The sequence below is a fragment of the Frondihabitans sucicola genome (genome assembly GCF_030296615.1).
GTDB lineage: Bacteria > Actinomycetota > Actinomycetes > Actinomycetales > Microbacteriaceae > Frondihabitans > Frondihabitans sucicola.
The window spans coordinates 617,211-672,493 of the sequence record NZ_AP027732.1; the positions used below are offsets into that span (position 1 = coordinate 617,211).

A 55,283-nucleotide genomic window follows, 5' to 3' on the forward strand; every position below is an offset into this window, starting at 1 on the left:
GGCGCCGTCGTCGCCGACCAGTTCTTCCAGCGCGGCAACGGCGGCCTCGGAGTCCTGATCTCGATCGAGAACCAACGCCTGAACGGGCCCGAGATGTACGCGGCCATCTTCACCGCGTCGATCCTGGGCGTGCTCGTCTTCGTCCTCTTCAACGTCCTTCGCCGACTGGCGATCGGCAAGTGGTACGACCAAAACTGACTTTCCTGTCGCAACACAGCCCCTCCCCGCACCACAGCTCTGCATTCCTTCCCGCATCCCCAAGGAGAAACATGCACCTCAACACACGCGGCGCCATGGCCATCGGCCTGACCCTCGCCGCAGCCGCCGCCCTGACCGCCTGCTCCTCGAGCGGCTCAGGCGACACCACCACGGGCAGCAAGGCGACCACGGCATCGGCAGCGGTCGACCTGTCGGGCGTCTGCCCGGCCAACGTCGTCATCCAGACCGACTGGAACCCGGAGGCCGACCACGGCCACCTGTACCAGCTGCTCGGATCGAACTACACCGTCGACGCCTCGAAGAAGTCGGTTTCGGGCGACCTGATGTCGGGCGGCAAGTCGACCGGCGTCAAGGTCGAGATCCGCGCCGGGGGACCGGCCATCGGGTACGCCTCCGTCTCGTCGCAGATGTACCAGGACAAGTCGATCACGCTCGGCTACGTCACCACCGACGAAGCCGTGCAGAACTCGCAGAAGCTGCCCACCACGGCCGTCATGGCCGAGAACGACATCTCGCCGCAGATGATCATGTGGGACCCGAAGACCTACCCCAAGGTCAAGACGATCAAAGAGCTCGGAACCGCCCTCGAGAAGGACGGCGGAGTGGTTCGCTACTTCGGCGGCGCCGCCTACATGAACTACCTCATCGGCAACGACATCCTCCCGAAGTCCACCACTGACGGAAGCTACGACGGAACCCCGTCCAAGTTCGTCGTCGCCAAGGGCAAGGACGCGCAGCAGGGCTTCGCAACCGCCGAGCCCTACATCTACAAGAACGAGGTCCAGGCCTGGGGCAAGGACGTCAAATTCCAACTCGTCAACGACACCGGATACCCCATCTACCCCGAGGCCATGTCGGTCCGCACCGGTGACCTCACCAAGCTGAGCCCCTGCCTGAAGAAACTCGTCCCCGTCCTCCAGCAGGCCGACGTCGACTACATCACGTCACCCGCCACGACGAACAAGCTCATCACCGACCTGGTCACCCAGTACAACAACGGCTGGGTGTACGACGAGGGCGTGGCGAATTACGCCGTGAAGGAGATGAAGAAGCTGAAGATCGCGTCGAACGGCGACAACGCGTACGTCGGCGACATGGACTCGAGCCGGATCCAGAAGGTCATCGACGTCGACACCCCGATCTACAAGGCCTCCGGAACGGTCCTCAAACCCGACCTCAAGCCGAGCGACATCTTCACCAACGAGTTCATCGACAAGTCGATCGGATTCTGAGCCGCTCATGAGCGACTTCCCGGTGACGACGGCCCCCTCCGCTGACGCACGGCCCTCCGGCCTGCGACTCGAGGGCAAGCGCGTCGTCGTCACCGGGGGTGCTCGCGGAATCGGCGCCGAGATCGCCGGCCGCTTCTCCTCCGAGGGCGCGCACGTCGCCGTCCTCGATCTGCTCGCCGACCGGGGCACGGAACTCTGCGCCTCGATCGGCGGGTCCTACCACCAGGTCGACCTGCAGGATCCCGGCGACACGGCTACCGCGATGAGTGACGCTCTCGAGGCGCTCGGCGGGGTCGACATCCTCGTCAACTCCGCCGGGATCCTGCACTTCTCCTCCTCCTCGACCTGACCGTCGACGACTGGGACACGACCTTCGCCATCAACGCCCGCGCGATGCTCACGACGATGCAGGCCGCCGCGCGCACCATGATCGCGGCCGGCGGCGGGGGCAAGATCATCAACCTCGCGTCGATGGCGGCCAAGAAGGGCGGCGCGGGCGAGGGCGCCTACCCGGCTTCGAAGGCCGCCGTCGTCGCCCTCACGCGTGTGGCCGCCCTCGAGTGGGGCGAGCACGGGATCAACGTCAACTGCCTCTGCCCCGGCTACGTGCTCACGGAGATGGGCGCGGCCACCCGCACGGACGAGATGGTGGCTTCGTGGTCGGCGCTGTCACCGCTCGGGCGGTGCGCCTCCCCAGCGGACGTCGCCGGTGTGGCCCTCTTCCTGGCCACGCCCGACGCCGACTACCTCACGGGGCAGGCGATCAACGTCACCGGCGGCATGGTCATGTCGTAGCCGTGCCCACCGCGGCGTCCCTTCACCCATCCATCACGGCATCGACCACACCAGGCAGCGACCACGATCCAGAAAGCACGATCATGACCACTTCCACCACTGCGGCGTCACCGACACCCGCGGCGCTCTCGGCGCTCGTCGTCGAACTGCGCGAACTGCTCGGCGACCGCGGCGTCTCCGTCGAGCTTGCCGCGCGCGAAAAAGCCTCCGTCGACGGCTCCCGCCTCTCCCCCGTCATCAGTCAGCAGCTTCCCCTCGGCCTGGCCGACCTCGTCGCCTTCCCCACGTCCGCCGAAGAGATCGCGGCCGTCGTCGGCGCGGCTTCCCGCCACGGAGTCCCGATCACCCCGCGGGGAAAGGGCACCGGAAACTACGGCCAGGCCATCCCGATGGCGGGCGGACTCGTGCTCGACATGACGAAGGCCCGCGCGATCACCGAGGTCGGCGACGGTTACCTGACAGCCGAGGCCGGCGCCACGATGGTCGCCCTCGAGCAGGCATCGAACAAGCAGGATCAGCAGATCCTCCTGTATCCGTCCACCGCCCAGTCGTCCCTGGGCGGCTTCCTGTCGGGCGGCTCAGGCGGCACCGGCTCGATCAAGCACGGCTCCAATCACATGGGCTTCGTCCTCGCGCTCGACGTCGTGCACGCGTCCCCCGAGGCGACGCTGATCCACGTCGAAGGTGAGGAGGCTCAGGCCTACGTCCACAACTACGGCACCGCCGGGATCATCGCGCGCGCGACGATCCGGCTCGAGCCGCTCCAGGACTGGCGCGGCTTCTTCGCCAGCTTCGACACGTTCGAGCAGCTCCTTCCTCTCATCCGGGCCTTCGGCGAGCTCGATCCGCTGCCTCGCCTGGCGTCGGGCGACCTCGCGACACTGGCCGACGCGCTGCCCGACGATCCGGGGATTCCCGCCGGACGGGCGTCGTTGCGCGCGATCCTGGACGCCTCGACGGTCGAGGCGGCGACGTCCCTGGTCCTCGCCGCGGGTGGTCGGGTCGAAGACGTCCGCGAGGGTCCGCAGACGTCGATGAAGATCAGCATGATGTCGTACAACCACCCCATCGAGTGGCTGCAGAAGGCCTACCCCGACACGTACTTCCACGTCGAGGTGTCCGGCGACGCCCTGATCGACCGGATCGACGAGGTCCACGCCGTCTACCCCGGCGGAATGCTCCACATCGAGACCGCCCACGGGCGACCGATCGGCATGCTGGCGGGAACGTACACGTCGGCGTCGGCCGTCTACGACGGGTTCGCGCGGCTCACCGAGCTGGGCGTCGGCTTCCACAACCCGCACCAGTGGTACGTCGACTTCGAGCCGGCGCGCACGCGCGCGCTCGCCGCGACGACCGACCCGGACGGCCTGCTCAACCCCGGCAAGCTCGTCGACGCCCCTCTCACCACCGGAGCAAAGGTCTCATGAACCGCGATCTCGTCAACCTCTCCGGGCCGGCGCTGGCCTCGACGCTCACCTCCTCGTCGGTGCTCGTGCTGCCGACCGGAGCCATCGAGCACCACGGCCCGCACCTGCCGCTCTCCACCGACTGGCTGATGGCCGAGCTGATCGGTCGCGGCGTGGTCGAGGCCGCGGCCGACGCCGGACAGGACGTCTGGCTGCTGCCCTCCCTCGCCTACACCAAGTCGGACGAGCACCACTGGGCGCCCGGCACGATGTGGCTCAACGCCGACACCCTGCTGCAGACCGTCGTCGACATCGGCCGTTCGATCGCGAACACCCCCGCGCGAACGATCGTCTTCTACAACGGCCACGGCGGCAACATCGCCCTGCTGCAGGTCGCCCTGCGGGAGCTCCGGCGCCGGTTCGGGCTGCGGACCTTCCTCATGGGCTCGAACATGCAGGGCGGCGACGGCACGAACGGGCCGGACGAGCACGGGTTCGGGGTGCACGGGGGTCACAGCGAGACGTCGATGATCCTGCACCTTCGCCCCGACCTGGTCGACATGTCACAGGCGGCCCGGTGGATCCCCGACCACATGCTCGATCTGGAATACATCAGGTTCAACGGCGGACCGGTGCACTTCGGCTGGCTGTCGAACGACTTCGGGCCGGCGGGAGTGGTGGGCGACGCGTCGGAGGCCTCCGCCGAGTGGGGCGCGACCCTGTACGCGAGGGCCATCGCCGCCGGAGTCGCCTCCCTCGCCGAGATCGCGCGGTTCGAGCACCCGATCCTCGACCCCGGCACGCTGTCGTGAGCTCCGATTCGGCGGTCTTCCCAGCCGAGGCGTGGGACCTTCTCGTCGACTGGCTGCCCGCGAACGACGACCCCGACCGGCCGCAGATCACCCTGTCGACGGTGGACGCCGCCGGCGACCCCGATGCGCGGACGGTGCTCCTGACGTCGTTCGACGAGTCGGGGTTCCAGTTCAACACCGACGGTGCGTCCCGCAAGGCCGCTGACATCGCAGCTCACCCCGCGGTGGCCCTGACCGTGCTGTGGCCCGGGTTCACGCGCCAACTGGTCGTGCGCGGGACGGCTGCGCCGGCAGCGCCCTCCGCCGTGGCGGCGGCGTACCAGTCGCGGTCGCCCTATCTGAAACAGCTCGCCTGGCTGAACACCCACGAATTCGCCGGCCTCCCCGCGCGGCGCGCGTCGAGCAGTGGGCCGCCTTCGAGGAGGCCCACGCGGGCGTCTTCGAACAGCCCGCGTCGTGGGTCGGCTACCTGGTGACGCCCACGCGCCTCACCTTCTGGTCGTCGAACGGCGACACCGCGTCGCAGCGCACGGAGTTCGCCCTCGCCCCGGGCGGCGGGTGGTCGCGGCGGTTCCTGGCGGGGTAGGTGTGTGTCGACAGGTGAGCGCAGTGGTCACGGAGCGCCGGCGGCCTAGGGTGTGTCTCCCACGTGGCCGGAGGTCGTGTGTGGTCTGGATCGCGGCGAATCGAGAGACCCGCCCTAGGGGCGCGCAGCGACGAGCACGGCGTCGAGGGCCGTGCCGGCAGCGGTGTCTCGCGCGACCAGGCGACACTCCTCGACGTCGAGTCCGACGGCGCGAGCGGTCGCGGAGAGGTGGTCGATCCGGTGCAGGAGCGCGGGATCCTGCGGCCCTCCGACGCCGTCGGCGAGGTTCTCGAGCGCGTGACCGACCAGGGCGAGGGTGCCGCCCGGCGCCAAGGACGCGCTCGCGTTGGCCAGGGCGTCCGCGAGTGCGTCGGCGGGCAGCTGCAGGTACGCGACGACGACGAGGTCGACCAGCGACGGCGAGATCCACGAGGTCGCGTCGGCCTCCACCCAGTCGACCTCGACTCCGAGCTCAGCGGCGCGGGCCCGTCCGATCGCGAGGCCCGCGGGGGCGAAGTCGACGGCGGTGACCGTCCAGCCGCGGGCCGCGAGCCAGAGGGCGTTGCGTCCTTCACCGGCTGCGAGGTCGACGGCCTCGCCGATCGGCAGGTGTCCGACGGTCTGTTCGATCCACGCGTTCGGCCCCGCCGACCACAGCTGCTCGCCCGACGCCGACGCGCGGGAGTAGCGGTCCTGCCAGAAGGCGTTGTCGGTCACGGCACCAGCTTGGCACCGAAAATCGGACACGAAACCACGGGATCGAGTGGTTTCATGTCTGGATCGTGGGAGAAAGCTCTCGCCCGACGGCGGCGAGGGCCTCCGCGAAGACAGCTGCACCCGCAGGCCCGGCCCCGCCGGAGAGGTTGACGCCCCGCACCCCGTCGAGGGCGAGCATCTCCAGCGACAGGTCGACGGCCGCCGACACGCCCTCGGCGAACGGGTCGGGGGCGCGCAGGATCCGCTCCAGGTACCCGGGCGGGAGCACGAGCGTCGTGAACGACTCCAGCAGCCGCGCCGACGCCACGTCGACCACCAGCGGAACACACGGAACGAAGGCCACGGCAGCCCCCGGATCCTGCGACTCGGCCAGGAGGTCCTGCACTTCTCGGATGAAGGACGAGACCGGCGCCGCTCCCCCGGCGTGGTTGACGAAGCAGACCTCAGCGCCCGCGCGGACCTTCTCGACCAGGCGTTCGGCACGACGCCCGGTGGGCGGCGCGCACGGCGACTCGGCGACGGAGACGAGGTGCCCCGCGGCGCGGGCGAGCGCGGCGAGCCGGGTGGAGTCGAGGTCGAAGACGGGTCGGGCGTCGGGCCGCGACCCCGTCCGCGTGTGGTCGCCGGTGACGCAGTGGACTCCCGCGACTCCCGCATCGGCCAGGGAGGCGAGCTCGCCCTCCAGGGAGACCCGGTTGCGGTCGCGGCAGTTCAGGCCGCTCCAGACCCGAAGGCCCTGCCGCTGGATCAGCGCCGCACGATACGCAGGCGAGAACTGCACGCGCTCTGCCCCGGAATCGCCGGCCAGCACGGCATCCACCGACCCGAGCAGGATCGCGGACACCTCCGTGAGAGAGGACGCGCTCAGCGCTCGCGCGGGGAAGTCCGCGACGACGACCTGGCGCTGCCGCAGAACGTGGCGCATGGTGCCGGGCGCCCGGGCGGGTTCGGGCGCCGGCGGCCGCGAGCCGGCCGACCGGGCCCACCGCACCGTCGGCAGGTCGAGGAACACGCAGGCGTGATCGGCCACCTCGCAGGAGCCGTCGAACTCCACTCCCCGCACGGCCCGTACTCCATGTGCTTGGGGCACTCGACGACAGACTTCTCCATGTTGACCACACTTACATTTCTCTGTTTCGGCCGAGGTGTCCTGCCGTTTCGAGGAGGTAAAACCCCGTAAAATCAAGGAATGCCCGACTCTGAAGCCCTTCCCTTCGACCTCGTCGTCCGCAGCGACTCCGCGCTGATCGACGGCGACTTCCGCTCGGCGGCGGTGGCCGTGCGCGAGGGGGTGATCGTCTCCATCGACCGGGTCGACGCTCCCCTGGCGGCCGTCGACGAGGTGATCCTGCCCTCGGGTCAGGTCCTCCTGCCGGGCATCGTCGACTCGCACGTGCACGTCAACGAGCCGGGGCGCACCGACTGGGAGGGCTTCGCGAGCGCCACCACGGCGGCCGCGCGCGGCGGCGTCACGACGATCGTCGACATGCCGCTCAACAGCATCCCGCCGACCACCACGCCGTCGGCGCTCGACCTCAAGCGCGACGCCGCGGCACCGCAGGCCGTAATCGACGTGGGCTTCTGGGGCGGCGCGATCCCGTCGTCGCTCGGTCGACTCCGCGAGCTGCACGAGGCCGGGGTGTTCGGGTTCAAGGCGTTCCTGTCACCGTCGGGCGTCGACGAGTTCCCGCACCTGTCGACCGCCCAGTTGCACGAGGCGATGGCCGAGATCGCCGCGTTCGACGGCCTGCTGATCGTGCACGCAGAAGATCCGGAGAGCCTCGCGGCGGCGCCCGCACCCGCGGGAGCCTCGTACGAAGCGTTCGTGCGATCGCGCCCCGACTCCAGCGAGCAGTCGGCCATCGAGCACGTCATCGACGCCGTCCGACGAACCGGCGGTCGCGCCCACATCCTGCACCTCTCGTCGGCAGCGGCGCTCCCGGCGATCCGCGCCGCCAAAGCCTCCGGGCTGAGGCTGACCGTCGAGACCTGCCCGCACTACCTCTCGTTCGACGAAGCGACCATCCCCGACGGCGGCACGCAGTACAAGTGCTGCCCGCCGATCCGCGACGCCGCCAACCAGGAGCAGCTCTGGGAGGCTCTCGTCGACGGCACGATCGACCTCGTCGCCTCCGACCACTCCCCCTCGACGGCCGCCCTCAAGTTCGCGGGCGACGGCGACTTCGACCTCGCCTGGGGCGGCATCTCGGGCCTCGAACTGAGCTTCCGGGCCGTCTGGACCGGGGCTCGCTCGCGCGGAATCCCGCTTTCAGCGGTGGTGCGCTGGATGTCGACGGCAACCGCCGACCTGGTCGGACTGTCGGACCGGGGCAGGATCACCGTCGGCGCGCAGGCAGACCTCGTCGCCTTCGATCCCGACGCCTCGTTCACGGTGTCCGCTGCGGCTCTCGCACACAAGAACCCCGTGAGCGCCTTCGACGGGAGCCACCTGCACGGCGACGTGGCGCGGGTGTGGCTGCGAGGCGCTGAGGTCGACTCGGCAGCGCCGGCGGGGCGCCTGCTGCGGCGGACCTAGGTTTCCTGTGGGGGCGAGGCGGGCGGGGCGGGGCCGGCGTCGTTCGTTGTGAGGTGCAGGGCTTGACGGGACCAGCGGCTCGCTCGCCTGCGCAGGCTGCGCCCTCCGCCCTGAGTCAGCGAGGTCGGCCCAGGCCGCACGCCCGGTGCGCCGGCAATTGAGGCTGGAAGCCGCATTGGCGCGCTCCACGAAGCCAGACTGCGGCTTGGAGCCTGAGTTACCGACGGCTGCCCGCGCCGCGCAGCAGCCGCGCCGGCAATTCAGGCTGGAAGCCGCAAGAGCGCCCTCCACGAAGCCAGACTGCGGCTTGGAGCCTGAGTTACCGACAGCGCGCCAAAGCTTCGGCGCGCCGGCAATTCAGGCTGGAAGCCGCGTTGGCGCGCTCCACGAAGCCAGACCGCGGCTTGGAGCCTGAGTTACCAACGGCGCGCCAAAGCGTCGCGGCCGGCGGGCTGGCAATTCAGGCTGGAAGCCGCGTTGGCGCGCTCCACGAAGCCAGAACGCGGCTTGGAGCCTGAGTTACCGACCGTGACCCCGGGCCGAGGGCACAGCGGGCAACAGCCGCACGGGACGAGGCAGTGCCCGCGCCCTACTCCAGCTCGCCGAGCTCCGCGTAGAGCGACGTGATGCCGCCGATCCGGGCGCGTGCGGGGCCCTTGGCCGCGGCCAGGGCGGCCGCGGCGAGCAGGTTGGCGAGGCTCATGGCGGCCCCGTACGAGTCGAAGGCGGCGACGCTGTCGACCGGGCAGGTCAGCACCCGGGTCGTCGCGGCTGTCGGCAGCCGGGCGCCGGGATCCACGATCAGGATCACAGGGACCTGCCGCCGTTCCAGTGCGGCCAGTACCTCGACGAAGCCCGAGGGCCGACGCCGGAAGCCCACGAGGACGACTGCGTCTCGGGGCCCCAGGTCGGCGAGTTCCTCCGCGACCGACTGGCCGGGCGCAGGCGCGACCCGGACCCCCGGGCGGGCCTGCACGAGCTGCTGCCGGAGGTGCAGGGCTACGGGGTAGCTGTTGCGGAATCCGATCACGACCACCTCGCGCGCCCCGGCGAGCAGCGCCGCGGCGGCGTCCAGGCGCCCGTCGGAGAGGCCCGCCACGAGGGCTTCGAGATTGGCCCGCTCGGCGGCGACGTGCTGAGCGAATCCGACGGCGGCATCCGCGGCAGGGCCCACGGGCACGCCGCGGCGGCGCAGGGACCGCGCCTGCTCCCGGACCTCCTGGGCGTCGGCGAACCCGAGCCTGCGGAAGAGTCGCGACACGGTCGCCTTGGAGACCCCGCTCGATGCGGCGATCTCGGTCGCCGAGTACACGGCCAGGTCGTCGAGGTGGTCGAGGATGAAGTCGGCAGCGCGCTGCTCCTGCGGGGTCAGGCTCCCGTAGCCGGAGTCGATCCTGGTTTGTATGTCACCAGAGGTATGGATCACCTCGGTCGGTGTATCACTCACGAGGCATATGCGGCGGCGAAGGCCAGGATCGCGCCCTCGAACGCGTCGAGGGCGGCCGCCACATCGCCCTCGGTAACGATCTCGTCGGGGTGGTGGCTGATTCCTCCGCGACCGTTGCGCACGAAGAGCATCGCCCAGTCGGTGAGGTCTGCCACGGCCATGGCGTCGTGTCCGGCTTTGGAGAACAGGACCATCGGATCGGCGTCGCCCGTGGTCCGAATACCGGCACCGACGACGTCCTGCAGCTTCGGTGAAGCGACCACCGCGGGGGCGTTGTGCGTCTCCTCGACCGCGAAGGCGAGGCCGCGACGATCGCAGACCTCTGCCGCGACGGACTGGATCCCGACCCAGACGTCGTCGCGCGCCTCGTCCGTCTCGCCGCGGAGGTCGAGGCTGAACTCGACGCGGCCGGGAATGACGTTGACGCCGCCTGGGTAGGCCTGCAGGCGCCCGACGGTGGCGATGCAGCCGGCGTCGCGCGCCAGGCGCTCCACGGCGAGGACCAGCTCGGAGGCGCCGGCGAGGGCGTCGTGGCGCCGGTGGAACGGCACTCCCCGGCGTGCCCGGCCTCGCCGGTGAGGGTGAGTGCGAACCGGCGCGCACCCGCGATCGACGAGACGACGGCCAGGGCACGGTCGGCCTCCTCGAGGTACGGCCCCTGCTCGATGTGCACCTCGAGATAGCCGACGACCTCGTCCGGTCGATGGGCGGCCTCGCCGACCCGAGACGGGTCGAGACCGAACTCGACGAACGCCTCGCGAAGCGAGAGCCCGGCGGCGTCGGTGAGCTCCCACCAGGACTCCGGCCAGGTGCCGGCCACGGCTCGCGATCCCAGCAGGGCCGTGCCGAAGCGCGTCCCCTCCTCGTCGCCGAACGCCAGGACCTCGATCGCGAAGGGCAGTCGGACGTCTTTCGCGCGCAGGCGGTCCACGGCCGCGATCGCGATCATGACGCCCAGGATCCCGTCGAACCGGCCGGCGTTGGGAACGGTGTCGAGATGCGATCCGAGCAGGAGTGCCGGTAGTCCCGGGACCTTGCCCTCTAACCGGCCACGCTGGTTACCAGCCGCGTCGGTCTCGGTCTCGAGCCCGGCTTCCCTCATCCAGCGGGCAGCCATGGCGTTCACCGCGGCGTGCTCGGGCGAGAGGTAGACCCGCTCGATGCCGGTCGGCGTCGAGGTCTCTCGCGCCAGGGCGTCGCAGCGCTCCAGGATGGTCGCGGCGTCGATCGGAGTCGTCATGCGACACCCGCGTCCTGGTAGACCTCGTAGGCGGCCCCGACTCCCCCGCCGCCGGTGACCGCGACGCCCGAGCGCCGCAGGACGGCTTCGAGCGCCGAGAGCGTCGTCAGCACCGTGTCCTTTCGGGCGTTGTAGCCCATGGTGCCGATCCGCCAGACCTTGCCGTGCAGGGGCCCGAACGAGGTGCCGATCTCGATGCCGAAGTCGTTCAGCATCGCTCCGCGGGCCTTGTCACCGTCGATTCCGGTCGGGATCACGACGGCGGTGACGTTGTTCATCTTGTGCGCGGGGTCACCGAAGATCTCCAGCCCGAGACCCCGGAGCCCTGCGAGCATGGCCCCGCCGTGCAGAGCGTGGCGAGCGACGGCTTCGTCGATGCCCTCCTCCACCAGCAGGCGCGCGCACTCGCGGGCGCCGTAGAGCATCGTCGTGGCCTCGGTGTGATGGTTGAGCCGCTGGGGACCCCAGTAGTCGAAGATCATCGCGAGGTCGAAGTAGTTCGAGCGGATGGGATGCGCGCTGACGGCGTCGCCCACGCTGCGGATCCCGGCCTCGACCGACCTGCGGGCTGTGATGACGGAGGCCGCGCGCGGAGAGAACGTGACCGGAGAGGAGCCGGAGGGGCCACCGAGGCACTTCTGCAGACCGGCCGTGACGGCGTCGAGGCCGAGCTCGTCGGTCGCGAACGTGTTGCCCGCGAGCGAGGCGGTGACGTCGGTGTAGAAGAGCACGCCCTCCCGCTCGCAGATCGCGCCCAGCTCGTCGAGGGGCTGCGCGACCGTCGTCGAGGTGTCGCCGTGCACGACGGCCAGGAGTTTCGGCCGCACGGAAGCGATCGCGGTCTCGATGGCGGTGGCCGTGAACACCTGGCCCCACGGAACCTCGATGACATGCACCTCGGCCCCGCAGCGCTCGGCGATCTCGCGCAGCAGGTGCCCGAAACGACCGAAGATCGGCACCAGGACGCGGTCGCCCGGCTCGATCAGCGACACCAGGGCGGCCTCGATCCCGGCGCGCGAGGTGCCGTCGACCAGCATCGTCTGCTCGTTCGCGGTCTGGAACACCTGGCGGTAGAGCACCTGCGTCTCGTCCATCGCCGCCGTCATCCACGGGTCGTATTGGCCGACGAGTTGCGCGGACATGGCGCGCAGCACGCGCGGGTCGGCGTTGATCGGACCGGGGCCCATCAGAAGTCGCGCGGGCGGATCGATCGGCTGAAAAGACTGTTTCACACGGCGAGTCTACGCAACATGTGTTTCAGCCGTGTAACACGCGCACTCCTCGCGAGGCTACGTCCGATCGACGCGCACGGCGCGCACGCGGCAAGGCCCCCGCTCTCAGGCGACCAGGGAGCCCGCGAGCGACGCCGCCACGCGCACGAGGGCCAGGTCGGTGCCGCGCGGGCCCACCAAGCAGAGGCCCACGGGACCGCCGGCGACCCGGAGCAGGGGAGCGGACACGGCCGGGTACCCGCCGATCCCCGCGATGCAGGTGAGGCCGAGCGTGCGGGAGCGCACCGCGTCGAACTCCGCGGGCGTGGCGGCCAGCGACGGAGCCGCCGACGATGCGCTGGGGAGCAGCAGGATCCTGCCGCCCAGCATCCGGTCGAGGTGGTCGCGCTGCACGGCGAGCTCCGTGCGGGCCTCGGCCTCGCGGTCGGGCGTGACGCTGCGGCCGAACTGGAAGCGGGCCTCGACGTCGGGCGCGAGCGCGCCGGGGTGCGCCGTGATCCACTCGCCGTGCGACCGCCAGGCTTCGGCGGCCTGCAGCACGCGGAACAGCTCGTAGAGGTGGGCGATGTCGCCGAGGGCGATCTCGTCGGGCCGACCGATGGTCCCCGCCGACGCGAGCGCGGACACGCACCCGTCGAAGGCGTCGCGGACGTCGGGGGAGACGGAGGCGATCAGGCTGGGATCGACCGCGAAGGCCGGCTCGACCTCGTGCTGCAGAGGGGAGGAGGTCGCGGCCGGGCTTCCGAAGGTGGCGGCGGCAACCCGCGCCAGGAGGTCGACGTCGCGGGTCAGCCAACCGACCGCGTCGAACGAGGGCGCCAGGGGCAGCAGGTCGGTGCGGCGGACGGCGCCGTGCGACGTGCGGAGGCCCCAGAGCCCCTGATAGGAGGCCGGGACGCGGATCGACCCGCCCGTGTCGGTGCCGAGGCCGACGCTGGCGTGGCCGAGTGCGACGGCGGAGGCCGGCCCGCTCGACGAACCGCCGGAGATCGCGCCGGGCACGGCACCGTTCGGGGAGTGCCGTAGGCGGAGTTGCGGCCGGCGATGCTGTACGCGAACTCGTCGGTCTGCGCGATACCGAGCACCGCGGCGCCGCCGTCGAGCAAGGCCTGGACGGCGGGCGAGTTGAACTCCTGGTCGGACTGTTCCTCCAGGTAGGCGGGCACCCCCGCGCCGATGCGCAGGCCGGCCACCGCGAAGAGGTCCTTCACCGCGACGGTCTCACCGAGCAGGGGAGCGACGCCCGCAGCGGGCTCATCCTCGGCCGACACGTCCACCGACGAGGCGACCAGGGGTGCCCCGACGACGCGCCAGATCCGGGTGTCGAAGATCGGTGCCGGAGCCTGCACCTGCGCCGACGCGATCCGCCAGACGTGATCCTGCGGATTCTGGCGCCAGAGCTGAGTGACGACGCCGCGTCCGCCGGCGGCGGGGAGGTTGACCGACACGATGAGGGCGGTCGCAGGATCGAGGACCCTCACGTGACACTGCTCGATGTGGCGCGCGGGCGCGGACTTCCGCCGCCCGCGGAACTCGGTGATGGCCTCGTGACCGACCAGCAGCCCGGCGCCGTCGGCGCGCAGCGTGTCGGCACCGGGTTCGAAGGCGTCGGCGAGCGCCGCCTGATCGTTGGCGGCGAGCGCTCCCTCGTACGCGTCGAAGGCGTCGAGCAGCCCGCCGGGCAGGGTTCCTTGAACAGAGGTCGGATCAGTCATCGAAGTCGCTCACTCGGATTCTGGCGTGGACACCCTTCACCAGGTCGACGACCTGCGAGATGTTGAAGTCGGTCGCCGCGGAGAGGTACGCGTAGGCCACGCTCTCCTCCATGCCGAATCGGGCATGCAGCAGGTCGAGGGCTGCACGGACGCATTTCTGCACGGCGACGTCGAGGTCTTCGTCGAGCCCGGTCGGGACGAGGAACTCAGCCGTCTCGGCCAACGGGCCCGCGATCTCGCCGAAGCGAGCCCGGGCATCCTGCTTCGTGATGAGATCGAAGCGGACCGTCACCCGGAGGGAGGCCTCGAGGGCGGTCAGCGCGACCTCGCCGTCGCCCTGGGCGAAGTGCGGGTCGCCGACATAGGCGAGGGCCCCCGGCACCTGCACCGGCAGATGCAGTGACGCACCTTCGACGAGCAGGCTGATGTCGATGTTGCCGCCGTGCGGGCCGGGAGGCACCGAGTGCGGTCGCTCGTCGCCCGCGACGGCGACGCCCATGATGCCGAGGAACGGGTGCAGTGGGAAGGTCACGGAGGGAACGCCGCCCGGAGTGCGGGGGAGTGTCCCCACGAGGGAGCCTGCGGCATCGCGAGTGGCGGCCGCGAAGACGCTGACGTTCTCGGAGCCGCGCGGCAGTTCGCCGGCCAGCGCACCGCGACCGTGGCGATTGGAGATGACGCCGTACGGCACTCGCGGCGTCGCGGTCACGAGGGTCATCGTGAGGACGTCGCCGGGCTCGGCTCCGCGGACGGCGATCGGGCCGGTCACGACGTGCGGACCGTCGACGGCAGGATCGCGCCGCCCGGTCGACGCGGCAATCGCCACCGCGTCGTCGAGCACGGCCTCTGCCGCGACGCCGTGCTGCGCGAAGAAGGCCACCGGGTCACGGCCCTGGTCGTCGAGGATGCCCTCGTGGCTGATCGTGTCGATCGTGACGATGTCGCCGGGATCGACTGTCAGGACGGCGACGTCGGTCTCACACGGAAGGCGTCCCCAGAAGGTGTTCGCCTCGCTGGCGGGCAGATAGAGCGCGCCCGGGATCTCGCCGCGACCCGGCTGGAGGACGGCTCCCGTCTCGAAAGTCATGTCCAAACCCTAGCGGCGGGCCGGGGCGGCCCCCTATGGCTCCCGCCTCGACTCCGGACGGCCGATTGCCTGGGCGCCCGCTCCCGAGATCCGATCGGTTCGCTGGGAAGGATTCCTGCCCCCAGCCTCCTCTTGGAGAGCGGTCCCTACCGTCGAGCGTGAGCACTTCTCCGACTTCCGCCCCGCGCGCCCTCTCGGCCCTGACCGGGTTCGCCGGGCTCGCGATCGTCGCCGGTCTCCTCGTCGGAGTCCTCGCGATCCCGAGCCTGGTCGTCGCCGGGAACACGGTCACGACCGGCGTCACCGCCTTCGACGACCTGCCGAGCTACCTCGCCATCACCCAGCCGGCCCAGGCCTCCAGCCTCTACGCGAAGGACGGCAGCAGCGAGGTCAAGATCGCCTCCTTCTACACCGAGAACCGGACCGACGTGAAGGCGGATCAGATCGCCGCGAGCGTGAAGGACGCCGCCGTCTCGGCGGAAGACCCGCGGTTCTACCAGGAGGGCGCGATCGACGTCGAAGGCACGATCCGCGGAGTCCTGGCCACGACCCTGGGCGACGACGTCCAGGGCGGCTCGTCGATCACGCAGCAGTACGTGAAGAACGTCCTCGTCGAGCGCTGCGCGACCGAGAACACGGACACCGCCAAGGCGCTCGCCTGCTACAAGACCGTCACCGCGGTGACGCCGCAGCGCAAACTGCGCGAGATGCGCTATGCGATCAGCCTCGAGAAGAAGTACACCAAGTCGCAGATCCTCACCGGATACCTCAACATCGTCGGATTCGGGGGCAACGTCTACGGCATCCAGGCGGCCGCCGAGTACTACTTCGGGGTCTCCGCCTCGAGCCTGAGCACGGTGCAGTCGGCCACTCTGATCGCGATCCTGAACAATCCTTCCAACCTCCGGATCGACGAGCCGACGAATGCCGCCAACGGCTCGGCGAACGGCTACGCGCTCACGAAGGTGCGTCGCGACTACGTGCTCCAGCGGATGTACGTCCACGGCAAGCTCTCGAAGGCCGAGCTGACGGCCGCCACGGCGACCGCGATCACTCCGAAGATCACCACGGCGACCAACGGCTGCGGCGCTGCTGTGAAGTACGACGCCGGTTATTTCTGCGACTACGTCACCAACGTCGTGGCCAACGACACCGCGTTCGGTGCCACCGCGAGCGCCCGCGCCGCGACCCTCAGCGAGGGCGGCCTGAAGATCTACACCACCCTCGACCTCGCGCAGCAGAAGGTCGCGCAGACGGCGCTGTCGACCTACGCCCCGGCGACGGCAGCCGGGATGAACCTCGGCGCCACGAACGTGTCGGTCGAGCCGGGGACGGGGAAGATCCTGACCATGGTGCAGAACACGAACTACACGCAGAGCGACCATGCTGTGGCCGGCGAGACGAGCGTGAACTACAACACCGACAAGGCGTACGGCGGTTCGGGCGGGTTCCAGACCGGATCGTCGTTCAAGGCGTTCACCCTGGCCGCCTGGTTGCAGGCGGGACACACCCTGTCCGACTCCGTGACGACGACACAGCACACCTTCCCCTTCTCGGAGTTCACCAACAGCTGCACCGACATCGGCGACAGCACCTGGCCGGTCGCCAACGCGGATCCGGCTGCCGCCTCGCTGTCGGTGCTCCAGGCCACGGCCCAGTCGGTGAACACGGCCTTCGCCGAGATGGGCACTCAGCTCGACCTCTGCAGCATCGCGAAGGACGCGACCTCCATGGACGTCCACACGGCCACCGGGGTGAAGCTCAGCTCGGTGCCGTCGATGATCCTGGGCACGAACGACATCGCTCCGCTCACGATGGCCACGGCCTACGCCGGCATCGCCAACAACGGCATCGTCTGCACGCCGATCGCGATCACCAGCATCACGGGTCCGACCGGGAAGGCGATCGCCGCCACTCCGACCAGCTGCACGCAGGGCATGTCGTCGGAGATCGCGGCCGGTGTCTCGTACGCCCTGCAGACCGTCCTCGAACCGGGCGGCACCGGTGCCAGCGCCAACCCGGAAGACGGCGTCGACATCCTGGCCAAGACGGGCACCAACGACGACGCGGAGCAGAACTGGCTGGTCACCTCGACGACCAAGGTCGCCACGGCCACCTGGGTCGGCAACGTCTCGGGATCGACCGACTTCTACGACACCTCCATCAACGGCATCGAGGGATACGACGTCAAGTTCGACATCGCGAAGCCGATCCTCCAGTCGCTCGACGCGGAGTACGGCGGCGGGACGCTGACGGCGCCGCCCGCCTCCGAGATCAGCTCCTCGTCTGCGGGCGGGGAGTCGGGGTCGGGTGGCGCATCGATGGGTGGCGCGGCAGCCGGGGGCAGCGCCGGTGCAGCGACCGGGGGCACCGGGGGCGCGACGGGCGGTGGCACCACCGGGGGCGCGACGGGCGGTGGCAACGGAACCAGCACGGTGACGGGCGAATAGCCCGACGGGGTGACGACAGAGGAGCAGGGCGCAGGATCGCGACGCGGGCGCCTCCGCCGGGCCGAGCGTGCGCGCGCTGCCGCGATCCGGCGCAGCCTGTCGGCCGCGTGACGATTCGTCGACTCGATACGTCTTGTCGTGGGGGCCGTTTCCCGGCTCCACCCTCACTCGCGGCAGAAAGCACGGCAGACTTCGATCATGAGACTTCCCGGTTCCAAGAACACCGACCCGAGCACACGCCCGGGTACCCTCCACGCCGACGACACCGTCACGAACGGGATGAAGATCGCGGGCGCCTGGGGCTGGCGGATCCTGGTCGTCGTCGCGTGCTTCGCCGTGTTGATCTACCTGATCACCACGCTCAGCGAGATCGTCATCCCGTTCTTGATCGCGCTGCTCATCTCGGCGCTGCTCAAGCCGGCCGTCACGGCGCTCGTGCATCGGCGCTGGCCGAAGTGGCTGGCGATCGTCGTGACACTGCTCGGAACCCTCATCGTCTTCGGGGCCCTGGTGCTGCTGGTGGTCTCGCAGGTGCGGGCCGGGCTGCCCGCCCTCGAGAAGGAGTCGGTCTCGTCGTTCAAGTCGGTGCAGGCGTTCCTCGCGGCCCCACCGTTCAACCTGACCACGACCGACTACCAGAAGTACATCGATCAGGCGACCAAGGCCCTCCAAGACAGCAGTAAGTCGCTGCTGTCGGGCGCTGCCGCCGTCGGGCTGGGCGGCGTGCACTTCGTCGCCGACGGCCTGCTCACCATCTTCGCGACGATCTTCATGATGATCGACGGCGAAGGCGTCTGGAAGTGGGTCACGCGGCTGTTCCCCCGCCGCGCTCGCACCGCCGTCGACGGAGCAGGCCAGGCAGGATGGCACACGCTCACCACGTTCGTACGGGTCCAGATCTTCGTCGCCGCCGTGGACGGCCTCGGCGTGGGCCTCTTCGCCTTCTTCCTCGGACTGCCGCTGGCGGTGCCGATCGGCGTTCTCGTGTTCCTGGCGTCGTTCATCCCGGTCGTGGGTGCCATCGTCTCGGGTGCCTTCGCCGTCGTGATCGCGCTGCTCTTCGTCGGCCCTCTGCAGGCGCTCATCATGCTCGGCGGGGTCGTCATCGTGCACCTCCTCGAGGCCCACGTGCTGCAGCCGCTCGTCATGGGAAACGCCGTCAAGGTGCACCCCTCGCCGTCGTCTTCGCCGTGGCCGGCGGCTCGTACATCGCCGGTATCCCCGGCGCGCTGTTCGCCGTGCCCACGATCGCCGTGATCAACGTCATGGTGACGTTCGTGGCGCGGGGCAAGTGGCGGACGGAACCGAAGGCGGCTGCTGAGGAGGACGCGGCCGACGAGGTCGTGCCGGAGACGTAGAAGTGGTGCGGTCGTGCGGACACGCAGCGACTAGTCCCGCGGCCGACGACCGGCCCGAGCGGCCCGAGCGGCCCGACGCCTCTCGCGCCAGGACGGCGGCTGCTCCGCGGCGAGTTCGGCGGCCGCGGTTCGGGCTTCTGCGCGGTGGCGGGCGCGGCGATCCTGCCATCGCTGCACTTCGACGTCGAGGTCGCGCGTCGGCGTGACGACGGGAGGGCCTCCCGTCAGTTGACGGCGTGCTTCCACGATGCGGGAGTTGAAGTCGGCCACCGTCGCACGCACCGACGCCTCGGTCGCCATCGTGTCGAGGAGGTCGTCGAGCCGCTCGTTCTCGGTTCGGAGCGACAGGGCCGGGGGAGCGACGCCCGACAGGCCCTCGCGTTCGATCTTGGCTTTGATCCACCAGTCGGGGTCGTGGGTGCCGCCGGTGAGGCCGGGCAGCGGTTTTCCGGCACCCGGGAGATTGTCGAAGTCGCCGCGCGCGATGGCGATGTCGAGCTGCGTCTTCGCGATGGAACGGAGTTCGTCGGCCGTGGGGGCGCGCTTCTGCTCGTCGGCGGGGAGTTCGCGTTCGACCCGGTAGCGAGCGGCGGCGAGTGACGGGTCGCGGCGGGCGGTCTCGCGAGCGACCTCGTCGCGGTGCACAGGAGCCGGGCGGCGCGGATCACTGCGCCCCTGCTCGTCGGGCGCGTGGTGGCGGTCGCTCTCGGCCATGCCTCAACGCTACGCCGCGGCGCCGGTGGCCGGGGTGCGCGAGGCCACGCCGAACGATCTACGCGAACAACGAGGGCTGCACGGCCTCGGCCTTCTCCAGGCCGAGCAGATATTCTTTGCGCTCGATTCCGCCGCCGAAGCCGGTCAGGGCGCCGTTGGCTCCGATGACGCGGTGACACGGAACGATGATGCTGAGCGGGTTGCGGCCGTTCGCGAGGCCGACGGCGCGGACGGCCTTGGGGTTGCCGAGACGCGCGGCGATGTCGCCGTAGGTGAAGGTCTCCCCGTAAGGGATGGTGCGGAGCTGCTGCCAGACGGCGAGCTGGAACTCGGTGCCGACCGGGGCCAGCTCGAGATCGAAGGTCTCGCGGGTTCCGGCGAAGTACTCGCCGAGCTGGGCGACGACGGCTCCGAACACGCGAGCCTCGTCGGTGCCCGACAGCCGCTCGCCGAAGGTCTCGGTGCTCGGTGCGTGCCGGTGCTCGACCATGTAGAGGGCGCGGAGTGCGGAGGTCTCGTCGTCGGCGACGAGGGTGAGTTCGCCGATGGGCGAGTCGATGACGGTGTAGCTCATGAGGGGGCTCCTTCGAGGACGGGCAGAGCAGGATCGGGGAGGGTCGGCAGGACGACGTCGCCCTCGGGAATCGAATTCACGGCGTGCGGGCTGGCGGCCCAGAGGTATTGCACGGCGTAGGCGCGCCACGGCGACCACGCCTGGGAGGCCCGCTCGAGAGCGGGCGCGCCGCGGGGAGGCCGAGCGATGCGGCCGCCTTCAGCACGCCGAGGTCGCTGCCGACGAACGCGTCGGGATCGCCGAGGGCTCGCATGGCGATGGTCTCGACGGTCCACGGGCCGATGCCGGGCAGGGCGAGCATGGCGTCGCGCGCAGCCTGCCAGTCGGCGCCGGCGTCGAGCCGGACATCGCCGGACGCCAGCGCGGTCGCCATCGCGAGGAGAGTGCGGCGGCGCGAGGCGGGCATGCGGAGGATCTCGTCGAGACGCGAGTCGACCGACTCGGTGGGCGCGAGAGCGCGTTCGCCCGCGGCGGCCACGATGGCCTCGGCGGTCGGGAACAGGTGCGTGAGCCCGCCGTCGGGATCCACGATCGTCTCGCCGAGGGCGGACACCAGTCGGGCCGCGTGGGTACGGGCGGCCGCCGTCGAGACCTGCTGGCCCAGCACGGCTCGCAGAGCGAACGCGGCAGGATCGAGGATGCGCGGCACCCGACGCCCGGGCGCCGCATCGACGAGGGGGCGCAGGTGGTCGTCACGGCCGAGCGCTTCTCCGATGGCCACGGGATCGGCGTCGAGGTCGAGCAGCCGTCGCACGCGGCTCACGGCCGCAGCGAGGTCGCGCACGTCGGTCAGCCGGAGCGTGACCGGGAACGCGGTGCCGACGGGACGCCGCACCGAGACGATGCCCCAGCCGCGCGGCAGGCGGACCGTCGAGCGATAGGCGCCGTCGCGGAACTCTTCGACGCCGGGCACCCCCGTCGCGACGAGATGGCCGATGAGGTTGGACGGATCGAGCGGCCGGCGGAACGGGAGCCGCAGGGAGATGACGCCGGAGTGCGGCAGCGCGGGAGAGGCTGCACCGGTGACGCCCGACCGCAGTTCGGAGGGCGAGGCGGCGTAGGTGGCGCGGACGACGTCGTTGAACGCGCGGATCGACGAGAAGCCCGCGGCGAAGGCGATGTCGCTCATCGGGAGGTCGGTCGCCTCGATCAACGTGCGGGCGGACTGGGCTCGCTGCGCTTGGGCGAGTGCCTGAGGGCCGGCGCCGAGCTCGTCGCGCAGGAGGCGTTCGACCTGCCGCGTGCTGTAGCCCAGGGTCGCCGCAAGGCTCGGGACGCCGTCGCGATCGACGACACCGTCGGCGATCAGCCGCATCGCCCTGGCCACGGTGTCGGAGCGCACGTTCCACTCGGGCGAGCCGGGGGTCGCGTCGGGCCGGCAGCGTTTACAGGCCCGGAAACCAGCCGCCTGAGCCGAGGCCGCCGACGGATGGAAGACCATGTTCTCGTCTTTCGGCGTGCGCGCCGGGCAACTCGGCCGACAGTAGATGCCGGTCGAGAGGACGGCCGTGTAGAAGAAGCCGTCGAAGCGGGCGTCGCGGCTCTTCACCGCGCCGCGGCAGAGAGTCTCGTCGAGGTGCATGAGTCCATCCTCACACCCGCCCCCGACCTGCACTAGCGAGAATGCGACATCGCAGTGGAGCGCCTCAGGAGTGGGCGAGCAACCAGTCCAGCGCGGCGGGAACGGCCCGCAGGATCGAGATGTGGCCGTCGTCCGGTCGCTCCCAGAACTCCGAGCCGGCGATGCGGTCGTGCAGCCAGAAGCCGTGCGCGGCGGGAACCACGCGGTCGAGGCCGCCCTGCGCGACCAGGACGGGCGACGTGATCGTCGCCGGATCGAATCCCCAGGGGGACACGAACGCGAGATCGTCATCGACGAGGCCGCGGGATCCTGCTGCCCCCGCTGTTCCGGCGTCTGCCCCGAGCGACGCCCAATCGGCTTCGAGGGCGGCGTAGTCGACCGGGACGAAACTCTCGGGGTCGAAGTCGTCGACCTTGGCGAACTCCTCGCGGGCGGCCAGGCCGACGACGGCCGACCTCAGCGCACTCGGAGCCTGCATGCCGGCGAACCAGTCGTACGACTCGGCGTACGGAGCGATTCCGGCGAGGGTGACGACGCCGGTCACGCGACGTGGCAGCAGCCCCGCGCAGGCGAGGGCGTGCGGGCCGCCACCCGAGGCGCCCATCGTGGCGAAGCGGTCGATGCCCAGGGCGTCGACGACGACTTCGACGTCGGAGGCGGCGGAAGCCACGTCACGGCCGGTGTTCGGGGTGGAGCCGCCGTAGCCCGGTCGGCCGTACGAGACGAGCCGGATGCCTCGGGCGGCACACGCGTCGAGCACGGGCGGGAGCAGCGCTCCGGTCTGCGGCGATCCGGTGTGCCAGACCAGCGCGGCACGCTCGTCGGGTACCGAACCGCTGTCGTGCACGCGGAGGATCCTGCCGTCGGCCGCCGCCACGTCGCGTTCGTCGCTCATGTCGGGGAGCGTACCGCGAGGTTTGCCGCCGTGGCCGGGCGGCACCGGTCGTGACCACCTCCCCGCCATCGGCGCAGCCGGACCCGAGGGTGCGCGCCACCGGGATGCACCGCGATGGCCCGGACGGCGCCGGAGCGAGAAGACTGGGCGGATGACACAGCGCCGCGCCCTCATCTCCGGAGCCAGCATCGCGGGCCCCGCCCTCGCGTTCTGGCTCAACCGCTACGGGTGGGAGACCACCGTCGTCGAGCGGGCCGCCGAGGTCCGCACCGGCGGCCAGAACATCGACGTTCGCGGGGCGGCCCGCGAGACGCTGCGCCGCGCGGGGCTCGAGGACGTCGTCCGGGCGGCTACCACCGGGGAGCTCGGAACGCGCTTCGTGCGCGCGGACGGCAGCACCGCTGCTGAGTTCCCCGCCGGCGAGAGCGACACCGAAGGAGCGACCGCGGAGGTCGAGATCCTGCGTGGAGATCTGGCGCAGATCCTGATCGATGCGAGCATGTCCAAGACGGAATATGTTTTCGGCGACGCCATCGCCGGAGTCGAGGAGACCACTGACGGCGTCCGGGTCTCGTTCGAGAAGGGGCAGGATCGCGAGTACGACCTCGTGATCGTCGCGGAGGGCAAGAACTCCACCACTCGGAGCCTTTTGTTCAGAGGCGCCGAGCGCGCCGAGGTGCGGGACCTCGGCATGGAGATGGCCTACCTCACCATTCCGCGAACCGACGGTGACGTCGACTGGTGGCGCTGGTACAGCGCACCGGGCGGGCGCGGGGTCACACTGCGACCGGATCGGCACGGCACCACGCGGGCTGTCCTGAGCCGGATGACGCACGGCCGCGCCAGTGGGTTCGACCGCCGTGACGCAGCCGGTCAGAAGTCTGCGCTGCGCGAGCAGTTCGGCGACGCGGGCTGGGAGGCGACCCGCGTCCTGGACGCGCTCGACGGAGCCGATGTCTACTTCGAATCCCTGGGTCAGGTGCACGCGCCGACCTGGTCGACCGGCCGCGTGGCGCTCACGGGCGATGCCGCGTGGTGCGCCTCGCCGGTGAGCGGTATGGGCACGAGCCTGTCGCTGGTCGGCGCGTACGTCCTCGCCGGCGAGCTGTCCGCGCACGTCGACCACCGCGACGCCTTCCGCGGCTACGAGCGGATCCTGCGACCCTACGTCGAGCAAGCGCAGGATCCGCCGCCGGGCACGCCCCGCCTGGCGAACCCGTCGACTCGCGCCGGCATCGCAGCCCTGCACGGTCTGCTCCGCGCCGCATCGACGAAGGCCGTGGCGCCGCTCCGCAGCCGCATGTTCCGGCCCCCGGCGGAGAAGATCGAGCTGCCCGACTACGGACACCTGGAAGCTCGCGTCTGAGCCATGCCGTCCGTGCTCACCCGACGCGTCGAGACGGTCGACGCTCGAACGACCGCAGGATCGCTGACGTTCGACGGGGTCGTCGCCGACTGGCCGGACGTGGTGCGCGCGGCCCTGCACGAGCTGCCGTTGCTCACCACGACGAGTCTGGACGATGAGCAGGCGTTCATCGTGTTCAGGCGGAGGTTCGCCGCGAGCAGTGGGATCCAGCTCGACTTCGCGGTCGGACCGACGGGCAGCCGCCTGAACGCGCGATCGCAGAGCTCGTCGGGCCTCCACGTCGGAGTGGCAGCGGCGGCCTCGGCGGCAACCTGGATTCACGCGCCCGGTCCTCGGCTCGTCGGCACCCTCCTCGACGCGATCGCCACCGCAGCGGCTCGCTGAGTCGGACGAGGGCGCACAAACCAGGTCTCCCGCCGAGAACGGTCCGCGGGAGGCGCGCCCCCACGGCCTCGACCCGACGATGCGCGGGGATCTACAACACGACTCGCCCGGTCCGCGGACGCCGTTGCCGACTCGTACAACGCGTGTGGCACTGCGGCCCGGGCTGCCTAGGCTGGCTGGCGGCCAGCAAGTGACAGACGAAGGAGTCCCGCCGATGAGCGACGAGAGCGCAGCCACCACCGTTACCCGCACGAAGACCGTGAGCTGGAGCGATCCTGCCGTCTCCGCTGCGGCCGCGAAGACCATGGCCGGTCTCGACTTCCTGCACGCGCTCGTCGACGGGACGCTGCCGCCACCTCCGATCCTGGCGCTCATGAACCTGGAGGCCGTCGGGGCGACGACCGGCGAGGTGACCTTCCGGTGCACGCCCGACGAGTCCCACTACAACCCGATCGGCACGGTCCACGGCGGTTTCGTCTGCACCGTGCTCGACTCGGTGCTCGGATGCGCCGTGCAGAGCACGCTTCCGGCCGGCACGGGCTACACCTCGCTCGAGATCAAGGTGAACTACCTGCGACCGCTGTCCGCCGACAGCGGCGAACTGACGGCGATCGGGCGGGTCACCAAACCCGGCCGCCGGGCAGCGTTCGCGGAGGGCGAGGTGCGCGACGCCGCGGGGCGCCTGATCGCGACGGCGTCGAGCACGCTGCTGGTGTTCGCCGTCTGACGCGTCCCGCTGCGCCGCCGGTCTGCCGGCCCTCTTCCCCCGTCCCGTCCTGCCCCACCCTGCCGCGTCCTGCCCCGCCCCGTCCTGCCCCGCCCCGTCCCGCCCTGCCCCACCCCGCCCTGCCCTGCCCGCCCCGCGCCGCGCCGCCGGAAATCGAAGGGGATTTCCGCCGATCGACCCCACCCAGGCGGCAGGATCGCCCATCCGCCGAAAATCCCCTTCGATTTGTGGCGGCGGCACGGCGAACCCCGCGTCGCTGGCAGGATGAACCCGTGCCAGAAGCGACCCGCGCCCGCCTCCTCGTCGTCGACGTCAGCGACCGGGAGCGCGCGGATCCCGCCTACGGGGCGGAGCTCCGCGAGCTCAGCGCCAACATCCGCAGCGCTGCCGGGCAGGCCGGATTCGACGTGGTCCGCGTCGCGTCCGACACCGGAGAGTTGGCCGAGGCGAGCCAGGGAGCCGACGTGATCCTGCTCACCGGCGGCGAAGACGTCGATCCTGCGCTCTATGGCGGCGATGCCGACTATCCGGGGCGCGAGGAGGTCTTCCCCGAGGCCGACCTGCCGCAGGCCGCACTGGTTCGTGAAGCCGTCTCGACCGGCATTCCGCTGATCGGCATCTGTCGCGGCATGCAGCTGGTGAACGTCGCGCTCGGGGGCGATCTGGTGCAGCACCTCCACGACGGCGGCCACGTGAGCGCTGAGCCCGGCATGGTGACGCACGGCGTCGCGGTCGATCCCGGCAGCCGACTCGCGGCGGCGTTGGGCGCGACGACGCTCGACGTGCAGAGCGCGCACCACCAGGCCGTGGGCAGACCGGGAGAGGGCCTACGGATCGTCGCCCGCGCCGACGACGGCACCCCCGAGGCGATCGAGCACGCGTCCGCACCGCTCTGGGCGGTGCAGTGGCATCCCGAAGACGCAGGATCGAGCGGGAGCGTCCTCTCCGATCTGCTCGCCGCCGCGCGCGACGCCCTCCGTTCGTGACCGGCTGAGCGCCACTCCACAGAATCGACGCCGACCCGCATCAGGGCGCGGATCGACGTCGACTCAGGGGATCGTCGGGGTCAGAGAGTGACGCTCTCCCCGAGCTGCAGCGTGGTCAGGCCGACGCCCGTGAGGTTCTTCAAGAACTGCTCGGTCGAACCCTTGCCGGCGTCGCTGAGCATCAGGTCGTGGATCTGCACGGCAGCGGCCGGCTTGACGGCGCGGACGTAGTCGACGGCGCCGCGCATGCTGACCCACGGACCGCTCGTCGGCAGCAGCAGCGTCTCGACGGCCACACCGGGCTCGAGGTAGGCGTCGCCGGGGTGGAACACGTCGTCGACGAGGAACCCGACGTTCTCGTCGACGGGCACGTCGGGGTGGATGACGGCGTGCTCCTCGCCGAAGACGGCGACGTCGAAGCCGGCGGCCGCGAACGTGTCGCCGGCAGCGACCGTGACGACGCGGCCGTCGTGCGAGCCGAGTCCGGCGGCGACGGAGCCCGGCGCGTACACCGTGAGGGCGGGCTGAGCGTCGAGCGCGGCGTCGAGGATTCCGGCGTCGAAGTGGTCGGGGTGGGCGTGCGTGATGAGCACGGCCGTCGCGTCGGCGACGAGGTCTGCGGCGTTGGGCGTGTACGCGCCCGGGTCGATGACGAGGGAGCCTTCGCCCTTCGACAGGACGACGGTGGCGTGCGTGTGCTTCGTGAGTTCCATGCCGCCAACTATACAGTTGGCCTGTATAATTTTCGCCATGGAACCCAGCGGCGACTTCGAGCTCGACACGGCCGATCGACTCCGGCGATCCGTCGGCGACCTCGTCCGCGCGGTCCGCGACGTGACCGACGCGGCCCCCGACAACCAGATCGAGACGCTCGGCTACCTCATGCGAGGCGGCCCGCAGAGCATCGCGGCCCTGGCGAGGCAGCGGCGCATCCGTCACCAGAGCATGAGCGCCACGGTGGCCGAGCTCGCCTCGCGCGGGCTGGTCGAACGGTCGGCCGATCCGAGCGACGCGCGCGGGGTCTTGATCGCCTTGACGGAGGCAGGATCCCGCGTGGTCACCGAGTCGCGCGAGATGCGGGCGACTCTCCTCCTGGGCGTCGCCGAGATCGCGCTCGACGAGGCCGACCTCGCGCTGCTCGCGCGGGTTCCGACGCTGCTCGACCGACTGACTGCGGCCCTCGAAGCCGCTGTACCCGCCGAAGACCCCGGGTCCTAGTCCGCCCCTCGCCCCTCCCGAAATCGAAGGGGATTTTTGCTGCTGCCCCTCCCGATGCCACCTCTCGCACTCGCGAGGGCAGAATCCCCTTCGATTTCGGGCGGCGGCGCAGGCGGGGGTGCGGGCGGCAGGGTGCAGGGGGCAGACGGAGGGAGGGAGGGGGCAGGGCTGCTAGCGACGCAGCAGCGGGCCGTGGCCCGGCAGCAGGGTCCGGTCAGCCCACTCCCGCGCGAGCTCGCCGGCCGCCGCGAGCGCCGCCGCACGATCGTGGTGGAACATCGGGTGGAGCGCCTGCGGCCCGGTGGCGCGGGAGACCGCGTGTCCGGTGACGAGAGCGTCTCCGGAGGCGACGGCCCGCTCGTCGACCAGCTCGTAGGCCGTGTGACCGGGCGTGTGGCCCGGGGTGGTGCGGGCCCGCACGCGGTGCCCGCTCAACTCGAACGACGCCCCGTCGGCGAGCCCGGTCGGGTTCGCGACCGCGACGTCCTGCAGGCCACCCGCCTGGATGGCGTGCCGCAGCCAGCGGGCGAAGCGCGGCTTGACGAGGTGCGGCAGGACCGCGCCGGCGGTCACCTGGTAGGTGACGTCTCGCCGCACGTTGGCCAGCTCGTCGTCACCGGTCAGGACGATCGCCCCGGGGTACTCGGCGAGCAGAGGGTTGATGCCGCCGGTGTGATCGGAGTGCCCGTGCGTGACCGCGATGGCCGCGAGCGGGGCGTCGCCCGCGGCCTCGCGCACGCTCGAGCGGACGAGGTCGATGTCGTTCGGATAGCCGGCGTCGATCAGGCTGGCGGTGCCGTCTCCCGACAGGACGATCCAGTTGGATGCGGGCCCCTCGACGAAGTGGACGCCCTCGGCGACACGCTCGATCGAGCGGACGCGGTGTGCGGGCACAGCGGTCTCCTCGGCAGTGGATGGTTCGGTCGCCCAAGCGTAGTTCGAGGCACCGCTGCCGAGGGGGCGCCGCGCTACGCCGTCTTCGTCGCGGTCTCGAACAGGAAGCGCTGAGCGAAACCGGCGAGCAGCGCCCCGACGATCGGGAACACGATGAAGACCCAGAGCTGGCCCAGCCAGTCGCCGCCTCCGTAGATGGCCGTGGCGATCGAACGGGCCGGGTTGACCGAGGCATTGTCGATCGGGATGGCGATCATCAGCAGCAGGGTGAGTGTGAAGCCGATCGCGATCGGGGCGAAGCCGACGTGGGCGCGAGCGTGGGTGACCCCCAGGATGACGAACAGGAAGATCGCCGTGACGATGATCTCGATCACGATGGCCGAGGCCAGGTTGAAGCCTCCGGGGAGTGCGTGCCGTAGCCGTTGGAGGCGAACCCGCCGTCGACCGCGTCGCGGTGGAACTTCGTGCCGGAGCCGAGCGAGAGCAGGAACACCACCGTCGAACCCACGATGCCTCCGACGAGCTGGGCCACGATGTAGCCGGGGACGTCTTTCCAGGCGAACCGTCCGGCCGCCGCGAGCCCGAGCGTCACGGCGGGGTTGAAGTGGCCACCCGAGATCGGCCCGAAGGCGTAGGCGCCGATCATGACGGTGAGCCCGAGGGCGAACGCCACCCCGAAGAACCCGACGCCGAAGGTGTTGGCGGTTCCGGCGGAGGGGAACTTCGCGGAGAAGATCGCCGTGGCCACGAGGCCGAAGACGAGGAGGAAGGTGCCCATCGCCTCGGCGGTGAGCCGGCCGAGGGTGGTGGGGACCGCGGGTTCTGGTGCGTCGGGATAGGACATGGCTCTCCTTCGAAGTGATGGTTGCTCACATGCCTAGCGCACTGCGCCCCCGGTCGCGCGACCCACGCCCGATCTGTTACGTACTGGTAACTCATGTGACGCCGGGAGTCCAGGCGCCGCCCGACCCCGGCGCCGCGACGGGCGGGTCGCGGCGCCGCGGGGTCGGCCGGTTCACCTCGAGGGACAGGCCGCCGGATCAGGCGGCCACGTCGACCGGCTGACGCAGGGGCGCGAGCGCAGCCGACCATGCCACGACCTGGTCGAGGGCGGCGTCCAGCTGCGACAGCTGATACGGGGCGGGCGCCAGCCGGGAGAAGTTCTCGAAGTCCGTCATGAGCGAGAGGGCGACCTGATTGCGCACCGTCGCCATCTCGAGCTCCGAGGCGACCAGGCGCAGGTGCTCGACGGCGCGCGCCCCACCGGCACCGCCGTAGCTGACGAACGCGGCCGCCTTGTTGTTCCACTCGGTGTAGACGTAGTCGAGCGCGTTCTTGAGGACGCCGGACGTCGAGTGGTTGTACTCCGGCGTGACGAACACGAACCCGTCGAACTCGGCGACCTTGTTGGTCCAGGCGACGGCGTGGTCCGCGTCGAAGGTGCTGCGTGCGGGCGAACCCTCCTCGTCGTAGTGCGGTAGCGGGAAGTCCCGGAGGTCGACGAGCTCGAACTCGGCGTCGTCGCGCTGCACGGCGCGGTCGTACACCCAGTCGGCCACCGCCTTGCCGTTGCGTCCGGGGCGGGTGCTTCCGATGATGATTCCGATCTTGGTCACTGCGGTGCTCCTTCTGAGCGGTCTGGGCGCCTCTTCCCCGACGGGGAACAATCGGCGCCGGATTCGGTTACCGTCAGTGCGTAACGCGTGACGACGGCGAATAATCCCGGATTCCGATACGCACTAATAAGTGCCCCACGCACTCGAAAGGACGTGACGCGCAATGCCGCAGGAAAGCCTCCGGCCACCGCAGTGGCCCGACGACCGAGTCTGCTCCGCCGACCAGAAGGGGCTCGTCCGCGAGATGCTGACCCGAATCGGCGACAAGTGGACCACCCTCGTGATCACGACGCTCGCGCGCGGCCCGCTGCGCTTCTCGGCGCTGCTCGGTGAGATCAACGGGCTGTCGCACCGGATGCTCACGGTCACGCTCCGAGCGCTCGAGCGCGACGGGCTCGTCACGCGGACCGTCTACGCGGAGGTCCCGCCACGCGTCGAGTACACCCTGACCGACCTCGGCGTGACCCTCATCGCACCGCTCGGAACCATCGTCGACTGGGTCGAGGGACACCAGGGACAGGTGGCCGCGAGCCGGGCGGAGTTCGACGCGTAGGTTGCCCGGCGCCGAGCGGCAGGCGGCAGCCGGCAGCCGGCAGCGGGCAGCGGGCAGGGCAGTTAGACCCAGGCGGCCGCAGCGACCGAGACGACCTCGCGGATCTTCGCCCACTGCTCGTCGACGGTGAGGTCGTTGCCGTCCTCGGTCGACGCGAAGCCGCACTGCGGGCTCAGCGCGAGCTGGTCGCGCGGCGCGAACTCGGCGGCCTCGTCGATCCGGCGCTGGATGTCGGACGGGTCTTCGAGGGCACCCGTCTTCGTCGTCACCAGCCCCAGGACGACGACCTTGTCGCCGACCGGCAGGAACCGGAGCGGTTCGAACCCGCCGGCGCGATCGGAGTCGTACTCGAGGAAGTAGCCGTCGTAGTCGCAGACCGCCAGGAGCTGTTCGGCGATCGGCTCGTAGCCGCCCGACGAGATCCAGGTCGAGCGGAAGTTGCCGCGGCACACGTGCGTCGTGATCGTCAGGTCGCCTGGCCGCCCGGCGAGCGACGCGTTGATCAGGGCCGCGTACGCCTCGGCGAGCCCATCCGTGTCGGTGCCGCGCTCGCGTGCGCCGGCCAGCTCGTCGCGCGAGCAGAGGTACGCCCAGGCGGTGTCGTCGAACTGCAGGTACCGGCAGCCCGCGTCGTAAAACGCCGCGATGGCAGCGCGATAGGCCGCGGCCAGATCGTCGAAGAGCGCGTCGCGCGAGGTGTAGACAGCAGGATCGACGGCATCGCGCCCGAGACGGAAGTGCAGCACCGACGGGGCCGGGATGGTCATCTTGGGCGTTGCGGCCGTCTCGGAGGACGCGACGGCCAAGGCCAGCTTGCGGAAGTGCTCGAGCATCGGGTGATCGGCCGGGAACGAGATCGGCCCCGTCACGCGGATGCCGTGGGGTTTCGTCTCGACGCCGGTGAACTGGATGCCGTGCTCCTGCTCGACGATCTCGACCCCGTTCAGCATGCCGAAGAAGTCGAAGTGCCACCAGCCGCGCCGGAACTCGCCGTCGGTCGCGACCTCGAGCCCGGCCGCGCGCTGTTCGGCGACGAGCGCGGCGATCTCGTCGTCTTCGATCGCCGTGAGCTCGGCCGCCGTGATCACACCCGCGTCGCGGTCGAGCCGTGCTTGCTTGATGGTGGCCGGACGGAGAAAACTGCCGACGATGTCGGCCCGGAACGGGGAGTCGAAGTCACCCCTGTACCTTATGGCGCGCTCTGGGGCGTGTCCCTAGTCTTGTCGGGTGACGCGCACCCCTCGACGACCGGCCGATCCCGATCCCGATCCCGACGCCGAAGACGGCGGAGCATCCTCGACACGGGAGCACAGGGGAAGCCCTCAAGGAGCGCATCTACGTCACGTTCACGAGCCTGGCGCTGGTCCTGACGCTCAACACCCACGCCGGCGAGAACACCGCCGGTGCGGCCGCGCTCACCCTGCTGATCGGCGTCGTGGGCACCCTGCTGGCCGTGTTCCTGGCCGACTTCCTCAGCCACCTCACCGTGCACGCGCGCGTGACGACGGGGCCGGAGCTGCGACACATGGTGAGGGTCAGCATCGGCTCGATCGGCGTGATCCTGCTGCCCATGGTGTTCCTCGGGTTGGCCGCCCTGCAGGTCTGGACGGTCCCGGTCGCGCTTCGCGCCTCGGTTGGCGTGCTGCTCGGAACGCTGGTCGTCGTCGGCTATCTCGCCGTGCGCCGCATCTCGCTCCCCGCCTGGCAGAAGCTCTGCGTGCTCCTCGGAGAGGTCGTGATCGGCAGTGCCGTCATCGCGCTCGAGACCCTGGCGCACCACTGAGGGACCTCACGGGCCCCACCGAGCAGCTCGGTCTCGAGTGCGCCTGGCTCGCCTTCGAGACGAACGAATCGGCATCGCAGGACGCGGTGGCGGGGATGAAAGCGCTCCGGGTTCGCGGCTGGAACGTCTCGACGACCTGTTCGAGCGACGTCCGTGGGACGTCGTCCGGCCGCGGGCCGCACCTGACAACTGCCCGTGCATGTCGCCGCCTGCGAGCCGACCCGGGCGAGTCGACCTACCGTTCACCGAACACAGTCGCGCACGGCCGAACGGCGAGCGCGTCCCCGGCAGACCGAGAGAACGAGGCCGATCATGGCAGGCAGTCCGACAGGCGTCGACGCCGAAGAGCCCGCGGGCAGCGACACCCACGACCGGGGCAACGCACCGGCCAGCACGCACGCGGCCTTCGGGGCGGGTCGCCCGCGGCTCATCTTCAAGGTGGGTGAGAACTGGGACGGCACGCCACCACGCGAGTTCGACCTGCTGATCGGCACGACCCGAATCGGCTCCGCCGACGACATGGACCTGCAACTCGCCGGTCTCGAGCCGTTCCACGCCGAGATCGAGCACACCGATGACGACGAGTACGTCCTGGCGCACGTCGTCGCGGACTCGGAGCAGAACGGGCCGCTCCTGGACTCCGCGGGGCTCGCGGACGAGGGCATCCTGCGCACCGGGTCGCCGGTCGAACTCGGCGACTGGTCGATGTCGTACTACCGCGAGGAGAACGCCGATCACGGACGCCCCGGCGGCGGACGCGCGGGTGGCGAGGGCGCGCACCAGCCGGCGCAGGCGAGCTAGCTCGGCTGCTCGTCCCAGAAGGAGCAGGGCCGCCGCGTTCCATTCACGCGGCGAGCGCCCTGATCCCGTTGCCGCGTGCGGGGTCACGCGACGCCCCTGGCCGACGGCTGGTGAGTCCGCCAGTGTTCCTCGCGGCAAGACTAACCGCGCTCGTTCGGCAAAACAATCCGATCGGCCCGTTTTGTCTCACCCAGAACTGGGGGCAGGATCGCGGCAACCCGCGTCAGGGCGCGACGAGAGTCAGCAGGGCGGTCGCGTCGGCGAGCCGTTCCGGTCGGACGAGCCCGGGGAGCAGCAGGCTCCACAGGTCGGAGACGCGCTCGAAGAGATCGGCGCGATCGTGGAGGGTGTCGGAGACGAGCTGCACGCCGGTGTACGCGGGGATGATGAAGCCGGCGACCCGGACGGGATCGACGTCGTCGCGGAAGTCGCCCTGCTCGATGGCCAGGCCGATGAGCGTTACGAACGTGTCCATCCAGTCGCGGTACGGATCTTTGGCGGACAGCTCGGACGCGGTCCCGTCGGTGGTCAGCCGGATCCCGGCGCTCACCACGACCTCGGTGGTGAGCTGGCGGGCCAGGCCCGCGCTCATGCGGATCATTCCCTCGAGCGCGCTTCGTGCCTCGGTCAGCGCGTGCTCGGCGTAGCTCCGCGAGATCCGGTGCTGTTCTTCGATGACGGCGTTCGCCAGTGCGTCCTTGGCCTTGAAGTGGAAGTAGAGGGCACCGCGAGTCACATTCGCCTGTTCGGCGATGAGGTCGAGCGACGCGTTCGCGTAGCCCCGCTCGTCGAACACCACGGCAGCGCCCTGGACGATCGAGGCCCTCGTGACGACGGCTCGCTCCTGAGTCGGCACGGAGCCCCTTCCCAAAGGCGCGGCGCCCGTCGCCGCTCGCTTCCTCGGTCAGTGTAGCGACGACCCTGCGTCGGCACCGGTGCCGACGGCACACCCTGGGTTTCCCACGCCGAACCCGGGCGCGGTCTCGATCGGTGACCGAAACCAGGGGTCGTGCGAGCGCGTCAGCCGTGCCACGGTGGAGGGCATGACCTGGCACGTCGAACACGTCACGCGAACGATCCGAGCGACGCCCGAGGCGGTCGCGCTGGTGGCCGGAGATCCTGCGCAGCTGCCGAGGTGGGCGGCGGGGCTGAGCAGCGGCATCCGCCGAGAGGGCGAGCACTGGATCACCGACTCGCCGATGGGGGCGGTCGAGGTCCGGTTCACGGGCCCGGTGGAGGCGGGGATCCTCGACCACGACGTGATCCTGCCGGACGGCACCACCGTGCGGAACCCCTTCCGCGTGTTGAGCAACGACGACGGCAGCGAGGTCGTCTTCTCGGTGTTCCAGCGCGACGGGATGAGCGACGACGAGTTCGCGGCCGACGTCCGAGCCGTGGGCGACGACCTCGCGCGGCTGGCGGGCCTCGTCGAGTCGTAGCCCGATCTGCAAGGCTGGGGGCACCATGACGACCAGCCCTCCCGCAGCCCGCCCCCTGTTCGACGCGATCCTGTTCGACTGCGACGGTGTCCTCGTCGACTCCGAGCCGATCACGAACGGCGTGCTGCGCGACATGCTGATCGAGCTCGGCTGGCAGATCAGCGCCCGGGAGTGCGTCGACCGCTTCATCGGAAAGGCGATCAAAGACGAGCTCGGGGTCATCGCGTCCCACACGGGTGTCACCGTGGGCGACGAGTGGATCGCCGAGTTCCGCGAGCGTCGCAACGTCGCCCTGGCCGACCGACTGGTCGCCGTCGACGGAGCGCCGGACGTCGTGCGCGAGATCGCCGGGGTCTACGGCGATCGGATCGCCGTCGCCTCGGGCGCCGACCTCCACAAGGTGCACCTGCAGCTGGAGAAGGTCGGCCTGATCGAGTTCTTCGAGGGCCGGACCTTCAGCGGCATGGACACCGCCCGGAGCAAGCCGGCGCCCGACGTCTACCTTCTCGCGGCCTCGAGCCTCGGCGTCGCGCCGGACCGCTGCGTCGTCGTCGAGGACACGCCGACGGGGGTGCGCGCGGGCGTGGCGGCGGGCGCGACCGTCGTCGGCTACGCGGCCGGGCTCGACGCCAAGGCGGCCGAGACCCTCACCGCCGCGGGAGCCGCGACGGTCATCGGCGACCTGCGCGACCTGCCCGAGTTCGCGATCGAACCCGCCGTGCCGGTCGCACCTCGCGAGACCGCCTAGTCTCGCCGGGAGGCCCCGGCAGCACGGCTCAGGCCTGCGCCAGGGCGACCATCTTCTCGACGGTGCTCACGAGCCGGTCGGCGAGCTCTTCGCGGGACGAGACGGAGGGGCCGTGCATCAACACCATGAAGGCGCTCATGACCAGCGCCACCGCCAGGTGCGACGTGTCTTCGCCGATCCGCGCCGCGACCGCGGACTGGATCTGCTCGCGGATCTCCGACATCCAGGCGTGCATGGTGGGCACGAGCTCGGGTCGGAGATCGATGAGCTGCTTCATCTGGGCCCGGTCGGGCGGGAGATCGATCGTCTCGGCGACGACGCGGCACAGGTCGGCGACGATGCCGGCATCCCCTGGCGCGCGTGGAAGTTCTCGAGCACGTCGGCGCGGACCACGGGCGGGGTGAGCCCCACCGCGGCGGCGGCCTTCGACGAGAAGTAGTTGAAGAAGGTGCGCGTCGAGACGTCGGCGGTGGCGCAGATCTCCTCGACCGTGACGCCGGCGAGACCTCGTTCGAGCACGAGCTCCATCGCGGTCGTGTGGAGCAGCTGTCTGGTCCGCTGCTTCTTCCGCTCGCGGAGGGTCTCGGTATCGGCCGGAGCAGCGGTGTCCGGTGCTGTGGTTGTCACGGGTGTCTCCCGAGGTCGACGTGATCCTGCGCGGCCCGCCGGCTCGTTGCCGGCGGGCCGCGCAGGCGGCATTACTGCCGCTGGGTGGGGGTGGTGGTGGCGCCGGCGGGTGACCCGGCGCCGGGGACGGCAGGCGCCGGTTCGGCCGGGAGGCCGGCTTCTTCGCCCGTGTTCGCCTGCTCCTGCAGGGCCGAGTGCTGGCGCAGCGGCGGCACCTTGAAGAACAGCGACAGGATGAAGGCGAGCAGGACCACGCCGAGGCCGACCCAGTAGATGCTCACGGCGGAGGCGTTGAAGCCGCTCATGAACGGCCTGGTCAGTCGGGCGTCGGCACCGTTCAGGAACGACGTGTCGCTCGTGCTGCTGGCCGACGAGGAGTTGCCCGACGAGGTCCCCTTGTCGAGCTGCTTCACGAGGGTCGGGACCACCTTGCCGACGTAGTACTCGCGCTGCGAGGCGTCCGACCAGTTGACGGCCAGGGCGCCGTTCACTACGGAGGCGTGCGCCTGCGAGGCCGCTGTCGTGAGCGCGGCGGCCTCCGCGGCCGGCTTGGCGGTGGCGACCTGCTGCGCGATCACGGTCGCCTGTGCCGAGGCGGGAAGGGTTCCCGCGGCGACCTGCTGCGCGACGGCGGCGGTCACCTGCTTCGTCACGGCCGCGTCGGCGGCCTGCTTCGCGGCGGTGGTCCCCTTGTCGAGACCCGACTGCACCTGGCTCTTGATCGGCTTCACGATCGGGTTCCAGATCTGCTTCATGACGCCCGCGTTCTTGCTCGCGGTCGCCACCTGCGGGGTGACTGCCGCGTCGAGGGCGCTGGTCAGGTCGTGCTTGTCGGCCATCGCGTGCACGATGTTCGTCGGCATCAGCGAGAACAGGACCGAGAGCAGGACCGCGGTTCCCAGCGTTCCGCCGATCTGACGGAAGAACGTGGACGACGACGTCGCCACGCCCATGTCGCGCGGAGAGACGGAGTTCTGCGAGGCGAGGGTGATCGTCTGCATCAGCTGGCCGAGGCCGAGGCCGATGAAGAACATGCCGATCATCAGGAACCAGAGCGGCCGGTCGATCGTCATGAAGGTCAGGACGAGGAAGCCGATCGCGGTGAACGCCGTCCCGATGATCGGGAAGATGCGGTAGCGGCCGGTCCGGGAGACGATCTGCCCGGAGACGATCGAGGCGATCATCAGCCCACCGATCATCGGCAGCGTCGCGAAGCCGGACTCGGTCGGCGTGAGACCGGTGACGATCTGCAGGTAGAGCGGGATGGTCAGCATGGCGCCGAACATGGCGAATCCGACGAGGAAGCCGAGGAGCGTGGCCATCGAGAAGGTGCCGGAACGGAACAGCTTCAGCGGGATGATCGCGTCGTCTTTCATGCGGGTCTCGGCGACGAGGAACGACACCAGACCGGCGAGACCGATCGCGTAGCAGGCGATGGCGAGGCCGGAACCCCATCCCCAGGTGCGGCCCTGCTCGGCCACGAGGAGAAGCGGGGCCAGGGTGACGACCACGGAGGTGGCACCCCACCAGTCGATGCGCGGCGATCGCTTCTCGCCGACCTTCGGAAGGTGCAGGAACGCCAGGACCATGAGGAGGGCGGCGATGCCGATCGGCACGTTGACGAGGAAGACCCAGCGCCAGCCGCTGATGAACAGGATCTGGTGCGCGCCGGAGAAGAGACCGCCGATCAGCGGGCCGATGACGCTCGAGATGCCGAAGACGGCGAGGAAGTAGCCCTGGTACTTGGCTCGCTCCCGCGGGGCGAGGATGTCGCCCATGATCGCCAGAGGCAGCGACATGAGCGCACCGGCGCCGATGCCCTGAATGGCGCGGAATCCGGCCAGCATGAGCATGGACGTCGAGAAGGACGACAGCAGCGAGCCCGCGATGAAGACGACGATGCCGAAGATGTAGAGCGGCCGGCGACCGAAGAGGTCGGAGAGCTTGCCGTAGATCGGGGTGGCGATGGTCGACGTGATCAGGTAGGCCGTGGTGACCCAGGCCTGCTGGTCGAGACCGTGGAGGTCGTCGCCGATGGTGCGGATGGCGGTTCCGACGACGGTCTGGTCGAGAGCGGAGAGGAACATCCCGGCCATGAGGCCGTAGATGACGAGGAGGATCTGGCGGTGGCTCATGATCGGCCGCCGCGCACCGCCCTCGGCGTTGTCGGCCGGGCGGCCGGAGTGCACCGCAGTGGGCGCTGTGGCAGTGGACATGCGTATTCTTTCGTGGGTGGTTCGGCTGGGGGCTGTCGGCAGGATCGCGATCGTATCGCGGTTCGGTGCAGCAACAGGGGTTATTGCAGGGTTGCAACTTTACACGACTCGCATTTGTGCACGCAACGCAATTCTTTCTCGATCCTGGCTTCGCTGCATCCGCGAATTCGAGCACACGCACCACTGATTCGGTGGAAGTGAGCGGCACTCGCATCGATATCGCTTGTCGACCGTGGCCGCAGGAACGATAATCGTCGAGTGACGACTCCCGCACGGACAGCGCCCATTCCGCTCGACGACACGTCCAAGGCGATCATCGAGCAGCTGCAGGAGGACGGCCGACGCTCCTACACCGACATCGCGAAGGCCGTCGGGCTGAGCGAGGCCGCGGTGCGCCAACGGGTGCAGCGGCTCACCGAGTCGGGCATCATGCAGATCGTCGCGGTCACCGATCCGTTGCAGCTCGGTTTCTACCGCCAGGCCATGATCGGCATCCGCGCGACCGGCGACACCCGGATCGTCGCCGATGCCCTCGCGACGCTCCCCGGCGTCGACTACGTCGTGCTCACGGCGGGCACCTTCGACCTGCTCGTCGAGGTCGTGTGCGAGAACGATGACGATCTCCTCGAACTGCTCAACGACCAGATCCGGACCCTCGCGGGCGTCGCGTCGACCGAGACCTTCGTCTACCTCAAGTTGCACAAGCAGCTCTACAACTGGGGCACCCGGTAGCACCGACCGCCGACCTGGCCCGACCTATCCGTCGTCGACGGCGGCCCGCGGCGCTCGCCGGGTGATGAAACCGTTCACCAGCGCCGCGAGCAGCCCCACCGCGAAGATGATCGTGCCGAAGCACAGCACCTGCGGCGGCAGTCCGACCTTCGCGGCGCCGTAGACGAAGAGCGGGAAGGTGACCGACGGCCCGGCGACGAAGCTCGTGATCACGTAGTCGTCGATCGACATCGCGAGCGACAGCATCCCGCCGGCGATGATTCCCGGCAGCAGGAGAGGCAGCGTGATCGTCCGGAACGCGACGAAGGGCGGCGCCCCGAGATCTCCGGCCGCTTCCTCGAGGGCGGTGCCGACGCCGGAGAGCCTGGCGCGCAGGACGACCACGACGTAGGCGAGGTTGAACGCGACGTGGACGAGCAGGATCGTCAGGAACCCGGTCGACACGCTGGCCGACAGGAAGAACGACAGCGATGCCGCGCCCACGACGATCGACGGTGCGGCGATGTCGGCGTAGACCGTGGCGTTCAGCGGCCCGCGCAGCAGGAACCGGTAGCGCTCCAGCGCCAACGCCAGCGGCACCCCGAGGACGATCGAGATGACCGCCGAGAGCAGCGCGATCTCGACCGAGGTGACGAACGCCTGCGTCAGGCCCGACACCTGGCCGAGGTTGATGTACCAGTAGGGCGTGAAGCCGCTCCAGTGGAAGCTGATCCGCCCGGTCGGCACGTCGTTGAAGCTGTAGACGACCATGAAGGCGATGGGGACCAGGGTGATGCCCGTCACGATCCAGTAGACGAGGGGCAGGATCGGCCGGCGCCGGCGCCGGGGCTCGACCATCTCGGGATCCTGCGACCGGGTCTCTCGGGGGCGCTCGACTGTGGTGGTCATACGAGGTTCTCGACGTTCTCGGTGCCCGCGATCCGCGCGTAGACGAACAGGATGATCCCGAGCACGACCATCAGGACGGTCGAGAGCGCAGCGGCGACGTTGTACTGCTGGTTGGTGAGATAGGCGTCCTGGATTGCCTGGCCGATCGTGTACGTGTTCGTGCCACCGAGCAGCGAGGCGTCGACGGGATCGCCGACGGTGTCGATGAAGACGAGCAGGACGCCCGCGAAGACGCCGGAGCGCGACAGCGGCAAGACCACCCGACGGAACACCGAACGCGGCTCGGAGTAGAGGTCGCCGGCCGCCTCGAGGAAGCGCGAGTCGATCTTCTCGAGGGCGACGTAGATCGGGAGGACCATGAACGCGAGGTCGTTGTACGCGTCGCCGCCGATGACCGCTGCCGGGGTGCCCAGGATGTGGAAGCCCTTCGAGGCGAGGTGGATCTCGCGCAGGAAGGTGAGCACCGGCCCCTGGTCGGCCAGGATGAACGCCCACATGTCGATCCGGATCACGAACGACACGAGAAAGCTGAGCAGCACGAGGAAGAGCAGTGTGTTGCGCCACCGGGGCGAGACGCGGAAGGCCAGGAAGTACGCCATCGGGTAGCCGAGCAGGATCGTGATGAGCGTCGCCGCACCCCGTAGATCAGTGACCGGACGAAGAACGTGAGGTAGGGCACGGCCGGGTCGACGAACAGGTTCGAGTACACGCTCCAGTTCCAGGTGAGCGAGTAGCCCTTCTCGGGGTTGCCGGACATCAGCGACACGATCAGCCCGGACACCAGGGGGATGACGAACAGGACCAGCAGCCAGGCACCGCCCGCAAGGCTCAGCAGGTAGGGCGCAGCGCGGCGGGAGCGGCGGCCCGCTCTGCCCGGGCCAGGACCCCGGGATCCTGCCGTCCCGATCGCGGCGGTGCTCAGGTCGGGAGCCGTGGCCGTCATGACTGGATGATGGGGTTGAACACGGTGTTCCACTCCTCGTACTCGTCGTAGTTCTCGTAGACGTAGAACTCGTTCGAGGCCGCCTCGACCTCGGCGCTGGGGAAGATCAGCGGGCTCTTCGCGACCGTCGCGTCGTCGAGCGCACCCGCGATGTAGGCCTGAGCGGTGGGGACGGGGCAGACGTAGTTCACCCAGTCCTCGACCAGCCCCGCGATCTTCGGCGTGTAGTAGAAGTTCATCCACTCGAGGGCGTCGACCGGGTGCGCCGCCTGCCTCGGGATCATCATGTTGTCGTGCCAGATCATCTGGCCCTCTTTCGGCGTGACGAACTTGATGTGCGGGAACCCCGACTGCTGCGCCTGGAACACGTCTCCCGACCAGGCCTGCGAGATCCAGGTGTCACCGTTCTCGAGCTTGTCGATGTAGCTCTGGTCGTAGTAGCCGGAGACGTTCGGGCGCTGCTTCTTCAACCAGGCGGCGGCCTTCCGCCAGTCGGCCGGTGACGAGTCGGCCGGCTTCACGCCGGTGGCCAGGAGCGCCGCGCTGCCGAGCTCCGTGTTGTCGCTCATCATGCCGACGTGACCCGCGAAGGCCGGATCCGCGAGGTCCTCGAACGAGGTGATCTCGCGATCGATGAGCTTCGTGTTGTAGGCGATGCCCGTGAAGCCCGTCTGCCAGACGACGCTGTGCTTGTTGCCGGGGTCGTAGTTCGGGCTCGTGACGTTCGCGGCGGCGTACTTCGCGAAGTTCGGCAGTCTGGAGTGGTCGAGTTCGGCGACGAAGCCGTTCTGGATCATCTCGGTCAGCTCCCACCCGTTCGTCATCACGACGATGTCGTAGCCGGTGGATCCGTGGGCGCGCAGGAGCGGTGACACCGTGGCGTAGAAAGTCGCATTGTCTTGGATCACCGCCTGGTAGTCGACCTTGATGCCGGTCGCCTTCTCGAACAGCGCCAGGGACTTCGACTTCCCGTGGGTCTGGTCGATGTAGAGCGGCCAGTTCGCGAAATCGAGTGTGCCGGTCTTCTTCTGACCCGCCCAGTACTTCGACCAGTCGACCTTCGTCGCGGCCTGCTGCGCGATCGAGCCCTCGATGCCGCAGGCGCTCAGGAACGCGGACAGCGACACGGCGCCTGCCCCGGCGAGCCCCGCCCGGAGGACGGCCCGCCGCGAGAAGCGGGTCTCGTGCGCGCGGCTCACGCGGCGTCGGGCTCGGCGTCGGGAAGCGGGAACGCGTGGTCGGCCGACCAGCCGACCTCGACCTCGTCGCCCTCGCGGGCGCGCGACGAGTCGTGGACGTTCTGCGCGTAGACGATCAGCGAGTCTCCGGCGGACGTCTGGACGAGGTACTCGCTGCTGGCACCGAAGTAGGTCGCGGTGACGACCCTGGCCGCAACCCGCTCGCCGGTCGGTACGTCGTCGCCGCCGACCCGGTGCAGGTGCAGCTTCTCGGGACGGATGCCCCGGCGGGAGGTCTCGCCCGGCGCCTTCGGCAGGAGGTTGCAGGTGCCGAGGAAGTCGGCGACGAACCGGGTGGCCGGGCGGTCGTAGACGCGATCCGGCGAGCCGATGTCTTCGCAGTGCCCGGCGCGCATCACCGCGAGGCGGTCGGCCATGGCCATCGCCTCGGACTGGTCGTGCGTGACGTAGAGGAACGTGATGCCGACCTCTCGCTGGATCCGCTTGAGCTCGACCTGCATCGTCTTGCGGATGCGCGCGTCGAGAGCGCCCATGGGCTCGTCGAGCAGGAGCACCTTCGGCTCGTTCACGAGAGCCCTGGCCAGGGCGACGCGCTGCTGCTGTCCGCCGGAGAGGGCCGCCGGAGTGCGCTTGTCGAAACCGCGCAGACCGACCATCTCGAGGTAGCGCCCGACGCGGGATCGGGTCGTCGAGCGGTCCGCCCTGTGTCGTCGCAGCCCGTACGCGACGTTGTCGAACACGCTCAGGTGGGGGAACAGGGCGTAGGACTGGAAGACGGTGTTGACGTCGCGACGATACGGCGGGAGTCCGGTGACGTCTCGGCCGGCCAGCTCGATGCGCCCCTGGCTCGGCGTCTCGAACCCGCCCACCATGCGCAGCGTCGTCGTCTTGCCGCAACCGGACGGGCCGAGCAGCGCGAAGAACTCCCCTGAGCGAGTTCGAGGTCGATGTTCGACACGGCGATCGCGTCGCCGAACCGGCGTCCGACGCCGTCGAGGCGGACGGCCGGCACGGCGAGATCCATCCCGGACTCGGGCGCCCCCGCGCGGATGGTGCTGGTCTCGGAAGCCACTGTCATCTGTCTCGCCTCGGGTCGACTGGAACGCGGAAGGAGGAGGAGCCGGCGCCCCGGCCGATGCTGTCGCCCGGGGTGGGCACGATCCTATACTGGCGCGGACGACTGTTTCAATCGCCTTAGGCGGTCTGATCGACGCAATCCACCGTCTCATTCAGTTTCCACTACGTTTTCAGCAGCAATCAAGGCAGCACCCCACGAAAGCGCGTCCGCGCCGAGAGGAGCCCCGTGGCTCAGCAACCGACCGTCTTCGAGCGCCGTCCCGCCGAGGCGAGGCTCGTCGACGAGGCCCTGGCCTCGACCCGGCACTCGGTCTTCTGGCTCGAGGACGTCGGCGACGAGACCCGCTACCCGCACCTGTCCGCCGGACTCGAGGCCGACCTCGTGGTCGTCGGGGGCGGCTACTGCGGGCTCTGGACGGCGATCCGGGCGAAGCAGCGCGACCCAGGATCCCGGGTGGTCCTGCTCGAGGGGAGACCGTCGGCTGGGCCGCGTCCGGCCGCAACGGAGGCTTCTGTGAAGCGAGCCTCACCCACGGCGAGGGCAACGGCGAGGCGCGGTGGCCGGACGAGCTGCCCGTCCTCGATCGTCTCGGCCTCGAGAATCTCGACGCCATCGAAGACGCCGTCGCGGAGCTGTCGCTCGACTGCCAGTTCGAGCGGAACGGCTCCTCGACGTCGCCGTCGAAGAGCACCAGATCGCGTGGCTGAAGGAGGGCGACGGCGAGTTCCTCGACCAGGAGGCGATGCGCGCCGAGGTCGACAGCCCGACGTACCTCGCGGGATCCTGGAATCGCCGCTCGTCGGCCCTGGTCCACCCGGCCCGGCTGGCGAAAGAGCTGGCCCGCGCGGCGACCGACCTCGGGGTGGAGATCTTCGAGCACTCGAAGGTGACCGGGCTCGACGAGTCGGGTTCCCGGATCGACGTCGCCACCGCGCGCGCCACCGTCCGGGCGTCGCGCGTCGCCCTGGCGACCAACGTGTTCCCGTCGCTGCTCAAGCGCGACCGACTGATGACGGTTCCCGTCTACGACTACGTGCTGATGACCGAGCCGCTCACCGCCGACCAGCTCGCTTCGATCGGCTGGTCGCACCGACAGGGCATCGGCGACCTCGCCAACCAGTTCCACTATTACCGCCTCACGCGCGACAACCGCGTTCTCTGGGGCGGCTACGACGCCGTGTACCACTTCGGGCGACGGGTCAGACCCTCGTACGAGCAGCGCGACGAGACCTTCCGGCGCCTGGCCGGGCATTTCCTGACGACGTTTCCGCAGCTCGCCGGCATCCGGTTCAGCCACCGGTGGGCGGGGGCCATCGACACGTCCACCCAGTTCTGCGCGTTCTTCGGCCTGACGCACGGCGGCCGGGTCGCGTCGGCCGCCGGCTTCACCGGCCTCGGCGTCGCCTCGACCCACTTCGCCGCGGAGGTCATGCTCGACCGCCTCGAAGGGGCGACGACCGAGCGCACGACGCTCGAGATGGTCCGGAAGCGCCCCCTCCCCTTCCCGCCGGAGCCGCTGGCGTTCCTCGGCGTCCAGGCCACGCGCTGGTCCCTCGACCGCGCCGACCACGACGGCGGGCGGCGCAACCTCCTGCTGCGCTCGCTCGACGCCGTCGGATTGGGCTTCGACTCGTAGACGGCCGCGGGTCGCCGTCTGATGCCCCCGTCTGACGTCGCCTCGGGAATCACGGTCTGGTAGCGACTCAGGGGCTCGTGGCCCGGCAACGCCTCGGGCGCGCGGCTCAGGCGCGCTCGGCGTCCCAGGCGAGGCCGGCGTCGTCGATCCTGGCCATGTAGAGCTCAGCCCAGTCGCGCAACGCCGCCAGCGGCTCGCGAAGGGAGGCCCCGAGCTCGGTCAGCGCGTAATGGACGCGGGGAGGAGGTCGACTCCACCCGCCTCGCGACGAGCGAATCGCGTTCGAGGCTCCTCAGCGTCTGTGCCAGCATCTTCTGCGAGATCCCCGGCATTCGGCGCTTCAGGTCGGCGAAGCGCGTCTCATCAGGGAACTCGTCGCCGAGCACCTTGATCGCCATCGAGGTCCACTTGCCGCCGAGCCGGTCGAGGAGGAGGCGCGTCGGGCACTTCGGATCGAACAGGTCGCCGCGGCCGCGGCCGGAGGGGGCGGTCACCCCGGGGTGACCAGGTGCCGATGACGTGCCGTCTTCCATGGCCAAGAGCGGTCTCCTATCGTTTCCTGGTACCCGATGGTAACCGAGAAAGAGGATGGCTGAGCATGCAACGCACGACCGAAACGACGATCCCGACCAACGGCACCGACCTCCACGTGGCCGTCGCCGGAGAAGGCGACGCCGTGCTCCTCCTGCACGGCTTCCCGCACACCTGGAAGGTCTGGAGCCGAATCATCCCCGAGCTGGCCGAGACGAACCGCGTCATCGCCCCCGACCTGCGCGGGCTCGGCGGCAGCGCGAGGGCGCTCACCGGGTACGACCCGAGGAACGTGGCAAGGGATCTGATCGGCCTGCTCGACCATCTCGACATCGCATCGGCGTCGGTGGTGGCGCTCGATGCCGCCGTTCCACCGGCCTTCCTCCTCGGCCTGGAGAATCCGCAGCGCGTGACGCGACTCGTTCTGATGGAGGGAACCATCGGCCGGCTCCCCGGGGCCGACGAGTTCTTCCGCGGAGGCCCGCCCTGGTGGTTCGGCTTCCACGCGGTCCCCGGGCTGGCGGAGTCGGTGCTCGTCGGGCACGAGGGCGCGTACCTCGACTTCTTCCTCCGCGCCGGGACCGCGGACGGACAGGGCATCGATGCGGCACTCCGGGATGAGTTCGTGGCCGCCTACACGGGGACCGACTCGCTCCGCGCCGCCTTCGAGCACTACCGGGCCATGCCGACCGGCGCCGAACAGATCGCCGATGCGACCGGCCGTTCGCGGCTCCTCCCGCCGACCGTCGCCATCGGCGGACAGGTCGTCGGACCCGCCACCGCGGGACAGCTCGCCGCGGTGGCCGACGATCTGACCAGCCACCTCCTCCCGGACGCCGGCCACATCATCCCGCTCGACGCTCCCGGGCCGCTGCTGGAGATCCTCCGGCCACTCCTGTCCGGGCAGTCGCGCTGACCGGCAGAACGCCGGGTGGCGGTCACCGGGCCGGCTGGATGAGCTCGAGCAGGTTGCCCTCGGGATCCTTCACATAGGCGAAGCGGGCCCCGACGCGCACCGCGTCCGCCGGGGAGAGACCTCCTGCGCGCCCGCCGCGAGCAGGTCGCCGTGGGCCTGGTCGAGGTCGTCGACGGTGAGGGCCCAGTGGAAGTACCCCTGGAGCCGGGCACCGTCGTACGGGTCGGCGAACTCCTGGGCCGTCGACCCTCCGCGCTCGACCAGTTCGAGCTTCAGCCCCGACGGGCTGCGCAGGATCATCGAGCGCACCTGGGCCTCGGGCATCTCGAAGTGCTCCTCGACCTCCGTCAGGTCGAGAGCCCTCGCGTAGAACTCCCGCTGTGCGTCCAGGTCGGCAACCGACAGCCCGACGTGGTCGAACGTGAACGACGCCATGTCTCCTCTTTATGGTAAATGACATTCACCTGTGGTGAACATCATTTACCTTACGCGTCCGCCCCGGCGACGTAAAGGGCATTAACCTCGAGGGACCGGTGCTCGCCCTCGCGGCGGCGCCCCGAGCCGGAGAGGCGGAGCAACCGATGCAGAACGAGACTCGCGACGCGACTCCCCCTCGGAAGCCCGCCGGGCGACCGGCCGTCACCACGGCGATCTCAAGAACGAGCTCGAGCGGGCAGCGCTCGAGCTGATCTCGGAGCGAGGGCCCCGGGGCTTCACCCTCGCCGAAGTCACCCGGCGGGCCGGCGTCAGCGTCTCCGCGCCGTACAAGCACTTCGCCGACCGTGACGCGCTGCTCGCGGCCCTGGCCGAGCGGGGCTACCGAGCGCAGCGAAAAGCCTTCGAGGCGGCCATGGCCGGCGAGCAGGATCCCGCGGCCCGGCTCGCCGCCTTCGCCGCCGCCTACGTGCGCTTCGCGGTGACCGACAGGGCCCTGTTCGAGGTCACCTTCCGGGCGGGGCTCGACAAGGCCGATCATCCGGGTTTGGACGACGCCGGACAGGACGTCCTCGTGATCCTGCAGGATCCCGCCCGCCGCCTGCGGCCCGACGACTCGTCGGCGCTCGAGCTCGTCTACGCCGTGGCCGCCTCGGCCCACGGCTTCGCCATGTTCTTGCTCGAGGGCGTCTTCCCCGACGGCGACGACACACTCGACCGCGTCGAGGCGCGAGCCCGCCGCTCGGCGGCGTCCCTGGCCGAGGCGGAGGCTGCGGCGGACTTTCTTCCGTGAACGCGTCACGAACCCGCCAGGATCGGCCTGCCGGCCTGGCCCGGGGAGTAGCGGCCGTCGGGTCTTCGCGCTGACCCTGGTCGTCGGGTTGTCGCCTCAACCCTCCGATCGCGCGCACCGCTTTAGTCCGCTGACGAGACAGCGGGCCGATTCCGAGGGCCGATCCGGCCGTCGACTCGCACGAGCTGCTCGATCCGAGGGACGGCGGACGCCACCGGCGGCAACGAGCCGATCTCCCGCTGCAGGGTGAGTGCTCGCTCCTGGAGGCGACGCGAGTGGAGCGCTTCGACCACGCCCGCGCGGATGTCGTCGGGGGTGGCGGTCACCGGATCGAGGACGAGTCCGACCCCGAGGTCCGCGATGCGGTCGGCGTTGAGCTGCTGATCCGCGCCCAGGGGGATCGCGACCACCGGGACCCCGTGACTCAGAGCGCCGATGACGCTCCCCGACCCCGCATGGTTGACGACGAGATCCACCTCGGGGAGAACGAGTCGCTGGGGGACGTAGCGTTCGATTCGGATGTTCGGGGCGGCAATGCCGAGCGACCCAGGATCGACGTTCGAGCCGACCGTGGCGAGGACACGAGACGGCAGGCCGCTGAGCCCTCGGAGGATCCGCTGGAACAGGTCGCCGGACTCGGTGTTGAAGATCGTTCCCAGAGTGACGTAGATGCGCGTCGCCTCTGCGCCCTCCCGCAGCCAGTCCACGGCAGGATCCGGCTCGCGCCCCGCCTCCGGCGGCACGGGCTCGGCCGGACGCACTGACAGAGACCCCGGAGGCAGGGCGAAGGCAGGATCACGAAAGCTGCGGGGGAACGGCGCGATGACCAGATCGCGTTCGAGGCCCGCCATTGCCGCGGTTTCGTCGAGGCCGAGCTCGCGTCGCAGCTTGCGCAGCGGAGCCTCGACGTCTCCGCGGCGCGTCAAACCACCGGACGCGATGACCTTGACGATCACCCGCGGGAGGCCGGCTCTCTCAGCGGCGACCATCGCGCCGAAATCCATCTCGTCCGAGACGACCACCTGCGGCCGCCACCGCTGGATGACTTCGCCCACTCGCGACGCGGTCGCTCGACCCAGCTGAGACACGAAGTAGCTGCCGATGACGGCGAACTCGTGAGCGAGGTCCGGCTGCACGAGGACGCCGGTCGACGCGCTTTCCGACTCGTCGGCTGTCGGCTCAGCGGGGAACCGCCGAGCAAATCCTTCGGCGTTCTGCACGACGGAGCCCTGCCCGGCGAGCGCCACGAGATGCCCCGCCTCCCGAAGCGCGTCGGCCAACGGCAGCATCGGATTGAGGTGGCCGCGCCCTCCCGCGAAGGTGAACAGAATCCGGAGCGGTGTCGGCTCGTCGGTGACCACGCGTCGACTGTACCGAAGCCCTCGCCGCGAGGCTGCCGAGCGGCTGCTGCTCAGCGCCGCTCGGCGAGCACGAAGCCCTGATCGTGCTTCTCGGTCTCGCGGGCGCTGCGGTCGAGGCGTGCCCGGACCGTGAATCCGGTGCGGTGGAGTCGGGCGACCACGTCGCCGGTTTCGTGAAGGAACGTGCGCAGCTCGACCTCGTGGCCGTAGGGTCGCGAACTCGTGCGCTCACCCGTGCCGGCCTGGTAGGCGACGAGGAGGAGACCACCCGGTGCCAGAACCCGGTGGAACTCCTCGAGCACGCCGCCTGACGCCCGCGGAGGCGTGTGGATGATCGAGTACCAGGCGAGGATGCCGTCGAAGGCGCCCGTCTCGTGAGGCAGGTCTGCGACGTCTCCCTCGTCGATCGGGAACGTCGGATGAGCCGCGCGCGCCTCGGCGACCATGGCGGGCGAGAGATCGACTCCCTCGAGTGCCAGTGACGCAGAACGCCTGGTGAGGTACGCCAGCATCCGACCTGCTCCGCATCCTGCGTCGAGGATGCGAGCATCCGCCCGCAGCCGCGACACGAAGTGGTCGATCATCGCGAGGTCGAGTGGGTCTTCGAAGGACATGTCGGGAAGAACCTCCGCGTACGTCCTGGCGACCGTGTCGTAGGCGTGTCTCGTCTGTGCTGTCAGCTCGTCGCTCATCGTCTCGAGAGTATCCGGGGATCGCGGGCCGGGAGCGGCGGGCGACGTCACCCGACCCGACGCCGGTAGAGGGTGACGGCCACGACGTAGGCGACGACGAGGATGCCGGCGAGCCAGGCGAGGGCGATCCAGATGTCGCTGCCCACGGGCTGCTGGGAGAAGAGGCCGCGGAGCGTGTCGACGACGGAGGTGACGGGCTGGTTCTCGGCGAACCAGGCGACGGGACCGGGCATCGACGCGGTGGGAACGAAGGCCGAGCTGATGAACGGCAGGAAGATCAGCGGGTAGCTGAATGCGCTCGCGCCGTCGACCGTCTTCGCGGAGAGCCCGGCGATGACCGCGAGCCAGGTCAGCGCGAGGGTGAACAGGACCAGGATGCCGGCGACGGCCAGCCAGGAGCCGACGCTCGCACCGGTGCGAAACCCCAGCAGGACAGCGACACCGGTGACGATCGCCACGGAGCTGAGGTTGGCGGCGAGGAGGTGAGCACGTGTGCCCACAGCACGCTCGATCGAGCGATCGGCATCGACTGGAAGCGCTCGAAGATCCCGCCCTGCAGGTCGAGGAAGAGTCGGTAGGCCGTGTAGGCGATTCCCGACGCGACCGTGATGAGCAGGATGCCGGGGAGCATGAAGTCGATGTACGACTCGTCGGAGCCGGTGGTGATCGCACCGCCGAGCACGTAGACGAACAGGAGCATCAACGCGATCGGAGTGATCGCGGTGGTGATGATCGTGTCGGGGCTGCGCAGGATGTGGCGGAGGGAGCGCCCGGTCAGCGCGGTCGTGTCGCCGAGGGCAGAGGTGGTCATCGGAGTTCTTCTTTCTCGGACCGGGCCGCCGCAGCGATGCGACCGGCCCCAACGGAGGTCTCGGCGCCGTCGCCGACGAGAGCCAGGAAGACGTCTTCGAGGAGGGCTGCTTCTCGACGTACTCGACCTGCGCCTCGGGCAGGAGCTTCTTGAGCTCGGCGAGAGTGCCGTTCTGGATGATGGTGCCCTGGTGCAGGATCGCGATCCGGTCGGCCAGGCGCTCGGCCTCGTCGAGATACTGCGTGGTGAGCAGCACCGTCGTGCCGTTGTCGGCGAGCCGCTCGATGGTCTGCCAGACGTCGATGCGCGCCGCGGGGTCGAGCCCTGTCGTCGGCTCGTCGAGGAAGATGATCGGCGGATCGCCGATGAGACTCATCGCGATGTCGAGTCGGCGACGCAGGCCTCCCGAGTACGTCGACACCGGACGGCCGCCCGGCTCGATGAGGGAGAAGCGGGCGAGCAGCTCGTCGGCGATCACGCCCGGCTGCTTCCGGTGGCGCAGCTTGGCGACCAGGACGAGGTTCTCCCTGCCGGTGAGCACGTCGTCGACGGCGGCGAACTGACCGGTCAGGCTGATCGACTCGCGAACGTCGCCGGGTCTCGCGGCGACGTCGAAGCCGTGGACGCTGGCGGTGCCGCCGTCGGCCTTCAGCAGCGTCGAGAGGATCCGCACCAGCGTGGTCTTGCCTGCACCGTTCGACCCGAGGAGGGCGAAGATGCTGCCGGCGGCCACGTCGAAGTCGACGCCGCGGAGGACGGGGAGGTCTTTGAACGACTTCTCGATGCCCCGGACCCGGATCGCGGGCTCGGGTGCCTCGTTCGTGATCATCTCGGGCTTCCTTTCAGGGGGCCGTCACGACTCGGCGGACGCCTGATCGATGGCGTCGGTGAGGCGCTTCCGCTCTCTGTCGATCCATTGACCGTCGGCGTAGTTGCGCACGAACGTGTCGGCGAACTCCACGGGATCGTCGCCGACAACGACCCGGATCGGGGTGTGGTCGGCTGCGGCCTGCTCGATCAGATCGGCGAGGTCTTCGAGCATCTGCACGAGGACGTCGCCCTTGACGATCGACCCCGCGAACATGAAGTAGCGCTCGATGCCCTCGATCGCGGTTCGGTAGTTCTTCGGAAGGTGTTCTTTGCGCGCCTTGTACTGGCGCCAGCGCTTCTTGTCGTCGAGCGAGCCGGTGACCTGCTCGATCCATCCTGCGGCCATGATCAATCTCCTTCTTCGAGTGGCTGTTCGATGTGACGGCGGAGCTGTTCGATTCGCTCCGAGAGGAAGGCCCAGGTCTTCCAGAATTCGTCGAGGTAGTCGCCACCCCGGGCATTCAGCGAATAGACCTTGCGCGGCGGCCCCTTCTCGGAGGGGATCTTCTCGACGTCGACGAGGCCGCGCTGCTCGATCCTGATCAGGAGCGCGTAGATGGTGCCCTCGGCGATCTCGGTGAACCCCTGCTCGCGCAGCCTCGCCGTGATGTCGTAGCCGTACGCAGGCTGCACGGCGAGAATCGCCAGCACGATGCCCTCGAGCGTGCCTTTGAGGATCTCGGTCGTCTGCTTGCTCACGGGGCTCCTTGTCACTACTTAGTGTTACCGACTACTCGTAGATAGTAACACTGAGTACCGCGCGCGCAAGGGTCTTTCTGGCGTGGGCGGGTAGCCGCAGCAGCGGGCGGGTCCCCGCCCGCGCGCCCGAGCCTGCGCCGGCCCGACCACGCGCCCGGGCCCGCGCCGGCCCGCCCACGCGCCCGATCCTGCGCCCGCCGGCACCCGCGGGGGTGGGTGTCCGCCCGGCTCAGACCAGTCGCGTGACCGTCGCGTGCGCCCCTGCGTCGAGCAGCCCGTCGAGGGCGTCGACGTAGGCGGCGACGAAGCGCTCGTTCGAGGCGAGGTCGCCGAAGAGGTGCTCGTTGCGGATGAACGCCAGGCGGTCCTCGGGGTTCCGCTGCGTGAGCGCGATCGGGGTGAGCTCGTCGGCGAGCTGGTCGACGACCGTGATCGGCTCGCCCGACTCGTCGACGCCCTCGGCGTACCGCGCCCAGCTCGCGACGATCCCCGCCGAGCGCGAGATCTCGCCGCCCGATTCGAGGTTGGCGCGGACGACGGGCAGCAGCCACTTCGGGATCCGGTCGCTCGACTCCGCGCAGAGCCGGGCCAGGGTGTCGCGCACCTCGGGGTTCGAGAACCGCTCGATCAGCGTGGTCTTGTACTCGTCGAGGTCGATGCCGGGCACCGGCTTGAGCGTCGGTGTGCCCTCGAGGTCCATGTAGTTGCGCAGGAACGTCGCGATGGCGGGATCCTGCGTGGCCTCGTGCGCGTAGCGGTACCCCGACAGGTAACCGAAGTAGCACATGCCCTGGTGGCTGGCGTTGAGCAGCCGGAGCTTCATCAGCTCGTACGGCTCCACGTCGTCGACCATCTGCACGTCGGCGTCCTGGTACGGCGGCCGACCCAGTCCGAAGTCGTCCTCGAGCACCCACTGGAAGAACGGCTCGGCGACCACCGGCCAGGCGTCGTCGATCCCGAGGTTCGCCCGCACCTCCGCGCGGTCGTCGTCGCTCGTCACCGGCGTGATCCTGTCGACCATGCAGTTGGGGAATCTCACGTGAGCGGTCATCCAGTCGGCGAACGCAGGATCCTGCGCCCGGGCGAATGCGGTGAACATCTTCTGGGCGACGTGACCGTTGCCCTGGATGTTGTCGCACGACATCACCGTGAACGGCTCGAGCCCGCGATCGCGACGGAGGCGCAGCGCTGCCACGACGAGTCCGAAGACCGTCTGCGGCTCGGCGCCGGGTACCAGGTCGGCGGCCACGAGCGGGTTGCCCAGGTCGAAGTCGCCCGTCACCTGGTGGAAGTTGTAGCCGCCCTCGGTGACGGTGAGGGAGACGATCTTCGTCGACGGGTCGGCCATCTTCTCGATGACGGCGTTCCGGTCGTCCGGGGCGAACAGGTACTCGATGATCGAGCCGATCACGCGCGATTCGCGGCGACCGTCGGGGTGCTTGAGCATCAGCGTGTAGAGGCCGCCCTGGGCGTCCATCGTCTCTTTCATGCGGCGATCCTGCTCGAGGACTCCCACGCCGCAGATGGCGAAGTCGAGCGCCTTGCCCTCGGCGAAGAGCCGGTCGAGCACCATCGCCTGGTGGGCCCGGTGGAAGCCGCCCACTCCGAAGTGGACGATGCCGGTCGTGAGGGTCGAGCGGTCGTAGGTCGGGACGGCGACGTCGCCGCCTCGAGCGATCGCGTCGAGGTTCTCCGGACGGAGGGGGACGGGGGTGATGACATCGGTCATGGTGGTACTCCTTGAAAAGGTGGATCGGTTCGTTACTTCACGGCACCGAGCGAGAGGCCCTGCACCAGTTTGTCCTGCGCGGCGAAGCCGGCGACCAGAACGGGGAAGGACACGGCGAACGCGGCGGCGCAGACCTTCGCGAGGAACAGCCCCTGACTGGTGACGAAGCTGGTCAGGAAGACCGGCGCCGTGATCGCCTGGGTGCTGGTCAGGACGCTCGCGAAGAGCAGTTCGTTCCAGCTGAAGATGAAGCAGATGAGCGCGGTCGCGGCGAGCCCCGGCCCCGAGATCGGCACGATGACCCTGCGGAAGATCGTCGGCAGCGATGCGCCGTCGATGGCGGCCGCCTCCAGGATCTCGACGGGGATCTCGGACAGGAACGACCGCATCATCCAGACGGCGATCGGCAGGTTCATCGAGGTGTAGATCACGATCAGGAGCCCCACGCTGTCGAGGGCGCCGACCTGCTTGGCGATGAGGTAGATCGGAAGGAGGCCGGCCACCATCGGCAGCATCTTCGTCGAGAGGAAGAAGAACATGACGTCCGACCACTTCTTGACCGGCCGGATCGAGAGGGCGTAGGCGGCGGGCATCGACAGGACCAGCACGAGCAGGGTCGAGACGACGCTGGCGGTGGCCGAGTTGATGAGGGCCGGCCACGGGCTCGCGCCGCCGGCGCCGAAGAAGTTCTCGTAGCCCGCCAGGGTGAGCGGCGCGAACAGCGACGGCGGGTTGGTCGCGGCGTCGGTCTCGCTGTGGAACGAGGTCAGGATCATCCACAGCACGGGGGCGACGAAGATCAGCCCGATCAGCCACGCGACGACTCCGAGCCAGACGTTCGCGGCACGCTTCTTGGGACGCCGGATGCCGGTGCTCGTCTTCGCGACGGACCGCGCGCTTCGCGGCGTGGACCCGGCGATGCTGGGTGCGCTCATCGGTTCTCCTCCTTCAGGAGTGTGGAGACGCTCCGGAGAGCGAAGTTCGCGATGATCAGCGATCCGACGACCACCACCACACCGGCGGCGGACGCGGCGCCGTAGTCGTGCGCCTGGAAGAACTGCTGGTAGATCGTGTACGGCAGGTTCGCGGTGCCGAGCCCGCCCGAGGTGATGGTGAAGACGGCGTCGAAGTTCTGCACGATGTAGATCGCGCCGAGCAGTGTCGCCAGCTCGAGGTAGCGACGCATGTGCGGCACCGTCATGTAGCGGAAGATCTGCCACGCGGTCGCGCCGTCGACCCGGGCCGCCTCGAGGACGTCGAGCGGGCGGCTCTGCAGTCCGGCCAGGAGGATCAGCATCATGAAGGGCGTCCACTGCCAGATCAGCGCGACCTCGACCGCGATCAACGGATTGTTCGAGATCCAGTCGGGTTGCGGTGCTGTGGCCCCGAAGAGTCCGAAGAACCACTGGAGTCCGCCGTTCAAGAGGCCGTACGACGGGTTGAACAGCGCGTGCTTCCAGAGGAGGGCGGCCGCGACCGGCACGATCAGGAACGGCGCGATCATGATGGTCCGGACGACGCCGCGGCCCCAGAACTTGCGATCGAGCAGGAGCGCGACCGCGAAGCCGATGGCGAGGCTCACCAGGACCACGACGACCGTCAGCACGATCGTGGTCAGCACCGATTCGCGCATGGTCGAGTCGGTGAACACGTTGATGTAGTTCTGGAACCAACCGAACGCGATGTCGTTCGGGTACAGCGAATTCCAGGAGATGAACGAGATCACGATGGTGATCACGAAGGGGACCTGCGTCACCAGCACCAGGAAGATCAGTGCGGGAAGGAGCGGTGCGCGCCTGGCCCACGCGCCGGCCCGGGCGAGACGCGCCGCGTCCCGCCGGGGGCCCGGAAGCCCGGGGCGCTGGGTCCCGAGCTTCCGGGCGCGTGACCCACGATGTCGTCGGTGGTCGTCATGGCCTACTTGCCCTTGTACTTGTCGCCGACCTTCTGAGCCAGCTTCTGTCCCTTGTCGAGCGCCTGCTGCACCGTCTCCTTGCCGGCGATCGCCGAGC

General features: G+C 69.8%; 56 protein-coding genes and 7 pseudogenes (2 of these 63 cut by a window edge). 25 read left to right on the forward strand and 38 right to left on the reverse strand.

The features are described from left to right. The 7 genes from QUE79_RS03215 to QUE79_RS03245 all read left to right on the forward strand — a co-directional run. Window positions 1–198: the 3' end of an ABC transporter permease gene (locus tag QUE79_RS03215; RefSeq protein WP_286345402.1), read on the forward strand. The gene continues 639 nt to the left of window position 1, outside the view; the window shows 198 of its 837 coding nt (coding positions 640–837); its start codon lies off the left edge, out of view; it ends in the stop codon at window positions 196–198. Window positions 199–269: 71 nt separating this feature from the next. Further along, window positions 270–1,451: an ABC transporter substrate-binding protein gene (locus tag QUE79_RS03220; RefSeq protein ID WP_286345403.1), complete on the forward strand. Its 1,182-nt coding sequence runs from the start codon at window positions 270–272 to the stop codon at window positions 1,449–1,451. Between the two features lie 7 nt (window positions 1,452–1,458). After that, complete coding sequence (locus QUE79_RS03225) at window positions 1,459–1,800, forward strand: SDR family NAD(P)-dependent oxidoreductase (RefSeq protein WP_286345404.1); 342 nt, start codon at window positions 1,459–1,461, stop codon at window positions 1,798–1,800. Between the two features lie 44 nt (window positions 1,801–1,844). Next, window positions 1,845–2,246 carry an SDR family NAD(P)-dependent oxidoreductase gene (locus QUE79_RS03230; RefSeq protein WP_286345405.1) on the forward strand — a complete coding sequence of 134 codons (402 nt, stop codon included), beginning with the start codon at window positions 1,845–1,847 and terminating at the stop codon, window positions 2,244–2,246. An 83-nt stretch (window positions 2,247–2,329) separates the two neighbouring features. Further along, on the forward strand, window positions 2,330–3,676 hold the full coding sequence (locus QUE79_RS03235; RefSeq protein WP_286345406.1) for an FAD-binding oxidoreductase: 1,347 nt from the start codon (window positions 2,330–2,332) through the stop codon (window positions 3,674–3,676). After that, entirely contained in the window at window positions 3,673–4,467 is a 795-nt protein-coding gene (locus tag QUE79_RS03240) for a creatininase family protein (protein ID WP_286345407.1), read from the forward strand. Before QUE79_RS03235 ends, QUE79_RS03240 begins: the two co-directional genes overlap by 4 nt. Next, window positions 4,464–4,943: a pyridoxamine 5'-phosphate oxidase family protein gene (locus QUE79_RS03245; RefSeq protein WP_286345408.1), complete on the forward strand. Its 480-nt coding sequence runs from the start codon at window positions 4,464–4,466 to the stop codon at window positions 4,941–4,943. Before QUE79_RS03240 ends, QUE79_RS03245 begins: the two co-directional genes overlap by 4 nt. 224 nt (window positions 4,944–5,167) lie before the next feature. Here QUE79_RS03245 and QUE79_RS03255 read toward each other — a convergent pair whose 3' ends face one another. Together QUE79_RS03255 and QUE79_RS03260 are read right to left on the reverse strand one after the other, a co-directional pair. Further along, a complete protein-coding gene (locus tag QUE79_RS03255) occupies window positions 5,168–5,770 on the reverse strand; it encodes a class I SAM-dependent methyltransferase (RefSeq protein ID WP_286345410.1) in 603 nt (200 codons plus the stop codon). Window positions 5,771–5,822: 52 nt separating this feature from the next. Continuing rightward, window positions 5,823–6,833, reverse strand: a complete 1,011-nt coding sequence (locus QUE79_RS03260; RefSeq protein WP_286345411.1) for a methylenetetrahydrofolate reductase — start codon at window positions 6,831–6,833, stop codon at window positions 5,823–5,825. Window positions 6,834–6,959: 126 nt separating this feature from the next. On the opposite strand from QUE79_RS03260, the gene allB reads away from it, so the two are divergent. Next, the gene (gene allB / locus QUE79_RS03265; RefSeq protein WP_286345412.1) at window positions 6,960–8,306 is read left to right on the forward strand and encodes an allantoinase AllB; all 1,347 of its coding nucleotides are present in this window, start codon (window positions 6,960–6,962) and stop codon (window positions 8,304–8,306) included. 589 nt (window positions 8,307–8,895) lie between these two features. Here allB and QUE79_RS03270 read toward each other — a convergent pair. The 5 genes and pseudogenes from QUE79_RS03270 to QUE79_RS03295 form a co-directional block, all read right to left on the reverse strand. Next, the gene (locus QUE79_RS03270) at window positions 8,896–9,753 is read right to left on the reverse strand and encodes a MurR/RpiR family transcriptional regulator (protein WP_286345413.1); all 858 of its coding nucleotides are present in this window, start codon (window positions 9,751–9,753) and stop codon (window positions 8,896–8,898) included. Next, window positions 9,750–10,993 (reverse strand): annotated as a pseudogene (locus tag QUE79_RS25145) (Zn-dependent hydrolase). The gene QUE79_RS03270 and the pseudogene QUE79_RS25145 overlap by 4 nt, the downstream one beginning before the upstream one ends. Beyond that, window positions 10,990–12,180, reverse strand: a complete 1,191-nt coding sequence (locus tag QUE79_RS03285; RefSeq protein ID WP_286346825.1) for a pyridoxal-phosphate-dependent aminotransferase family protein — start codon at window positions 12,178–12,180, stop codon at window positions 10,990–10,992. Before QUE79_RS03285 ends, QUE79_RS25145 begins: the two are co-directional and overlap by 4 nt. 150 nt (window positions 12,181–12,330) lie before the next feature. Further along, window positions 12,331–13,940 (reverse strand): annotated as a pseudogene (locus QUE79_RS03290) (AtzH-like domain-containing protein). Beyond that, window positions 13,933–15,027: an acetamidase/formamidase family protein gene (locus tag QUE79_RS03295; protein WP_286345415.1), complete on the reverse strand. Its 1,095-nt coding sequence runs from the start codon at window positions 15,025–15,027 to the stop codon at window positions 13,933–13,935. Before QUE79_RS03295 ends, QUE79_RS03290 begins: the two are co-directional and overlap by 8 nt. 158 nt (window positions 15,028–15,185) lie before the next feature. On the opposite strand from QUE79_RS03295, the gene QUE79_RS03300 reads away from it, so the two are divergent. Together QUE79_RS03300 and QUE79_RS03305 are read left to right on the forward strand one after the other, a co-directional pair. Then, window positions 15,186–17,477, forward strand: a complete 2,292-nt coding sequence (locus QUE79_RS03300; protein WP_286345416.1) for a transglycosylase domain-containing protein — start codon at window positions 15,186–15,188, stop codon at window positions 17,475–17,477. A gap of 198 nt (window positions 17,478–17,675) precedes the next feature. After that, the gene (locus QUE79_RS03305) at window positions 17,676–18,734 is read left to right on the forward strand and encodes an AI-2E family transporter (protein WP_286345417.1); all 1,059 of its coding nucleotides are present in this window, start codon (window positions 17,676–17,678) and stop codon (window positions 18,732–18,734) included. Between the two features lie 131 nt (window positions 18,735–18,865). Here the strand turns inward: QUE79_RS03305 and QUE79_RS03310 are convergent, their stop codons facing one another. From QUE79_RS03310 to QUE79_RS03325, 4 genes are all read right to left on the reverse strand, one after another. Then, window positions 18,866–19,549: a DnaJ family domain-containing protein gene (locus tag QUE79_RS03310; protein WP_286345418.1), complete on the reverse strand. Its 684-nt coding sequence runs from the start codon at window positions 19,547–19,549 to the stop codon at window positions 18,866–18,868. Between the two features lie 58 nt (window positions 19,550–19,607). Beyond that, on the reverse strand, window positions 19,608–20,123 hold the full coding sequence (locus QUE79_RS03315; RefSeq protein WP_286345419.1) for a methylated-DNA--[protein]-cysteine S-methyltransferase: 516 nt from the start codon (window positions 20,121–20,123) through the stop codon (window positions 19,608–19,610). 76 nt (window positions 20,124–20,199) lie between these two features. Further along, window positions 20,200–21,705, reverse strand: a complete 1,506-nt coding sequence (locus tag QUE79_RS03320; protein WP_350271625.1) for an AlkA N-terminal domain-containing protein — start codon at window positions 21,703–21,705, stop codon at window positions 20,200–20,202. Between the two features lie 64 nt (window positions 21,706–21,769). Beyond that, window positions 21,770–22,600 carry an alpha/beta fold hydrolase gene (locus tag QUE79_RS03325; protein WP_286345420.1) on the reverse strand — a complete coding sequence of 277 codons (831 nt, stop codon included), beginning with the start codon at window positions 22,598–22,600 and terminating at the stop codon, window positions 21,770–21,772. 151 nt (window positions 22,601–22,751) lie between these two features. On the opposite strand from QUE79_RS03325, the gene QUE79_RS03330 reads away from it, so the two are divergent. From QUE79_RS03330 to QUE79_RS03345, 4 genes are all read left to right on the forward strand, one after another. Continuing rightward, window positions 22,752–23,966, forward strand: coding sequence for an FAD-dependent monooxygenase (locus QUE79_RS03330; RefSeq protein ID WP_286345421.1), 1,215 nt, complete (start codon window positions 22,752–22,754; stop codon window positions 23,964–23,966). Between the two features lie 3 nt (window positions 23,967–23,969). Then, window positions 23,970–24,350, forward strand: coding sequence for a hypothetical protein (locus tag QUE79_RS03335; RefSeq protein WP_286345422.1), 381 nt, complete (start codon window positions 23,970–23,972; stop codon window positions 24,348–24,350). Window positions 24,351–24,564: 214 nt separating this feature from the next. Further along, complete coding sequence (locus QUE79_RS03340; protein ID WP_286345423.1) at window positions 24,565–25,077, forward strand: PaaI family thioesterase; 513 nt, start codon at window positions 24,565–24,567, stop codon at window positions 25,075–25,077. A 272-nt stretch (window positions 25,078–25,349) separates the two neighbouring features. After that, on the forward strand, window positions 25,350–26,063 hold the full coding sequence (locus tag QUE79_RS03345; RefSeq protein ID WP_286345424.1) for a gamma-glutamyl-gamma-aminobutyrate hydrolase family protein: 714 nt from the start codon (window positions 25,350–25,352) through the stop codon (window positions 26,061–26,063). A gap of 80 nt (window positions 26,064–26,143) precedes the next feature. On the opposite strand, the gene QUE79_RS03350 is transcribed toward QUE79_RS03345, so the two are convergent. After that, a complete protein-coding gene (locus QUE79_RS03350) occupies window positions 26,144–26,776 on the reverse strand; it encodes an MBL fold metallo-hydrolase (RefSeq protein ID WP_286345425.1) in 633 nt (210 codons plus the stop codon). Window positions 26,777–26,813: 37 nt separating this feature from the next. Here QUE79_RS03350 and QUE79_RS03355 point away from each other — a divergent pair, with 37 nt between their 5' ends. Then, window positions 26,814–27,281, forward strand: a complete 468-nt coding sequence (locus QUE79_RS03355; RefSeq protein WP_286345426.1) for a MarR family winged helix-turn-helix transcriptional regulator — start codon at window positions 26,814–26,816, stop codon at window positions 27,279–27,281. Window positions 27,282–27,452: 171 nt separating this feature from the next. On the opposite strand, the gene QUE79_RS03360 is transcribed toward QUE79_RS03355, so the two are convergent. The 4 genes from QUE79_RS03360 to QUE79_RS03370 form a co-directional block, all read right to left on the reverse strand. Beyond that, a complete protein-coding gene (locus QUE79_RS03360; protein ID WP_286345427.1) occupies window positions 27,453–28,175 on the reverse strand; it encodes an MBL fold metallo-hydrolase in 723 nt (240 codons plus the stop codon). A 74-nt stretch (window positions 28,176–28,249) separates the two neighbouring features. Continuing rightward, window positions 28,250–28,549 carry an aquaporin gene (locus QUE79_RS25150; protein ID WP_350271626.1) on the reverse strand — a complete coding sequence of 100 codons (300 nt, stop codon included), beginning with the start codon at window positions 28,547–28,549 and terminating at the stop codon, window positions 28,250–28,252. Further along, on the reverse strand, window positions 28,546–29,019 hold the full coding sequence (locus tag QUE79_RS25155) for an aquaporin (protein ID WP_350271627.1): 474 nt from the start codon (window positions 29,017–29,019) through the stop codon (window positions 28,546–28,548). Before QUE79_RS25155 ends, QUE79_RS25150 begins: the two co-directional genes overlap by 4 nt. A 196-nt stretch (window positions 29,020–29,215) precedes the next feature. Beyond that, window positions 29,216–29,791, reverse strand: a complete 576-nt coding sequence (locus tag QUE79_RS03370; RefSeq protein ID WP_286345428.1) for an NADPH-dependent FMN reductase — start codon at window positions 29,789–29,791, stop codon at window positions 29,216–29,218. A gap of 163 nt (window positions 29,792–29,954) precedes the next feature. Here QUE79_RS03370 and QUE79_RS03375 point away from each other — a divergent pair, with 163 nt between their 5' ends. Continuing rightward, the gene (locus tag QUE79_RS03375; protein WP_286345429.1) at window positions 29,955–30,344 is read left to right on the forward strand and encodes a winged helix-turn-helix transcriptional regulator; all 390 of its coding nucleotides are present in this window, start codon (window positions 29,955–29,957) and stop codon (window positions 30,342–30,344) included. Between the two features lie 62 nt (window positions 30,345–30,406). On the opposite strand, the gene QUE79_RS03380 is transcribed toward QUE79_RS03375, so the two are convergent. Beyond that, the gene (locus QUE79_RS03380; protein ID WP_286346826.1) at window positions 30,407–31,537 is read right to left on the reverse strand and encodes a 5-methyltetrahydropteroyltriglutamate--homocysteine S-methyltransferase; all 1,131 of its coding nucleotides are present in this window, start codon (window positions 31,535–31,537) and stop codon (window positions 30,407–30,409) included. 242 nt (window positions 31,538–31,779) lie between these two features. Between QUE79_RS03380 and QUE79_RS03385 the strand changes: the two genes are divergently transcribed. Together QUE79_RS03385 and QUE79_RS03390 are read left to right on the forward strand one after the other, a co-directional pair. Then, on the forward strand, window positions 31,780–32,127 hold the full coding sequence (locus tag QUE79_RS03385) for a hypothetical protein (RefSeq protein WP_286345430.1): 348 nt from the start codon (window positions 31,780–31,782) through the stop codon (window positions 32,125–32,127). 312 nt (window positions 32,128–32,439) lie between these two features. Continuing rightward, on the forward strand, window positions 32,440–32,928 hold the full coding sequence (locus tag QUE79_RS03390; protein ID WP_286345431.1) for an FHA domain-containing protein: 489 nt from the start codon (window positions 32,440–32,442) through the stop codon (window positions 32,926–32,928). A 223-nt stretch (window positions 32,929–33,151) separates the two neighbouring features. On the opposite strand, the gene QUE79_RS03395 is transcribed toward QUE79_RS03390, so the two are convergent. Then, on the reverse strand, window positions 33,152–33,784 hold the full coding sequence (locus tag QUE79_RS03395) for a ScbR family autoregulator-binding transcription factor (RefSeq protein ID WP_286345432.1): 633 nt from the start codon (window positions 33,782–33,784) through the stop codon (window positions 33,152–33,154). Between the two features lie 187 nt (window positions 33,785–33,971). Here QUE79_RS03395 and QUE79_RS03400 point away from each other — a divergent pair, with 187 nt between their 5' ends. Then, window positions 33,972–34,367 (forward strand): SRPBCC family protein, encoded by a 396-nt coding sequence (locus tag QUE79_RS03400; RefSeq protein ID WP_286345433.1) that lies wholly within the window; start codon window positions 33,972–33,974, stop codon window positions 34,365–34,367. Between the two features lie 25 nt (window positions 34,368–34,392). Next, window positions 34,393–35,115, forward strand: a complete 723-nt coding sequence (locus QUE79_RS03405; protein WP_286345434.1) for an HAD family hydrolase — start codon at window positions 34,393–34,395, stop codon at window positions 35,113–35,115. A gap of 28 nt (window positions 35,116–35,143) precedes the next feature. On the opposite strand, the gene QUE79_RS03410 is transcribed toward QUE79_RS03405, so the two are convergent. From QUE79_RS03410 to QUE79_RS03420, 3 genes are all read right to left on the reverse strand, one after another. Then, a complete protein-coding gene (locus QUE79_RS03410; RefSeq protein ID WP_286345435.1) occupies window positions 35,144–35,392 on the reverse strand; it encodes a hypothetical protein in 249 nt (82 codons plus the stop codon). Further along, complete coding sequence (locus tag QUE79_RS03415) at window positions 35,389–35,742, reverse strand: TetR/AcrR family transcriptional regulator (RefSeq protein ID WP_286345436.1); 354 nt, start codon at window positions 35,740–35,742, stop codon at window positions 35,389–35,391. Before QUE79_RS03415 ends, QUE79_RS03410 begins: the two co-directional genes overlap by 4 nt. A 71-nt stretch (window positions 35,743–35,813) precedes the next feature. Further along, window positions 35,814–37,958 carry an MDR family MFS transporter gene (locus tag QUE79_RS03420; RefSeq protein ID WP_434011029.1) on the reverse strand — a complete coding sequence of 715 codons (2,145 nt, stop codon included), beginning with the start codon at window positions 37,956–37,958 and terminating at the stop codon, window positions 35,814–35,816. A 258-nt stretch (window positions 37,959–38,216) separates the two neighbouring features. Here QUE79_RS03420 and QUE79_RS03425 point away from each other — a divergent pair, with 258 nt between their 5' ends. Next, window positions 38,217–38,690, forward strand: coding sequence for an Lrp/AsnC family transcriptional regulator (locus QUE79_RS03425; RefSeq protein ID WP_286345437.1), 474 nt, complete (start codon window positions 38,217–38,219; stop codon window positions 38,688–38,690). Between the two features lie 24 nt (window positions 38,691–38,714). Here the strand turns inward: QUE79_RS03425 and QUE79_RS03430 are convergent, their stop codons facing one another. The 5 genes from QUE79_RS03430 to QUE79_RS03450 are packed head-to-tail and all read right to left on the reverse strand — an operon-like array spanning window position 38,715 to window position 42,949. After that, on the reverse strand, window positions 38,715–39,578 hold the full coding sequence (locus QUE79_RS03430) for an ABC transporter permease (RefSeq protein WP_286345438.1): 864 nt from the start codon (window positions 39,576–39,578) through the stop codon (window positions 38,715–38,717). Next, window positions 39,575–40,177, reverse strand: a complete 603-nt coding sequence (locus tag QUE79_RS03435; protein WP_286345439.1) for an ABC transporter permease — start codon at window positions 40,175–40,177, stop codon at window positions 39,575–39,577. Before QUE79_RS03435 ends, QUE79_RS03430 begins: the two co-directional genes overlap by 4 nt. Next, window positions 40,087–40,521, reverse strand: a complete 435-nt coding sequence (locus tag QUE79_RS03440; protein ID WP_286345440.1) for a hypothetical protein — start codon at window positions 40,519–40,521, stop codon at window positions 40,087–40,089. The genes QUE79_RS03435 and QUE79_RS03440 overlap by 91 nt, the downstream gene beginning before the upstream one ends. Further along, a complete protein-coding gene (locus QUE79_RS03445) occupies window positions 40,518–41,720 on the reverse strand; it encodes a polyamine ABC transporter substrate-binding protein (protein ID WP_286345441.1) in 1,203 nt (400 codons plus the stop codon). Before QUE79_RS03445 ends, QUE79_RS03440 begins: the two co-directional genes overlap by 4 nt. Next, window positions 41,717–42,949 carry an ABC transporter ATP-binding protein gene (locus QUE79_RS03450; protein ID WP_350271628.1) on the reverse strand — a complete coding sequence of 411 codons (1,233 nt, stop codon included), beginning with the start codon at window positions 42,947–42,949 and terminating at the stop codon, window positions 41,717–41,719. The genes QUE79_RS03445 and QUE79_RS03450 overlap by 4 nt, the downstream gene beginning before the upstream one ends. A gap of 74 nt (window positions 42,950–43,023) precedes the next feature. Between QUE79_RS03450 and QUE79_RS03455 the strand changes: the two are divergent. Then, a pseudogene (locus tag QUE79_RS03455) lies at window positions 43,024–44,434 on the forward strand (NAD(P)/FAD-dependent oxidoreductase). Window positions 44,435–44,540: 106 nt separating this feature from the next. Here QUE79_RS03455 and QUE79_RS03460 read toward each other — a convergent pair. Then, window positions 44,541–44,967: pseudogene (locus QUE79_RS03460) on the reverse strand (winged helix-turn-helix transcriptional regulator). Window positions 44,968–45,032: 65 nt separating this feature from the next. On the opposite strand from QUE79_RS03460, the gene QUE79_RS03465 reads away from it, so the two are divergent. Next, on the forward strand, window positions 45,033–45,881 hold the full coding sequence (locus QUE79_RS03465) for an alpha/beta fold hydrolase (RefSeq protein ID WP_286345443.1): 849 nt from the start codon (window positions 45,033–45,035) through the stop codon (window positions 45,879–45,881). 69 nt (window positions 45,882–45,950) lie between these two features. On the opposite strand, the gene QUE79_RS03470 is transcribed toward QUE79_RS03465, so the two are convergent. Continuing rightward, on the reverse strand, window positions 45,951–46,316 hold the full coding sequence (locus QUE79_RS03470) for a VOC family protein (RefSeq protein ID WP_286345444.1): 366 nt from the start codon (window positions 46,314–46,316) through the stop codon (window positions 45,951–45,953). Window positions 46,317–46,566: 250 nt separating this feature from the next. Between QUE79_RS03470 and QUE79_RS03475 the strand changes: the two are divergent. Together QUE79_RS03475 and QUE79_RS03480 are read left to right on the forward strand one after the other, a co-directional pair. Continuing rightward, a pseudogene (locus QUE79_RS03475) lies at window positions 46,567–46,674 on the forward strand (TetR/AcrR family transcriptional regulator); the annotation flags it as partial. Between the two features lie 57 nt (window positions 46,675–46,731). Further along, window positions 46,732–47,109, forward strand: a complete 378-nt coding sequence (locus QUE79_RS03480; RefSeq protein WP_286345445.1) for a TetR-like C-terminal domain-containing protein — start codon at window positions 46,732–46,734, stop codon at window positions 47,107–47,109. Between the two features lie 122 nt (window positions 47,110–47,231). Here the strand turns inward: QUE79_RS03480 and QUE79_RS03485 are convergent, their stop codons facing one another. The 10 genes and pseudogenes from QUE79_RS03485 to QUE79_RS03530 all read right to left on the reverse strand — a co-directional run. Further along, window positions 47,232–48,470, reverse strand: a complete 1,239-nt coding sequence (locus QUE79_RS03485) for a glycosyltransferase (RefSeq protein WP_286345446.1) — start codon at window positions 48,468–48,470, stop codon at window positions 47,232–47,234. 50 nt (window positions 48,471–48,520) lie between these two features. Next, entirely contained in the window at window positions 48,521–49,162 is a 642-nt protein-coding gene (locus QUE79_RS03490) for a class I SAM-dependent methyltransferase (RefSeq protein ID WP_286345447.1), read from the reverse strand. A 47-nt stretch (window positions 49,163–49,209) separates the two neighbouring features. Next, a pseudogene (locus tag QUE79_RS03495) lies at window positions 49,210–49,973 on the reverse strand (ABC transporter permease). After that, window positions 49,970–50,802: pseudogene (locus tag QUE79_RS03500) on the reverse strand (ABC transporter ATP-binding protein). Before QUE79_RS03500 ends, QUE79_RS03495 begins: the two co-directional pseudogenes overlap by 4 nt. Before the next feature lie 24 nt (window positions 50,803–50,826). Next, entirely contained in the window at window positions 50,827–51,189 is a 363-nt protein-coding gene (locus QUE79_RS03505; protein ID WP_286345448.1) for a DUF1048 domain-containing protein, read from the reverse strand. 2 nt (window positions 51,190–51,191) lie between these two features. Further along, a complete protein-coding gene (locus QUE79_RS03510; RefSeq protein WP_286345449.1) occupies window positions 51,192–51,542 on the reverse strand; it encodes a PadR family transcriptional regulator in 351 nt (116 codons plus the stop codon). A 229-nt stretch (window positions 51,543–51,771) separates the two neighbouring features. Further along, window positions 51,772–53,271, reverse strand: a complete 1,500-nt coding sequence (locus QUE79_RS03515; RefSeq protein ID WP_286345450.1) for a mannitol dehydrogenase family protein — start codon at window positions 53,269–53,271, stop codon at window positions 51,772–51,774. Window positions 53,272–53,303: 32 nt separating this feature from the next. Next, the gene (locus QUE79_RS03520) at window positions 53,304–54,206 is read right to left on the reverse strand and encodes a carbohydrate ABC transporter permease (RefSeq protein WP_286345451.1); all 903 of its coding nucleotides are present in this window, start codon (window positions 54,204–54,206) and stop codon (window positions 53,304–53,306) included. After that, on the reverse strand, window positions 54,203–55,009 hold the full coding sequence (locus QUE79_RS03525; RefSeq protein ID WP_286345452.1) for a carbohydrate ABC transporter permease: 807 nt from the start codon (window positions 55,007–55,009) through the stop codon (window positions 54,203–54,205). Before QUE79_RS03525 ends, QUE79_RS03520 begins: the two co-directional genes overlap by 4 nt. A 179-nt stretch (window positions 55,010–55,188) precedes the next feature. Then, on the reverse strand, window positions 55,189–55,283 hold the 3' end of the coding sequence (locus QUE79_RS03530; protein WP_286346829.1) for an ABC transporter substrate-binding protein. It continues 1,240 nt past the right edge of the window; only the last 95 of its 1,335 coding nucleotides appear in the window; the start codon falls outside the window, past its right edge — the gene reads right to left on this strand; the stop codon is at window positions 55,189–55,191.

Coding starts and splice junctions, on each gene's coding strand:
- QUE79_RS03220 (WP_286345403.1), top strand. CDS start 270: ATGCACCTCAACACACGCGGCGCCATGGCCATCGGCCTGACCCTCGCC.
- QUE79_RS03225 (WP_286345404.1), top strand. CDS start 1,459: ATGAGCGACTTCCCGGTGACGACGGCCCCCTCCGCTGACGCACGGCCC.
- QUE79_RS03230 (WP_286345405.1), top strand. CDS start 1,845: ATGCTCACGACGATGCAGGCCGCCGCGCGCACCATGATCGCGGCCGGC.
- QUE79_RS03235 (WP_286345406.1), top strand. CDS start 2,330: ATGACCACTTCCACCACTGCGGCGTCACCGACACCCGCGGCGCTCTCG.
- QUE79_RS03240 (WP_286345407.1), top strand. CDS start 3,673: ATGAACCGCGATCTCGTCAACCTCTCCGGGCCGGCGCTGGCCTCGACG.
- allB (WP_286345412.1), top strand. CDS start 6,960: ATGCCCGACTCTGAAGCCCTTCCCTTCGACCTCGTCGTCCGCAGCGAC.
- QUE79_RS03285 (WP_286346825.1), bottom strand. CDS start 12,180: ATGGGCCCCGGTCCGATCAACGCCGACCCGCGCGTGCTGCGCGCCATG.
- QUE79_RS03295 (WP_286345415.1), bottom strand. CDS start 15,027: ATGACTTTCGAGACGGGAGCCGTCCTCCAGCCGGGTCGCGGCGAGATC.
- QUE79_RS03305 (WP_286345417.1), top strand. CDS start 17,676: ATGAGACTTCCCGGTTCCAAGAACACCGACCCGAGCACACGCCCGGGT.
- QUE79_RS03310 (WP_286345418.1), bottom strand. CDS start 19,549: ATGGCCGAGAGCGACCGCCACCACGCGCCCGACGAGCAGGGGCGCAGT.
- QUE79_RS03315 (WP_286345419.1), bottom strand. CDS start 20,123: ATGAGCTACACCGTCATCGACTCGCCCATCGGCGAACTCACCCTCGTC.
- QUE79_RS03320 (WP_350271625.1), bottom strand. CDS start 21,705: ATGCACCTCGACGAGACTCTCTGCCGCGGCGCGGTGAAGAGCCGCGAC.
- QUE79_RS03325 (WP_286345420.1), bottom strand. CDS start 22,600: ATGAGCGACGAACGCGACGTGGCGGCGGCCGACGGCAGGATCCTCCGC.
- QUE79_RS03330 (WP_286345421.1), top strand. CDS start 22,752: ATGACACAGCGCCGCGCCCTCATCTCCGGAGCCAGCATCGCGGGCCCC.
- QUE79_RS03335 (WP_286345422.1), top strand. CDS start 23,970: ATGCCGTCCGTGCTCACCCGACGCGTCGAGACGGTCGACGCTCGAACG.
- QUE79_RS03340 (WP_286345423.1), top strand. CDS start 24,565: ATGAGCGACGAGAGCGCAGCCACCACCGTTACCCGCACGAAGACCGTG.
- QUE79_RS03350 (WP_286345425.1), bottom strand. CDS start 26,776: ATGGAACTCACGAAGCACACGCACGCCACCGTCGTCCTGTCGAAGGGC.
- QUE79_RS03355 (WP_286345426.1), top strand. CDS start 26,814: ATGGAACCCAGCGGCGACTTCGAGCTCGACACGGCCGATCGACTCCGG.
- QUE79_RS25155 (WP_350271627.1), bottom strand. CDS start 29,019: ATGTCCTATCCCGACGCACCAGAACCCGCGGTCCCCACCACCCTCGGC.
- QUE79_RS03375 (WP_286345429.1), top strand. CDS start 29,955: ATGCCGCAGGAAAGCCTCCGGCCACCGCAGTGGCCCGACGACCGAGTC.
- QUE79_RS03390 (WP_286345431.1), top strand. CDS start 32,440: ATGGCAGGCAGTCCGACAGGCGTCGACGCCGAAGAGCCCGCGGGCAGC.
- QUE79_RS03400 (WP_286345433.1), top strand. CDS start 33,972: ATGACCTGGCACGTCGAACACGTCACGCGAACGATCCGAGCGACGCCC.
- QUE79_RS03405 (WP_286345434.1), top strand. CDS start 34,393: ATGACGACCAGCCCTCCCGCAGCCCGCCCCCTGTTCGACGCGATCCTG.
- QUE79_RS03410 (WP_286345435.1), bottom strand. CDS start 35,392: ATGAAGCAGCTCATCGATCTCCGACCCGAGCTCGTGCCCACCATGCAC.
- QUE79_RS03420 (WP_434011029.1), bottom strand. CDS start 37,958: ATGTCCACTGCCACAGCGCCCACTGCGGTGCACTCCGGCCGCCCGGCC.
- QUE79_RS03430 (WP_286345438.1), bottom strand. CDS start 39,578: ATGACCACCACAGTCGAGCGCCCCCGAGAGACCCGGTCGCAGGATCCC.
- QUE79_RS03435 (WP_286345439.1), bottom strand. CDS start 40,177: ATGGCGTACTTCCTGGCCTTCCGCGTCTCGCCCCGGTGGCGCAACACA.
- QUE79_RS03440 (WP_286345440.1), bottom strand. CDS start 40,521: ATGACGGCCACGGCTCCCGACCTGAGCACCGCCGCGATCGGGACGGCA.
- QUE79_RS03450 (WP_350271628.1), bottom strand. CDS start 42,949: ATGAGACGGTGGATTGCGTCGATCAGACCGCCTAAGGCGATTGAAACA.
- QUE79_RS03465 (WP_286345443.1), top strand. CDS start 45,033: ATGCAACGCACGACCGAAACGACGATCCCGACCAACGGCACCGACCTC.
- QUE79_RS03470 (WP_286345444.1), bottom strand. CDS start 46,316: ATGGCGTCGTTCACGTTCGACCACGTCGGGCTGTCGGTTGCCGACCTG.
- QUE79_RS03480 (WP_286345445.1), top strand. CDS start 46,732: ATGGCCGGCGAGCAGGATCCCGCGGCCCGGCTCGCCGCCTTCGCCGCC.
- QUE79_RS03490 (WP_286345447.1), bottom strand. CDS start 49,162: ATGAGCGACGAGCTGACAGCACAGACGAGACACGCCTACGACACGGTC.
- QUE79_RS03505 (WP_286345448.1), bottom strand. CDS start 51,189: ATGGCCGCAGGATGGATCGAGCAGGTCACCGGCTCGCTCGACGACAAG.
- QUE79_RS03515 (WP_286345450.1), bottom strand. CDS start 53,271: ATGACCGATGTCATCACCCCCGTCCCCCTCCGTCCGGAGAACCTCGAC.
- QUE79_RS03520 (WP_286345451.1), bottom strand. CDS start 54,206: ATGAGCGCACCCAGCATCGCCGGGTCCACGCCGCGAAGCGCGCGGTCC.